The sequence below is a fragment of the Streptomyces sp. NPDC048516 genome (assembly GCF_043199875.1).
Taxonomy (GTDB): domain Bacteria; phylum Actinomycetota; class Actinomycetes; order Streptomycetales; family Streptomycetaceae; genus Streptomyces.
In genome coordinates this window covers 286,264-343,429 of sequence record NZ_JBICWS010000010.1, presented here as the reverse complement: position 1 = coordinate 343,429, position 57,166 = coordinate 286,264, and the positions used below count along the sequence as shown (strand labels likewise).

Sequence of the window (57,166 nt, the reverse complement as noted above, 5' to 3'; positions counted from 1 at the left end):
GCCGCCGGCATCTGGCACAACTGGACCACCGGCGCCAAGATCAAACGATCCCTGATCGCCTTCGACCACTGAGAACATCGGACTCATTCATCTAGAGCGGCAGCAGATCCGGCCGCTTGGGCTCGACATGGTCACCGGACGACTCACCGCGCAGCCGGCGCCCGATCCACGGGACAAGGTGCTCCCGCGCCCAGTGGATGTTGTCCCGCCGCGCCTCGGCGGCCGAGCGCTCCGCCTCCGGCGGCCACGACTGGTCCGGGTCGGCCGGCACCCGCAGTCCGAGCACCTGCCCCGCACGCAGCGCCACCCGGGTGTGCCCGTCGGCGGACAGATGCAGCCGGTCGTCGCTCCACGCCCGCCGGTCCTGCACCGACTTCAGCGACCACAGGTCCAGAACCGGGCAGTCGTGGCGGTCCGCGATGGCCCGGACATGCGCCGTGTACGTGGCGATCTTGCCGCGCAGGTGCTTGAGCACGGGGATGCCGCGGGTGTCGAAGCCGGTGCAGAGCAGGACCGTGCCGACCTCCTGCCGCAGCTCGGCGACCGCCGCCTCATAGCGCTCGGCGACCGCGTCCGGGTCCGAACCGGGCCGCAGGATGTCATTGCCGCCGGCGCAGAACGTCACCAGGGCGGGGGCGAGCTCCTTCGCCCGGGGCACCTGCTCCTCGACGATCTGGTCCAGGAGTCGCCCCCTGACCGCGAGGTTCGCATAGCGGAAGTCCCCCTCGGCCTGCTGATCCGAGAGAAGGACCGCCAGGCGGTCCGCCCAACCGATGTACGCCCCGTCAGGGCCGGGATCCCCGACCCCCTCTGTAAAGCTGTCCCCGACGGCTGCGTACGACCCGATGGCGCCATGGGCGCCGTTGCTGAGGTACTTCGAATCGTCTGCCACGTCAAGACATACTTCACCTCAAGAAGTGACCTACGCCACCGTAACCAGGGGTTGACGAGGGGTGATTAATGCCACCAAGTCAAATTCTTGTCAAGTTGGAATAAAGATCGGCCACGACCTGCCTCTCTCTCCCGCGCATCGCGGCACGTCCGCGTCTCCCATATCGACCCGATTGTCTATTGCATCAATGTCGTATCGTCGGAAGAGCCCGCCTCGCCGACGAGCGGCGTCGGCGAACGAACCCGAGGAGCGCGCGTGACGCAGCAGACGCCGCAGGTCCCACAGGCCCAGCCCGAGCTCACGGAGGTCCGCAACTTCCGCGATGTGGGCGGTCTGCCGACCGTGGACGGGCGTCGCGTACGGGAGGGGAGGCTGTTCCGCAGCGGACACCTCGCCCATGCGACCGAGACGGACGCCGCGTTTCTGGCCGGCCTCGGGCTGCACACCATCTTCGACTTCCGCAACGCCTCGGACATCAAGCTGGAAGGCCCCGATGTCACGCTGCCCGGCGTGCGCAATGTGAACATCCCGCTCACCGACCCGGCCGACGGCGCGGAATTCTGGGCGATGGTGCGCGACGGCGAGCTGGAACAGCTGCGTTCCGCGCTCGGCGACGGCAAGGCCGCGGCCCGGATGGCCAAGACCTACCGCCACATCATCACCACCCGTACCGAAGACCACAGCAGGGTGCTGAATGCGCTTGCCGAGGACAGCGTCCCGGCGCTGATGCACTGTGCGGCCGGCAAGGACCGCGCGGGCCTGTCCGTTGCCGTGACCCTGCTCGCGGTCGGCGTGGAGCGGGACGCCATCGAGGCGGACTACCTCAAGTCCAACGATCCCCACCGGCGCTACAAGATCCGCCGCTCGGACAACTCCGCGGTCGGGATGTCGCAGGAGGTCATGGAGCTGCTCGCGCCACTGTTCGGGGCGCACACCGACTACCTCGCGGCCGCCTACGACGCCATCGAGCAGACCTGGGGCTCGACGGAGAAGTACCTCACCGACGGCCTGAAGCTGGCACCCGCCACCCGCGAACGGCTGCGTGACCGGCTGCTGACGGACTGACACCGGGCACGCGCCGCCGCCGTGTCCGGCAGGGTCGGATACGGGGACGTGAAGAGGAACGTGCAGCCGGAGAAGGTCTGCATCACCCGGGCCACGTCCGCCCGGCTCAGTGCGCAGTCGAAGACGGTGAGGTGTACGTCGGTGACGTGGGCGACGGCCTCGTGCAGCATGATCTCGTCGACCCCGCGCAGGAAGGTCTTGCCGAAGAACGCCTCGGTCAGCCGCTGGTAGAGGCTTTCCAGCGTGCCGGTCTCCCCGGCCCGCGGCCGGCGGTGCGGGAAGCAGGGCCGCCAACTCCGCGACCAGCGACGGGTCGGCCGCCAGAACGCCCCTGATCCGAAGGCGCGGTGCGGCCGGCGCGTCCGGAACTCTGCCGTCTACTCCTGTACCTGCCCGTCACTTCGGGCTCGGCAGCGGCACACGCGGCCCGTCCGACTCGCACGGCGGCGGCCCGTCCGACTCGCACGGCGAGGACCCCGCACCGGCCACCCGTCTGTTTTGCGAGCGTGAACTTGCAGTTTTCGAACGCTAGTTACTGGTCATTAAACATGTAGTCAATGTGTCGTCCGTCACTCTCCATGAGAAAAGCGCAGGTCGTGGCACTGTACGCAGTTGATCGATCACGTTCGGCTGATTATGTGTGCGCCGCGGTTAACCCTGAGGGGGTCCCCCATCGGTGAGAGGGGCAGGAACGCACGTTCCGCCCCGCCCGCCACAGTGCGGGTGGGCAGCAACTCTCTTGAAGGGAGGGCTCGTGGAGCACTTGGGGCACTCATGGCCCTGGTACGCGCTGGCCGCCTTCGGCGCCTACCGGTTGACCGCCGCAGGACTCGACGCCCTTGTCCGGCGCGTGACCCACACCGCCTTGCAGGTCGCGCTGCACCGACATCCCTGTATCGGCGCTGCGTCGGCACAACAGTCCGGCCCACGCCTGAACCCGCGTCCGGAGAACGGCACCCACCCCGCCCCCGCCAGGCCCGCGGTGCCCCGGCCGCCGTCGCGCCCGCGCTGCGGGGAGGTCCGGTGAACGAGAACTTCCCCGCGGCCCGGCCCACCGCCGACCTCCCGCTGGACTTCGAAGCGTTCTTCCAGCGCGAGCAGAAATCGTTTCTCGCTCTCGCGTGCTTCAAGCTCCGGGACCGGCGCGACGCGGAGGACGCCGTCCTCGAAGCCGGCCGCCGCATGTACGCGAAGTGGGAGCGGATCCTGGCCCATGTGAATCCGACGGCGATGGCCTACCGGATCCTCCATGGTGTGATCGGCGACTTCTACCGCCGCGAGATCCGCGACGCGCGCGTCCAGGCCTTCGCCGAGCCTCCGGACAGGCCGGACAGCTCGTACCTGAAGGAGCTGGGTGACCACGAACCGCTCGATCTTGCGCTGGACGAGCTGGAGTCCCGGGCCCCGCTCCAGGCCAATTCCGTGCGCCTCTACCACCTGGCGGGACTGTCGTACGAGCAGATCGCCGAAAGGCTGGGAACCACCCCCGGCTCGGCGAAGGTCAGCGTGAGCATCGGTCTGCAACGCCTTAAAGAGATCATGACGAAACGTTCCGGAAGGGACGAGTGATGCTCGAAAACGTGCTCCGGCTCCAAGCCGAAAAGATCCGCGACGAGTACGCCGACCACGATGTGGCCGCCTTCACCCGGCGCCTCGCCGAGGCCATCGCCGACAAGGGGTGCCGGCCGCCCGCGCGCGTCACCCGCGCGGCGGCCGGCGGCGGCCGCCCCGTCCCGGTCCGCCCGGCGGTGCTCCGCGGCCGCCGCCGGCGCCGGCCCACCCCCCTTCTCGACCCGGCGGTCGCTCCCGCGGCTGTCCTGGTCGAGGTCCGGCGGCTGTGTCAGATCGTGCTGCGCAGCGATGACGTCGATGCCCTCGGTGCGTTCGCCGCGGACTACGACCCGGTGGGCGCCCGGACGTTCGCCTGCCTGCTCTACAGCCTCGACAAGTGGGAGGGCGCGCTGTACTGGTGGCGCTTCGCCGCCGGGGCGGGTGACGAACTGGCGGCACATCTGCTGGCGGTTCATCACGCGGCCGTCGGGCCCTGGCCCGAAGCCCGGGTGTGGCGTGCGATGGCGCGTCTGATGGGCTTCGCCTGCGACCTGCACCTGCCGGTGCCCGTACGCGGGTCCTCCGAACTCGCCCAGGGCTTCGCCCGCTCCCTGGACAGGAGCCTGCAGACGTTCCTGACCGACAGCCGTCTGCCGGCAGGCCTGTGAACCCACCGGTTGTCCGGCGGGGATGGCCGCCGGACCACCGGCTTCTCACGTACGCGGCCGGGGACCCGGCTACTCGCGGCGCCCCAGGTGTGCCTTGACCAGTGTCCGGCCGAAGTCCCACATCAGGCCGCCGCCTGAGTGGGCGTCGTCCATGACGTCCGTGAACGCCTCGACGAAACGGTCCACTTCGCGCTCGCCGATGATCAGCGGCGGGATCAGCTTGATGACTTCGAGGTGGTCGCCGGAGACCTGGGTCAGGATGCGGTGGCGCCGCAGCAGCGGCACCACGACCATCTGCGCGAACAGCCCCTTGCGGGCCGCCTGCAGCATCGTCCAGCGGCTGCGCAGGCCGAGCGACGTGGGGCGGCCGAACTCGATGCCGATCATCAGGCCGCGGCCCCGTACGTCGTGCAGCAGCTCGTACCTGCCGACCAGCGCGGCGAGCCGGGAGCGCAGCAGTTCGCCGGTGTGCCGGGCGCCCGCGACGATCTGCTCGTCCTCCATCACCGAGAGCACCGCCAGACCGGCCGCCATCGCCTGGGCGTTGGCGCCGAAGCTGGCGGAGTGCACCAGCACCCGGTCCATGGACGAGTAGACCTTCTTGAAGATCCAGTCCTTGCCGAGGGTCGCGCCGACGGGGACGTAGCCGCCGGACAGCGCCTTGGCCACACACACCAGGTCCGGTTCGACTCCGTCCTCGTGCTGGTAGGCGAAGAAGTCGCCGGTGCGGCCGAGGCCGGTCTGCACCTCGTCAGCGATCAGCAGCGCCTTGTGCCGGTGCAGCAGCTCCTGTGCGGCGCGCAGGAATCCGGGCGGGGCCGGGTGGACGCCCTTCCCCTGGATCGGTTCGACCACGAACCCCGCCACATCGCCGCGCTTCAGCTCCCGCGCCAGCGCGTCCAGATCGCCCATCTCGATGGCGGTGTCCGGCAGCAGCGGGGCGAAGCCGTCCCGGAAGCCGTCCTCGCCGTTGACCGAGAGCGAGCCGGTGGTCAGGCCGTGGAAGGCATGGGTGCAGTAGAGGACGCGCGGTCTGCCGGTGGCGTAGCGGGCGAACTTCAGGGCGGTCTCGACGGCTTCGGTGCCGCTGTTGCCGAAGAAGACCCGGTCCAGGTGGGGCGCACAGGCCAGCAGCTTCTCGGCGAGCAGGCCGGGCAGCGGCTGGCAGTCGAAGCGGGTGAGATCGGCGAGCTGGGCGTCCAGGACGTCGTGCAGCGCCTTGCGGACGACGGGGTGGTGCCGGCCGAGGCCCATCACCCCGAATCCCGCGAGCATGTCCAGGTAGTCCTGGCCGTCGGCGTCCCAGAAGTAGGCGCCCTCGGCCCGCTCGTAGACCTTGTCGAAGCCGATGGTGTGCAGCATGCGCGGGAGCTGGTGGTTGAGATGGCGGGCGTGCAGGTCGTAGCGCTCGCCGCCGCGTTCGGCGAGCAGTTCGGTCAGATCGAATCCGGTCACGCGTGGCTCTCCTTACGGGCCAGTGCGGCGCTGATCCGGCCGGCGATCTCGGCCGGTGTGAGGCCGACGTCGGCCAGCAGCTCACCACGCTTGGCGGGTGCCAGAAACTGCTCGGGGATGCCGAAGGTGCGCAGCGGCACGTCCACGCCGGCGTCCCGCAGCGCCTGGCCGACCGCCCAGCCCACGCCTCCGGTCCGGCAGTTGTCCTCGACGACCACCACCATGGCGTGCTCCGCGGCGAGCCGGGGGACGGCGTCGTCGACCGGCTTGACCCACCGCGGGTCGATCACGGTCGTATCGACGCCGCGCGCCGTGAGCAGTTCGGCGACCCGCAGACAGACCGGAGCCATCACGCCGACGGCGACCAGCAGGACGTCGGGGTGCGGCGCCCGGTGGAGGACATCGACACCGCCGATCCGGTCCACGGCCGGGACCGGGTCGTCCACCGGCTCCTTGGGGAAGCGGACGACGGTCGGGGCGTCGGCCACGTCCAGCGCTTCGCGCAGCTGGGCGCGGAGCTGGTCGGCGTCGCGCGGTGCGGCGATCCGCAGACCGGGTACGACCTGCAGGATCGACAGGTCCCACATGCCGTTGTGCGAGGGACCGTCGGTGCCGGTGACACCGGCCCGGTCCAGCACGAAGGTGACGCCGCACTTGTGCAGCGCCACATCCATCAGCACCTGGTCGAAGGCCCGGTTGAGGAAGGTGGCATAGACCGCGACGACGGGGTGCAGACCGCCGGTGGCCAGCCCCGCCGCCGACACCACCGCATGCTGTTCGGCGATGCCCACGTCCCACACCCGGTCGGGGTACGCCGCGGCGAATTTCCCGAGCCCGACCGGCTGCAGCATCGCCGCGGTGAGGGCCACGACGTCCGCACGCTCGGCGCCGATGCGGACCATCTCGTCGCCGAAGACGGAGGTCCAGGAGGGCCGCTCTGCCGTGGTGACGGGTGCGCAGGTCAGGGGGTCCATCACACCGACCGTGTGGAAGTGGTCGGCCTCGTCCTCCAGGGCGGGCAGGCAGCCGCGGCCCTTCTCGGTGAGGCAGTGCACCAGCACCGGGCCGTGGAAGCCCTTCGCGCGGCGCAGCGCGGATTCGACGGCCGCGATGTCATGGCCGTCGACCGGTCCGAGGTACTTCAGTCCCAGGTCCTCGAACATGCCCTGGGGCGCGAAGGCGTCCTTGAAGCCCTTCTTGGCACCGTGCAGCGACCCGTAGAGCGGCGCTCCGACGACCGGGGTGCGCTGGAGCACGTCCTTGCCCCAGGCCAGGAACTTCTCGTAGCCGTCGGTGGTGCGCAGGGTGGCGAGGTGGTCGGCGAGGCCGCCGATGGTGGGGGCGTAGGAGCGCTCGTTGTCGTTGACGACGATGATCAGCGGGCGGTCCTTGGCGGCGGCGATGTTGTTGAGGGCTTCCCAGGCCATCCCGCCGGTGAGCGCACCGTCACCGATGACGGCCACCACATGGTCGCTGCCGCCCCGCACCTGGCGGGCCTTGGCCAGGCCGTCGGCCCAGCCCAGCACCGTCGAGGCATGGCTGTTCTCGATGACATCGTGCGCGGACTCCGCGCGCGAGGGGTAGCCGGACAGGCCGCCCTTGGCCCGCAGCTTGGAGAAGTCCTGCCGGCCGGTCAGGAGTTTGTGCACGTAGGTCTGGTGGCCGGTGTCCCACAGGATGCGGTCGGCGGGTGAGTCGAAGACCCGGTGCAGGGCGAGGGTCAGCTCGACCACGCCCAGGTTGGGCCCCAGGTGGCCGCCGGTGCGGGAGACGGCGTGCACGAGGAAGTGCCGGATCTCCTCGGCGAGTTCGGCAAGGCGTTCCGCGGGGAGCGCCTTGAGGTGGTGTGGCTGCCGGATGTTCTCCAGCATCGTCATGTGCGTTCCCCCTCCGGTTCGGCTGACAGGGACCGGCCGGGCCCGGCTCGTGCCGCCATGCGGCGCAGGAGCCGGGCCGGACCGGGACGACGGTGCGCCCTGGCGCGGCTCACCGCTGGCCGGCGGTCACCCGCGGTTGCCCGCGACGGTCTCCCTGGCCGCCCGGAGGGATTCCTTCAGCGACCCCATGGTGGCGAGGACGGCGGTCGGCTCGTAGCCGCAGTGCGCCATGCAGTTGGCGCAGCGCGGGTCCTTGCCGCGGCCGTACTTGTCCCAGTCGGTCTCCTCGATGAGCTCCCTGTAGGTGGGGACGTACCCGTCGCTCATGAGGTAGCAGGGGCGCTGCCAGCCGAAGAGCGAGTAGTTGGGGATCGCCCACGCCGTGCACGGGAAGTCCGCCTTGCCCTCCAGGAAGTCCAGGAAGAGCGGGCTGTGGTTGAGCCGCCAGCGCCGCCGGTTGCCCCCGGCGAAGGCCTTCTTGAACAGCTCACGGGTCTGCTCCACACCGAGGAAGTGCTCCTGGTCGGGGGCCTTCTCGTAGGCGTAGGCGGGCGACAGCATCATTTCGTCGACCTGCAGATCGTCATTGAGGAAATTGAGGACCTCGATGATGGTCTGCGGGGTGTCGGTGTTGAAGAAGGTGGAGTTGGTGGTGACCCGGAAACCGCGCCGCTTGGCCTCCTTGATCGCCGCCACCGCCTCGTCGAACACGCCTTCCTTCGCGACGGATTCATCGTGCCGCTCGCGCATGCCGTCGATGTGCACGGCGAAGGCGAAATACGGCGAGGGGGTGAAGTTCTCCATCTTCTTGCGCAGCAACATCGCGTTGGTGCACAGGAAGACATACTTCCGCTTGGCCACCAACTGCCGCACGATCTCGTCGATCTGCGGGTGCATCAGGGGCTCGCCACCGGCAATGGAAACCATCGGGGCGCCGGACTCCAGCACCGCACCGACCGCCTGCGCCACCGGCATACGCTGTTTGAGCACGCCCGCCGGGTGCTGGATCTTCCCGCAGCCCTCGCATTTCAGATTGCACGCGAAGAGCGGTTCCAGCTCGACAATGAGCGGGAACTTCTCTCGCCGGCGGATCATCTTCTGTTCAAAGAGATAGGTCCCGACCCGGATGGACTGACGGAGCGGCATGGCCATCTGGCTCACCTCCAGGGGAGCAGCAAAGAACGGTGCCATTCGTAGAAAACAGGAAGTACGGAGCGCAGTACTCGGAAGGCTGATATTCCACCGCGCACCGTGCCGATGCGTACGAGTTCATGTTCTGGAGCGTCCACGACCACCCGGACGGCCGCAACCGGACGGATGCCGGCGCGCCGGGCCACCCGGAGGGTCGCGGCGGATTCCATGTCCACCGCGACCGCACCGGCGGCATGCAGCGCGGCCCGCTCCGCACCGCGTACGACGTGGTCGGAGCCGCGCAGCAGCCCGGTGTGGACGGTCAGCCCCCGCTGCCGCAGGGCCCGGAGCAGCGGGCCGTTGTCGTGACAGAGCGTTTCCGGCGCGTCCGCATGGTGATCGCGGGTGGCTTTGGCGACGACCACGTCCCCGGGACGCATCCCGGGAGCGAGGCCGGCGCAGAAGCCGCTGGCGACAACGGGGGAACGTTCGGTGACCGCACCCGCACGCAGCGCATGGGTGAGGGCGCGTTCGGCCGCCTGGGGACCCATGCCGGTACGGAGCGTGACCAGCTGCGGACCGTCCCCTCGCGCCACTCCCCCGCGGTCACCGCCGCGCAGCGCGAACCGCTCGATGCCGAGCGCGCAGGCGACCAGCAGGGGCGGGTCCGCGTCCGCCGGGGGCCGTGACATCAGGATCTCACCGGCAGGCCGGCCGGTCCGCCGCCCAGGTAGCGGCCCAGGGCGGTCAGCGGGAAGACCTGGCGGTAGAGGTGATAGTTGATGGAGAAGTCCCAGGGGAAGCCCGTACCGGTGAAGTACGGCTCGTCCCAGGACCCGTCCTCGCGCTGGGTCGCGGCCAGCCAGCGCACTCCGCGCCGTACCGCCTCGCTGCCCCGTTCCCCGGCCGCGAGCAGCGCCATCAGCGCCCAGGCGGTCTGGGAGGCGGTCGAGGCGCCGTGCCCGGCCCACTTCTCCTTGTCCTGGTAGGAGCGCTGGTCCTCGCCCCAGCCGCCGTCGTCGTTCTGCACCTGTTCCAGCCAGCGCACCGCCCGGCGCACCGCGGGGTGCGAGGCGGGGATGCCGGCCGCGGCGAGCGCGGGGAGCACCGAGCCCGTACCGTAGAGGTAGTTGGTGCCCCAGCGGCCGAACCAGGCGCCGCTGGGCTCCTGTTCGGCCAGCAGCCAGGCGATACCGCGGCGGGTGCGCGGGTCGTGGGTACGGCCGACATCGGCCAGCATCTCGACGACGTGGGCGGTGACGTCGGCCGACGGCGGGTCGATGACCTCCCCGAAGTCACAGAACGGCAGCCGGTTGGGGAACGGGCTGGTGTTGTCGACGTCGAAGGCGCCCCAGCCCCCGCCCTTGGACTGCATCCCGAAGATCCAGCGCACCGCGCGGTCCACCGCGGCGTCGACCCGCTGCGGATCGGGGTGCTCGACCCGGCGCAGCGCGAGTACCACCTCGGCGGTGTCGTCGATGTCCGGGTAGTTGTCGTTCTCGAACTCGAAAGCCCAGCCGCCGGAGGGGAGTCGGGGCCGCTTCACGCTCCAGTCGCCGGGCCGGCGGATCTGCTCGGCGAGCAGCCGGTCGACGGCCTTGAGCAGTTGCGGGTGGCCTGCGGGCAGTCCGGCGTCGGCGAGCGCGATGGTGGCCAGGCAGGTGTCCCAGAGCGGGGACTGGCAGGCCTCGATCATCCGGGTGGGGGCACCACCCGGCCCGTCGGGACCGGAAGGACCGTCCTCGCGCCACACGGCGAAGCGGTCGAGGGAGGCCAGGCCGGCGCGCAGCACGGGGTGGTCGAGGTCGTAGCCGAGGAGGTGCAGGGCGATGACGGAGTAGACGGCGGGGGGCTGGATGCCGCCCCAGCAGCCGTCGTTCTCCTGCCGCTCGATGATCCAGCGGGCGGCGGAACGCATCGCGGCGCCGCGCAGCTTGCGCAGGGCGACCTTGTGGTAGAGGTGCAGCGCCTTGTCCAGGCGCTGGAAGAGCCCGTCCCAACTGGTGGCGGGGGCGAGCGGCCGCGGGGGGTTGGGCCGGCGCGGGTCGGTGTGCAGCTCGTCGAGGGCGAACGGCGCCGGGCGCACCGGGCGCTTCGCCGAGACGATCGTCAGCGGCACGATGGTCTGCCGCGCCCAGCATCCGAAGTCATAGATGTTGAGCGGGAACCACGGGGGGAAATAGATCAGCTCCGGCGGGAGTTGGGGCAGGTCGTCCCATTTCCACCAGCCGAAGAGGGCCAGCCAGATGCGGGTGAAGACCCGGGCCGCGGCGACTCCGCCCTGTTCGCGGACCCATGCGGAGGCCTTGGCCAGGTGCGGGGCGTCCGGGGCGTCCCCGGCGAGGCGCAGGGCGACATAGGCCTCGATGGTGGTGGAGAGTTCACCGGGCCCGCCGTGAAAGGTGGCCCAGGTGCCGTCCGCGCGCTGCTCGCCGCGGATGTGGCGGGCCGCGGCCTCGGTGAGCCGCGGGTCCTGGATGCCCAGGAATTGACGGAGCAGCAGATCTTCGGCGTCCATCGTGACGTTGGTCTCGAGGTCGCCCTTCCACCATCCGGCGGGGTCCTGCACGGAGAGCAGATGGTCCGTGGCGCGGGCGGCCGCGCGCCGGGCGGCGTCCGCCGTGTCCTGCGCCGCGGCGCTGCGCGTGGGTGGAGCTGTTCCGGCTGTCTCAGCGGTGGCATCGCTGGCCGAGGGGGCCCGGGGCGGCAGCGCCCCGGTGCTTCCGTCGGTCGTCGCTGTCATGGCTTCCCCTTCTGCAGTGAACTGTGAAAAGCGTGCTCAGGGATTCCGTCGGCCGGCGCCCGGCTGGCGCCGACCGGCGACTGCGATCTATTCGGTGTCGCTGGTGCTCATCTCTCCCGTACAACGACGAAGTCCGCGAGTGCGACGAGCTGTGCGCGGACCTTTTCCGGCATCTCGATCTCGTTCAGGGCGGCAATGGCGGTGGCGTGCTGGCGGCGCGCCTCCTGGGAGGTCCACTCGCGGCCGCCGGCCTCCTCGATGAGGGCCGCGCGGGAGGCGAACTCCTCCTCGGTGAAGTCGGCGATCTCGGCCTCGCTCTTCTTCGCGTCGTCGGCGAGGATCCGGGCGAGACGCTCGGCGGCCGGGCCTTCGGCGGCCAGCGCGGCGACGACCGGCAGCGACTTCTTGCGCTGGCGCAGGTCGCTCCAGGGCCGCTTGCCGGTGGCGTCCGGGTCGCCCCAGATGCCGAGCAGATCGTCGACGGCCTGGAAGGCGAGACCGAGGTGGTAGCCGTAGCGCTCCAGGGTGTCCGCGGTGCGGTCGTCGGCGCCGCCCAGGACCGCACCGATGGAGACGGCACAGGCCAGCAGCGCGCCGGTCTTGTTGCCCTCCATCTCCAGGCACTCCTCGACGGTGACCCGCTCGCGGTGCTCGTAGGAGATGTCCTGGGCCTGACCGTCGATCAGTTTGAGGGAGGCCTGGGTGAGCCGGCGGGTGGCCCGGCCGGCGTCGACCGTGCCGAGCTCCAGCAGTATTTCGTTGGCGAGGGCGAACAGCGCGTCACCGACGAGGATGGCCTGTGCGGGACCGTGCACCTTCCAGACGGTGTCGCGGTGCCTGCGCTGCTCGTCGCCGTCCATGAGGTCGTCGTGCAGCAGCGAGAAGTTGTGCACCAGCTCGACGGCGACCGCGCCGGGGATACCGGTCTCGGGGGCCGCGCCGGCGGCCTCGGCCGACAGCAGGGCGAGCGCGGGCCGTACGGCCTTGCCGCTGTCGCCCGTGGTGGGGCGGCCCTCGGCGTCGATCCATCCGAAGTGGTAGGCGGCGACGGTGTCCATGGGAGGAGCGAGCCGGTCCACGGCGGCACGCAGCACGGGAGTGGCGAGTGTCCGCCCGCGCTCCAGCAGCGCGGTGACGCTCTCGGTGTCGATAGCTGGGGAAGCCGGATTCACGGTTTCTCCTCTGTTTCCGGTGCTCGTGCTCGTGGGAGCGCTCGTACGCGTAGTCATGCCGCCTCCTGAGGCAAGTGGCCCTGGGGGAAGCCGAGTTCGCTGAGTGCCTCGCGAGCGGCGGCAGTGCCGCTGCGCACAGCGCTTTCCATGGTCGCGGGCCACCCGGTGGCGGTCCACGCGCCGGCCAGGAACAGGCCGGGGGTTTGGGTGCGGGCGGCGGGGCGGAGCCTGCCGACGCCCGGCGCGGGCGCAAAGGTCGCGGTGCGCTCGCGGGTGACGAAGAAGTCGTGGATCCTGGCGCCGCGGGCGGCGGGCAGCAGCCGCTCCAGTTCGGGCAGATAGCGGGCGCGGAGCTTGGCGACCGGCTGGTCGATCTCCTCCTGCGCCGCGGACTGCGAGACCGCCAGGTACTGGCTGCGCTCCTGGCCGGGAAGGCCCGTCAGCCCCGAGGCGTCGGTGCGGTCGAAGACCCACTGGACCGGGGAGCCGACCGCGGCGAAGAAGGGGCGGCGCAGCACCTTGCGGTCGTAGACGACATGGAGGTTGAGGATGGGGGCCGTGCCGATGTCCAGCAGCCGGTCCTTGCCGTCCAGCGCCGCGTCGGGCAGCAGGGCGTGTGCCTCGCGCTGCGGTACGGCGAGGACGACGGTGTCCGCGGTCAGCTGCTCGCTGTCGTGCGGCCCCTTCTCCACCGTGACCTGCCAGCCGCCGTCGCGGCGCGTGAGGCTTCCGGCGCGGGTGCGCAGGGCGATGCGGACACCGGCCTTCTCCAGGGCCGTGCGGGCGAGGTCGTCGTGGACGTCACCGAGCGGGACCCGGGCCCAGCCGATGTCGGCGGCGCCGGGGGCGGAGAGCAGTCCGGTCTTGAAGACCTTGGCGGCCAGGCCCATCGAGGCGTCCCCGGCACGGGCGTTGAGGGTCGCGATGCCGACCAGGTCCCACAGCGCCTCGACGGCGCGGGCGGACTGGCCGTGGCGGCGCAGCCAGCTGCCGAAGTCCTGCCGGTCCAGGGCGGGGTCGGCCGGGTCGAGGCCCTTCAGCGCCAGGGTGGCGCGGACGACTCCGGCGCGTTCGGCGGGCGAGAGGTGCGGGTAGCCGGCCAGGCTCCCGGCGAGGTGCAGCGGTACGGGCAGTGCCGTGCGGCGCAGCCGGCCGAGCCGCATCCGGTCGGCGTCGAGGACGGGTACGTCCATCCGGTCCTGCAGGGGCACCAGGTGCGCGGCGCCGAGCCGTTCCAGCAGCCGGCTGTAGGCGGTGCAGCAGCGCAGAAAGACATGCTGGCCGTTGTCGACGGTCAGCTCGCCGGCGCCGGACTCGCGACGGAAGGAGAAGACCAGACCGCCGAGACGGGGCCGGCCCTCGACCAGGGTGACCCGCAGCCCCGCGTCGGCCAGCGCAAGCGCCGCCGTGGTACCCGCGAGTCCGCCGCCGATCACCACCACCGCCGCCGCCCCTGCGGGACGGCCGGACGGCAGGTCGTGCCGCAGGCCGGACCGCCCGGCTCCCGATGTCATGTGGTCTCCCCCCGTACTGCTGTGAGGGACGCAGCCGGCCCGGGGAGGGTTGCCCGCCACGCTGAAGCGGGATCACCGCTGTCGTTCGCCGCCCGGCGCATCATCCACGCCTCCGCACGGACTCCCGCCGGCCGATCGCCCGCGCGTCGAGCCCGGAGAGCCCGCGCACCGCGACGAAGGCCTTCTCCCGGCCGGGCAGCGAGACCCGGCCGCGCAGCACCGCCTCGGGGTCGGCGGCGATCCGGGTCAGCAGCCGGTGGTAGATGCCGGCCATCGCGGCCACGCAGGCGCCGCTGCGCCGGTCGAGCATCGGCAGCAGCCGGAATCCCTCGGCGAACAGCGCGCGGGCACGATTCACCTCGAAGTGCACCAGGCCCGTGAAGTCGGAGCCGGGCGGCGGGACGGGCCCCTCGAAGCCCGCCGCGCAGCCGAACTTGGCAAGGTCCTCGGCGGGGAGGTACGTACGGCCGTTCCCGGCGTCCTCGCGAACATCCCGGAGGATGTTGGTGAGTTGCAAGGCCAGGCCGAGGGTGTCGGCGTACTCGAAGGCGCGCTCGGCGTCCGGCGCGCCCGGTACGGTGCCGAACACGCCCAGCGAGAGCCGGCCGATGGCGCCGGCGACGCAGCGGCAGTAATCCCGCAGCTCGTCCCAGGTCTCGTAGGTCTCGCCGCGCACATCCATCAGCACGCCGTCGATCAGCTCGTCGAGACCGTCCAGCGGCAGCGGGAAGCGGCGGGCGGCGTCGGACAGCGCGACGGCCACCGGGTCGGTGTCGTCCTCGTCGATCCGGCCGTCCTTGATGCGGGCCAGCACCTCCCGGGTGTCCTCCAGGCGGCGTTGCTTGGCGGCGGGTTCCAGGGTGCCGTCGCCGATGTCGTCGACCCGGCGGGAGAAGGCGTAGAGCGCCGACATGGCCTGCCGCTTGTCGGCCGGCAGCAGCCGGATGCCGTAGGCGAAGTTCCGTGCCTGCTGCCCGGTGACGGCCTCGCAGTAGCGGTACGCAGCGAGCACCGGCGCGGACGCGTGTGCGGTTGCCTCCACGGTCCGACTCACCCCTCTCTTCGCAATGTCGCCCCTACCTCGCGCAGCAGGCTGAGCTTGGTCGGCTTGGGCGGTCCAGGGAGTACGTCGTAATCGGCGGCCGCGACCGCCTGGAGTGCAGCGCGTCCGCCGGCCACGAAACCGGCCAGCAGCAGCTTGAGTCTGCCGTGGACGCTACCCACCAGCGGGGTGCCTTCACGCAGTAGCTCACGGGCGCGTTCGGCCTCGTAGGCGATCAGCGCGCGCACCGATGCGCCCCCGCTCGGCGCGGCCAGATCGGCCTCGTCGACACCGAAGCGCTTCCTGTCCTCGGCCGGCAGGTAGATGCGGTCGCGCCCCAGGTCCTCGGCCACGTCCTGGATGTGTTCGACGATCTGGAGGGCGGTGCAGACCGCGTCGGAGTGGCGGAGGCGTGCGGGGCTCGCGGTGCCGGTGAGGGCGAGGACGAGGCGGCCGACAGGGTTGGCGGACAGCTCGCAGTAGGCGGCCAGGTCGCCGTAGGTGGCGTAGCGGCTCACCCGCTGGTCCTGCCGGTTGGCCTCGATGAGGTCGAGGAACGGCCCCGGGGTCAGCGCACAGCGGCGGACGGTCGGGCCGAGGCGGCGCAGCAGCGGATGCCCGGGGCCGGGGGCGCGGTCGCTGAAGACGCGGTGCAGGTCCGCTTCGAGGGCGTCCAGCAGCGCGGGCCGGTCGTCGTACTGTGCGCGGTCGAGCCCGAGGAGTACGGCATCGCCGCCGCCGGGTGCGAGATCGCCGTCACCGATGTCGTCGACGAGCCGGGCGAAGCCGTAGACGGCCATCAGATCGGTCCGCCAGGCACGGGGCAGGAAGAACGGCGCGACGGGGAAGTTCTCGTGTGCGGCCTGATCGAGCACGGTGCGCGTCTGCTCCCGTCCGTCACCTGCCGCCCCCCTCCGGAGGAAGGCGCGACGCGCCTGCTCGTTGTCTCGGCTCACCGGGGGCTGCCCGGCGCATTCCGGTGCCGGAGCGAACCAGTAGCCATTGCCGTCACGTCTCCCGTTCTACACCGCCAAGCCAAAACATCCCATTTCGGACACGCCGCAGTCGGCGCCACGCCCTGATCGAGCCCGCATCACCCATTTGGGCGAGCATTGCCCGACATATCCCACTTGTGCCGTTCGGCACCCGTACAGCTTACGCCGTACACCTCGCCCGCGTCCGAGGGGGTACCGAAGCCCCGGGCGACAAGCCCGTCAACATCCTTTACGCCCGAACCGTTCCAGGTGTCAACGGAGTTGACCTTTTCGTCACGCCCGAAGGCCCCCGCGAGGCGGACTCGCAGAGGCCTTCGGGTGCGGGACGGACTATTTGCCCGTCTCCTTTTCGTACGCCTTGATCACTTCATCCGTCGGGCCGTCCATCAGCAGTTCGCCGCGCTCCAGCCACAGGGTCCGGTCGCAGGTGTCGCGGATGGACTTGTTGTTGTGGCTGACGAGGAAGACCGTGCCGGCCTCCTTGCGCAGTTCGCGGATGCGGGCCTCGGAGCGCTTCTGGAAGCTGCGGTCGCCGGTGGCCAGGGCCTCGTCGATCATCAGCACGTCGTGGTCCTTGGCCGCGGCGATGGAGAACCGCAGCCGGGCCGCCATCCCGGAGGAGTAGGTGCGCATCGGCAGCGAGATGAAGTCGCCCTTCTCGTTGATGCCGGAGAAGTCGACGATGCCGTCGTAGCGCTCGCGGACCTGTTCGCGGCTCATGCCCATGGCCAGCCCGCCCAACAAAACGTTCTTCTCGCCGGTCAGGTCGTTCATCAGGGCCGCGTTCACGCCCAGCAGCGAGGGCTGGCCGTGGGTGTAGACCTTGCCGCGCTCGGCGGGCAGCAGCCCGGCGACCGCCTTGAGCAGCGTCGACTTGCCCGAACCGTTGGAGCCGATCAGGCCGATCGACTCGCCCCGGTAGGCGGTGAACGAGACGCCCTTGACCGCGTGCACCTCGCGCACGCCCGAGGAGGGCTTGCGGCGGACGATGCGGTTCAGCGCCGCGGTGGCGCTGCCCCTGCCCGCGCCGGTGCCGTAGACGCGGTAGACGATGTGCAGATCGTCCGCGATCACCGTCGGGACGCGGGCCTCGGCGGCCTCGGCCGGCTCGATGCCGTTCTTCTGTTCAGCCACGTCCGTACCGCTCCTCAGCCTTCCAGAAGTACACAAAGCCGACCACACCCATCAGCAGCGCCCAGCCGCCGGCGAACGCCCACACATGCGGGGGCAGCTTCGCGGCGGTGAAGCTGTCGATCAGCGCGAAACGCATCAGGTCGATGTAGACGGCCGCCGGGTTGGCGTTGAGCAGGACCTCCACGAAGGCAGGGACGTGCTTGCCCTTCAGGATCAGGTCGATGCTGAACATCACGCCGGACGCGTACATCCACGTCCGCATGATGAAGGGCATCAGCTGCGCCATGTCCGGGGTCTTCGCCCCCATCCGCGCCATGACCATCGCCAGGCCCGTGTTGAAGATGAACTGCAGCGTCAGCGCAGGGAAGACCAGCAGCCACGACCAGGTCGGGACCTGCCCGAAGCCGAGCAGGATGATCACCAGCACGCCCATGGAGAACAGCAGCTGCTGCAGCTGCATCAGGCAGAACGAGATCGGCAGACAGGCCCGCGGGAAGTGCAGCGCCCGCACCAGACCCAGGTTGCCGGAGATCGCCCTCGTACCCGCCATCACCGAGCTCTGGGTGAAGGTGAAGATGAAGACACCCGTCACCAGGAACGGGACGAAGTCGGGGACGCCCCGGCTCGTGCCGATCAGCTTACCGAAGATCAAGTAGTAGACGGCCGCGTTGAGCAGCGGGGTCAGGACCTGCCAGACCTGGCCCAGCTTGGCCTGGCTGTACTGCGCCGTCAGCTTGGCGCTGGCGAACGCGGAGATGAAATGCCGCCGGTCCCACAGCTGCCGGACGTACTCCGGCAGCGAGGGACGGGCCCCGCTCTGCGAGAGCCCGTACTTCTGGGCCCGCTGGGCAGGGGTGAGCCCCTCATCGGAAGATGGCGGGGCACTCATGGCGACCGCACCGTCGTGCGTGGTCTCGCTCACAGTTGACACTTTCGTCCTCAAGGTGCGCTGCCGGGGCCACGCCCCGGTTCGCGCCTGATGCTCTCAGATACGAGCTTGTCAGATGACGGGAGGGCGACCCAGTCGGGTCAGTCGCCAAACGGTAGCCCACTTCATCGGGCGCCTGGGACCGCTCGGGGTCGCCCAGCCCTCCTTGAAGCCGCCCAGCCAGGCCCGCAGCGCCGGTCGCGACGGCCGGCGGGCGAGGGTGAGCAGAAACCAGACACCGAGATAGACCGGAACCAGCGCGGCGGGGAGGTTGCGCCGGGCCAGCCACACCCGGTTACGGGCCACCATCCGGTGGTAGACCGCATGCCGGGCCGGCGCCGTCGTCGGATGGAAGAGCACCATGTCCGACCGGTAGTCGATCTGCCAGCCGGCGTCCAGCGCCCGCCAGGCCAGATCGGTCTCCTCGTGGGCGTAGAAGAAGTCGTCGGGCAGCCCGCCGACCTCCTCGAACACCTGCGTACGGACCGCGTTGGCACCGCCGAGGAAGGTGGTGACCCGCGACGAGCGCAGGGGGTCCGAGGCCCGCAGCCGCGGCACATGGCGGCGCTGGGTCTCCCCCGTGTCCGGGTCGGCGATCCGGAAGCTGATGATCCCGAGCTCGGGGTCGGCGGTGAAGGCCTCCCGGCACAGCTTCGCGGTGTCCTCCCTGGCCAGCAGCCCGTCGTCGTCCAGGAAGAGCAGGACGTCGACCTCGCTGCCGCCGGGGCCGAACGCCTCGATACCGACATTGCGGCCGGCCGGGATGCCGACGTTCTCCGGCAGCTCGACGGTCCGTACGCCCTCGGGGAGCTCGGGCAGCGGCGAGCCGTTGCCGACGACCGCGATCTCGATCGGGTCGCCCTCCTGCTTGGCGACCGAGTCCAGCAGCGCGCGCAGTTCCTCGGGGCGGTTGCCCATGGTCAGGACAACCGCACCGAGCCGCATGCTCCTACCCACACCGGCTCCCGTCACTTGAGCCTGCTGGAGGCGAGGATGGACACGAGGTGCAGCAGGGTCTGCAGGAGCGCGATGCCCGCCAGCACGGCGACGCCGAGCCGCGAGAAGAACAGATCGCCCCTGACCTGGTCCAGGACCGCCAGGGCCAGGATCAGCAGGGAGGCCTCGACCCCGAGGACCAGGCGGTGGAACTTCAGCGCCGCGGCAGCCTTGCGGGCCAGCGCCATACCGGACGAGCGCGGCTCGGACGCCGTCTCCTTGACCGGCGGAAGACCGCCCTGGTGACGGGCGACACCGACGAGGTCGGTCTCGGCCTTGATCAGGATGGCGCCCAGCGCGGCGAGGGTGCCGAGGAAGGCCCACAGCCAGTCGATCCGCCCGGCTCCCCACAGGTCAGCGGCGCGCAGGCCGAAGCCGACGAGCACCGCGGCGTCGCACAGGTAGGCGCCGACCCGGTCCAGGTACACCCCGCCCAGGGAGAACTGCTTCTTCCAGCGGGCGACCTCGCCGTCGACACAGTCGAGCAGCAGGTAGAGCTGGACCATCAGCACGCCGAGCAGGGCCCCCGCGATCCCCGGCACCAGCAGCGCGGGTGCGGCGAGGACGCCGGCCACGGTCATCACGTAGGTCAGCTGGTTGGGGGTGATCCGTGTGTTCACCAGGTGGCGGTCGATGCGCAGCGAGAGCTCGCGCATGTAGAGCCGGCCGGCCCAGTGCTCGCCGCTCCGCCGGTCCTTCACCCCCGGGGGGTGAACGACCGGCCGGAGCTCAGCTACCGATGGCTTGTGCATAGTCGGCGTAGGCGTCCCTGATCTGGTCGGTGGACAGGTCGAGGTGTTCGAGGATGGTGTAGCGCCCCGGGCGGGTCTTGGGTGCGTACTCGACGGCCTCGACGAACTCCTCGTCCGTGAAGCCGATCTCGCCCGGCGTGACCGGCAGTCCGTGCCGGCGCAGCACCTGGACCATCAGGTCACGGGTCTCCTTGTCCCCGCGCAGATGCGTGGCGAAGGCGGCGGCGAGGCCGCACTGCTCGCCGTGGCTCGCGGCGCGCTTGGGGTAGAGGATGTCGAGCGCGTGGTTGATCTCGTGGCAGGCGCCGGACGCCGGACGGCTGTCACCGGCCACCGACATCGAGATGCCGGTCAGGACCAGGCCCTCGGCCAGCACCTGGAGGAAGGCGTCGTCGCCGACCCCGCCGGGGTGGCGGAGCACGGCCTCGCCGGCCTGGCGTGCCATGGCGGCGGCCAGTCCGTCGATCGCCTCGCCGGTCTCCCGGTGCGAGAGCTCCCAGTCCGCGACCGCGGAGATGTTGGAGATCGCGTCACCGATGCCGGAGCGGACGAACCGGACCGGGGCCTCACGGATGATGTCGAGGTCGATCACCACGGCGATCGGGTTCGGCACACCGTAGGAACCGCGGCCCGCGTCGTTGTCGAGGGTGGCGACCGGCGAGCACAGGCCGTCGTGCGACAGGTTCGTCGCGACGGCGACCAGCGGCAGGCCGATGCGGGCCGCGGCGAACTTGGCGCAGTCGATGATCTTGCCGCCGCCGAGGCCCACGACCGCGTCGTAGTGCCCCTTCTTCATGGCGTCGGCGAGCTTGATCGCTTCGTCCAGGGTGCCGCCGCCGACCTCGTACCACTCGGCGCCGGGCAGCGCGGGGGACAGCCGCTCGCGCAGCCGTGCCCCCGAGCCGCCGCTGATCGCGATGGCGAGCTTGCCCGACGCGGAGATGCGCTGATCGGCCAGCAGGCCCGCCAGGTCGTCCAGGGCGCCGGCGTTGATGTCAACGACGACCGGGGACGGAATGAGGCGGGTCAGTACTGGCATGCGATGTCACGGCCCTTCGCCAGGTCGTCGTGGTTGTCGATCTCGACCCACTTGACGTCGCCGATCGGGGCCACGTCCACCTTGAAGCCGCGGTTGACGAGCTCCTGGTAGCCGTCCTCGTAGTAGAGGTCGGGGTCCCGCTCGAAGGTCGTCTTCAGGGCGTCGGCCAGCTCCTCGGCGGCCTCGCCCTCGATGAGGGTGACACCGATGTACTCACCGGTCGCCTCGGCCGGGTCCATCAGCTTGGTGATCTTCTGGACGCCCTTGGCGGGGTCCACGACGACCTTCATCTCCTCGTCGGCCAGCTGCTTGACCGTGTCGAGGGCAAGGATGATCTTCTGGCCGTTGCCGCGGGCGGCGAGCAGGGTCTTCTCGACGGAGACCGGGTGCACGGTGTCGCCGTTGGCGAGGATCACGGTGTGCTTGATGGAGTCACGACCGCACCACAGGGAGTAGGCGTTGTTCCACTCCTCGGCCTTGTCGTTGTCGATGAGGGTGAGCTTGAGGCCGTACTTCTGCTCCAGGGCCTCCTTGCGCTCGTAGACGGCTTCCTTGCGGTAGCCGACGATGATCGCGACCTCGGTCAGGCCGATCTCGGCGAAGTTGCCGAGGGTCAGGTCGAGGATGGTGGTGTCCCCGTCGACCGGCACCAGAGCCTTGGGCAGGGTGTCGGTGTAGGGGCGCAGACGCCGTCCGGCGCCGGCAGCCAGCACGAGGCCGATCATGCGGGTTCTCCTTCATCGTGTACGGCGGGTGCTTGGGAGGACACCCAGAAACGGATGCTCTCGATGAGCACCAGCAGCGCCAGGACCACAGCAAGGGCCGTCAGCGCGATTGTGAAACCTGAGGGGGACAGAGCGGCGGCGAGAACGGTGATCACGAGGATCCGTCCCTCATGTCCGCCGGTCGCCCGGACGAGCCACCGCGGAGGGGCTCCGGTGCCACCGCGGATGCGGTAGACCGTGTCGTAGTGATGGTAGGCGACCGCCGCGACCAGCCCGAACGCCGCGGGCAGCGCTCCGGGGACGTCCGCACGGGCGGCCAGGACCAGAATCGTGACGTATTCGCCGATCCGGAAGAAGGGCGGAACGAGCCAGTCGAGGGCGCCCTTGAGCGGCCGGGCCACGGCTGCGCCGGCCAGCAGCGCGGAGCAGACGGCGATGCCGACGGTGAGCCAGGACATCGGGTCGCGCTGGAAGATCACCCAGACCAGCAGCACGGCGGCTGAGAGAAACGCCATGACCGGCGCCAGGAAGGAACCGGTGCGGCCGCGGCCGTGGCCACGGCCGGCGATCAGCTCGGCGAGCGGCCCGGAGTCGGCGAGATCGGCCAGCGCCTGGGCGGCGCGGTCGGTGCGGCGGGCCCGGCGGGTGAGCGAGCGCAGCACCCGTCCTGCCGTGGTGTAGCAGGCGGCCAGCGCACAGCCGATGAGCAGGGCGTAGAAGACGATGCGCGGGGTGGTGAGCGCGGTGAGCACCGCGATCATGGCCCAGCGCTCACCGATGGGCAGCACGATCATGCGGCGCAGCCAGACCGTCCAGCCGACGCTGTCGAGCTTGTCGGAGAGCGCGGCGGTGGGGCTGGTGTTGGCGGTCGCGTCGTGGTTCGCCTCGTTGAAGGAGAAGTCGACGACATGGCGGCAGATCTGCAGCACCATCGCGCCCAGCGCCAGCGCCCATACGTCGTCGCCGCCGCGGACCGCGCCCAGGGCCAGGCCCGCGTAGTACGCGTACTCCTTGGCCCGGTCGAAGGTCGCATCGAGCCAGGCGCCCATCGTCGAGTACTGCAGGGAGTAGCGGGCGAGCTGCCCGTCGGCGCAGTCCAGGACGAAGGAGAACAGCAGCAGGAAGCCGGCCGCGACGAAGCCGCCGCGGGTTCCGGTGGCCGCGCAGCCGGCCGCGATCAGCGCGGTGAGCAGGGACGCGGTGGTGACCTGGTTGGGGGTCAGCCCGCGGCGCGCGCACCAGCGGGCGAGGTAGCGGGAGTACGGGCTGATGCAGTACGTGGTGAAGAACCCGTCACGGGATTTCACCGCGGTGCGCAGCCGTACGGCCTCGTCGTCGACGGCGTCGACGGCTTCCCTGGCGTCCTCGCGCTGTGCCGGGGTGAGCGCGACGGTGGCGACCAGGCTGCCGAGCTCGACGCGGTGCAGTCCGGGCACCTCGTGGTCGAGGGATTCGGTGAGGGTGTCGGTGAGGACGTCCGTGAGGTGGGCGGTGCCGGCGCCGACCGGGATCCTGCCGACCGCACGGGTCAGCGCGGGGCGCGCCTCGGGCTGCGCGGTGAGCGCGCCCGGCACCGCCGCGGCGGGGAAACGGGGGTCGGTCAGTGCGAGCCGCAAGGCGTGCAGATGGCCGACGAAACGGGGGTCGACGACGGCGACCCGCTCCTGGGCGGGCACCGCGGCGAGCAGCTCGGCGGCGGACGCGGCATCGTCCGCGGTACGGACGTCAAAGCCCAGCGTGCGCAGGTCGGCTTCGAGCGGCGACCCGGCGACCGGCGGACCGGTGAGGATGGCGGTCGACAGTCGAACTCACTCCTTGGATGCTGACAAGGCAGCACGGACGGTTCGTGATCGATCCGCATTCGATACGAACTACCCGGGCAGCGGGCGTGGCACACCTGGCGCCCGGTGGGCTGGGGTGGCACGTCGGCAGAGGCTATCGGATCGCCGGATGCGGCCGTTCACCGCGCATTCACCGCTCGATCGAGTGACCGACGGCTGCGCCTGCCGCGATCATCATGGTGGATCAGGTGGTCCATGAACAACTGGCCCGCGGACCTGGCATTCCCTCCGGTGCCGGTTATGAGCGGGCTGGTCACGGGGCGGGCGGGTTGTGCCGGGGCCGGTGTGGCGAGAGCCATCCCAGGTCCGGGGGGCGGCCGCCGTCCGGCGCCGCCGTCACGGGGACGCGCGGCGCCGTCCGTATCGGGGGTGCGGGACGCGGCAGCGGGTGTGGACCATCTCACGGCCGGGCGCACGGCATGAGCGGCGCGCTGGCATGTGGCGCCGCGCACCCGCTGTGCCGGTGATGCGGACCCGGCTAGGGCAGACTTGGCGTCGAAGACCGACGACAAGGATGGGCATGCCGATCACACCTGCCAACGGACAGACCGCCGGGGACCCGGCGGTGAGCACACCGGGCGGCGCCGCCGAACCGATCATGCTGGAGCTGGTCGACGAGGACGGTACGACGATCGGCACCGCGGAAAAACTCGCGGCCCACCAGGCCCCCGGGCAGCTGCACCGGGCGTTCTCCGTCTTCCTCTTCGACGAGAAGGGGCGGCTGCTGCTGCAGCGCCGGGCGCTGGGGAAGTACCACTCTCCCGGTGTGTGGTCCAACACCTGCTGCGGGCACCCGTATCCCGGTGAGGCACCGTTCGTGGCCGCGGCCCGGCGGACCTCCGAGGAGCTGGGCCTGGCGCCCACCCTGCTGGCTGAGGCGGGCACCGTGCGTTACAACCATCCCGACCCGGCCTCCGGCCTCGTCGAGCAGGAGTACAACCACCTGTTCGTCGGGCTGGTACGGGCCGAGCCGGCGCCCGACCCCGAGGAGATCGGCGAGATCGCCTTCGTGACGCCGGAGGAGCTGGCCGAGCGGCATGCCGAGGCACCGTTCTCCGCCTGGTTCATGACCGTGCTGGACGCGGCGCGACCGGCGGTGCGCGAGCTCACCGGAGGTTCGGCGGGCTGGTAGCGAGCGGGATGAGCGGCAGCTCGGCCCAGATGGCCTTGCCGCCGTTCCTCGTGTTCTCCACGTCGCATTTGCCGCCCGCCTCCGCGGTGAGCGTCTTGACGAGCCACAGGCCGCGGCCGCCGACGTCACCCTGATCCGCCTCCAGTGCCTTGGGGCGGTAGGGGTGGCTGTCCTCGACCGCGACCCGTAGCCAGTTCGCCCCGATGGTGACCTGGACGGCGATCTGGGGCGAGAGCAGGGCGGCGTGCCGCACGGCGTTGGTGACGAGTTCGGAGACGATGAGCAACAGGCCGTCCATGATCTCGGCGGCCACGGGAACACGCTGTTCGGCGAGCAGATCCCGGACCGCGTGGCGTGCCTGCGGCACCGAAGACTCCAGCGCCGGGGCGGTGAACCGCCAGACACCTTCGTACGCGAGCGGGGAGGTCAGCTCTTCGGGGGGTTCTGCAGGGGGTCCGGAAGGCATCCTCACAGGAAGAGTGTTGAGAATGCGTTGGTCCGGACCGGCCAGCTGAACACAAGTCAGCGCCTATCGACGCCTTATGGCCGATTGCGAATGAGGCGATCGCCCCGGCGACCGATCCTGTTGCTTTTATGGGTTGTTCGCGGACTTACCGGAGGTGACCCCCGTACGATCCGCTCCCCCGGGAGGTCCGTCCGGAACGCACAGTGCGGGGGGGGGGGGGGGGGGGGGGGGGGGGGGCCCCCCGGGGGGGGGTGGGGGGGGGGGGGGGGGGTTTGGGGGGGGGGGGGGGGGGTGCGCGCCCGGCGTGGCCGCCGCCCCGCCCCCCCCCCCGCCGCCGCGCCCCCCCCCCCCCCCCCCCCCCCCCGCACTGTTTCAGTAGCGGGGACAGGATTTGAACCTGCGACCTCTGGGTTATGAGCCCAGCGAGCTACCGAGCTGCTCCACCCCGCGTCGGTGAACACCACACTACGGGTCGGCCGCCTCAGGACCAAATCGATAATCACCACGGGTGACCGCGGGCCCGCCGGTCCCGGATCGCCGCCCTGTCAGGCGGCGATCCGGCCACGTCCTCAGACCGTCCGGTCGGTGACCCGTCCGCCGTCGACCTCGATACGGCGGGTGGTGTGCACCGCTTCGAGCATCCGGCGGTCGTGCGTGACCAGCAGCAGGGTGCCGCGGTACGAGGCGAGCGCGGACTCCAGCTGTTCGATGGCCGGCAGATCGAGGTGGTTGGTCGGCTCGTCCAGGACGAGGAGATTGACCCCGCGGCCCTGGAGGAGGGCCAGCGCGGCGCGGGTCCGCTCCCCCGGTGACAGGGTGCGCGCCGGGCGCAGCACATGCGCCGCCTTCAGCCCGAACTTCGCCAGCAGCGTACGGACATCGGCGGGCGGGAGGTCGGGGACACAGGCCCGGAAGGCGTCCATCAGCGGCTGATCTCCCTGTGCCCGGTCGCCCGAGCCGGATGCGCCGAAGAGCCGGCCGCGCGCCTGGTCGACCTCACCGACCACCACGCCGGGGCCCAGGGCGGCGTGCCCGGTGTCCAGCGGGAGCCGGCCGAGCAGGGCGGCGAGCAGGGTCGACTTGCCGGAGCCGTTGGGGCCGGTGATGGCGACCCGGTCCGCCCAGTCGATCTGCAGATCCACCGGGCCGAAGCGGAAGTCGCCGCGCCGCAGGCCGGCGCCGCGCAGGGTGGCCACGACCGCGCCGGCCCGGGGCGCGGCGGCGATCTCCATCCGCAGCTCCCACTCCTTGCGCGGTTCCTCCACGACCTCCATCCGCTCGATCAGGCGCTGGGTCTGCTTGGCCTTGGCGGCCTGCTTCTCGGTGGCCTCCACCCGGGCCTTGCGGCCGATCTTGTCGTTGTCGGGAGCCTTGCGGCGGGCGTTCTTGACGCCCTTCTCCATCCAGTTGCGCTGGGTGTGCGCCCGGGTCTCCAGGGCGGCCTTGGTGTCGGCGTAGTCCTCGTACTGCTCCCGCGCATGACGCCGGGCCCGTTCGCGCTCCTCCAGGTAGGAGGTGTAGCCACCGCCGTAGGTGTTGACCTGCTGCTGGGTGAGGTCGAGTTCGACGACGCGGGTGACCGTGCGGGTCAGGAACTCGCGGTCGTGGCTGACCAGGACGGTGCCGGCGCGCAGCCCCGCGACGAAGGACTCCAGCCGGTGCAGGCCGTCCAGGTCGAGGTCGTTGGTCGGCTCGTCGAGCAGGAAGATGTCGTAACGGGAGAGCAGCAGCGAGGCGAGCGAGGCACGGGCGGCCTGGCCGCCGGAGAGCGTGGTCATCGGCTGGTCGAGGCCGATGGACAGGCCGAGCTGTCCGGCGGTCTCCTCGGCGCGTTCGTCGAGGTCGGCCGCGCCCAGCGCGAGCCAGCGCTCCAGCGCCGTGGCATAGGCGTCGTCGGCGCCGGGCCGCTCGTCGACCAGTGCCTGGGTGGCGGTGTCCAGGGCGAGCTGGGCGTCGGTCACACCGGTACGGCGGGCGAAGAAGGCGCGTACGGTCTCTCCCGGGCGGCGGTCGGGCTCCTGCGGGAGGTGGCCGACCGTGGCGGTGGGCGGGCCGATCGAGAGCGTGCCGTCCTCCGGGGTGTCCAGGCCGGCCAGCAGGCGCAGCAGCGTGGACTTGCCCGCGCCGTTGGCGCCGACGAGGCCGACCACGTCGCCGGGGGCGACGACCAGATCGAGGCCGGAGAACAGGACGCGCTCGCCGTGGCCGGCGGCGAGATCTTTGGCGACAAGAGTTGCTGACATCAGGCCGCCGATCGTATCCGGCCCGGTCCGTCGCGGTCGCTCTAATATCCGGAGCATGGAACCCGGCCTGAAGACGCATGTCAGCGACGGCACAGCGACCGTCACCATCAGCAATACCGGCAAGCGCAATGCCATGACCGTGCAGATGTGGCGGGACCTGCCGCCGTTGCTGGAGCGGCTGGCGGCCGACCGCTCGGTCCGGTCGCTGGTGCTGACCGGCGAGGGCACGACGTTCTGCGCGGGCGCCGACATCGGGTCGCTGCGGGATCCGGCGGGTGAGTCGCAGGGCCTGGCGGCGGCGGCCGAGGAGGCGCTGGCGGCGTTCCCCGGGCCGACGCTGGCGGCGATACGCGGCTATTGCGTGGGCGGCGGCACCCAGTTGGCGGCCGCCTGCGATCTGCGGTTCGCGGAGGAGGGCGCGCTGTTCGGGGTGACGCCGGCCAAGCTGGCGGTCGCCTACCCGGCGGCCGCCACCCGGCGGCTGGTCCGGCTGGCCGGGCTGTCCACCGCCAAGTACCTGTTGTTCTCGGGCGAGTTGATCGACTGCACACGGGCGCTGCGGACGGGACTGGTGGACGAGGTGCTGCCCGAGGGCGCGCTGGACAAGCGGGTGGCGGAGTTCTCGGCCGTCCTGGCGAGCCGGTCGCTGCTGACGCAGACCGCGGCGAAGGAGCTGGCCGACGGGACGTGGGACGTGCCGCCGGCCGAGGCCGAGGCGCGCGGCGCCCACTGGGCCGCGCAGGCGCGGGCGAGCGGCGACACCGCGGAGGGTGCCGCCGCCTTCCTGGAGCGCAGGGCGCCGCGCTTCACCTGGCCGACGGGCTGACGCCGGGGCGGGCCTCACGCGGCCCGGGCCTCACGCGGGCATGGTCGTACGCGGGCCGGGTCGTACGCGGGCCCGGTCGTACGCGGGCCGGGCGGGTCAGGCCGGCACGGGCCGTGGGACGGCTGCTCACTGCTGCCCGGTCAGCAGGGACCGGCCGCCCTCCCGCAGCATCGCGGTGATCTCGGCCGGTGCCTTGTCCGGCGAGCCCGCGTCGTAGGGCGGCTGCGGGTCGTATTCGATGCCGAGCTGGATCGTCTGGGCCACGGTGTCCCCGGCGATCCGGCCGGCCAGCGTCAGCCCCATGTCGATACCGGACGAGACGCCGGCCGCCGTGACGTACTTGCCGTCGGTGACGACCCGCTCCCCTGTCGGCTCGGACCCCAGCGCCCGGAGCTGGTCCAGCGCGAGCCAGTGGGAGGTCGCCCGGCGTCCCTTGAGGAGGCCCGTGGCGGCCAGGATCAGGGAGCCGGTGCACACCGAGGTGGTCCAGGTGGTACCGGCGTCCACGGCGCGGATCCACTCGTGCAACGGGCCGTCCGCCATCTGCGCGGACTGCCCCGGGCCGCCGGGCACGACGAGGATGTCCGGTGCGGTGACCTCGTCCAGCGCGGCGTCGGCGACCAGCCCGAACGAGCCGAGGTCATTGCGGTGCGGGCCGGTGCGCTCGGCGACGAACACCGCCTCGGCTCCCGGCAGCCGGCTGAGGGTTTCGTAGGGGCCGACGGCGTCCAGCGTGGTGAAGCCGTCGAAGAGAAGGATCGCGAGCTGCATGGCGTCTCCTGTCGGTGGGTCGGTAGAGGTGGTGCCGGCCCGGTGGAGCGAGGGCGGCCGGCAGGGGTTCATGAAGAGAGGAGGGGTGGTCCGGCGGTCCGGAAGCGGCGGCGGTATTCGGCCGGAGAGGCGCCCAGGGCGCGCAGGAAAGCGCGGCGCATCGCCTCGGGGGTCCCGTAGCCGCAGTGCCGCGACACCTGCTCGATGCCGTCGGCGGAGTCCTCCAGATGCCGTCGGGCGGCCTCCAGCCGGACCCGGTCGACATAGCGCCCCGGCGTCATGCCCACTTCGTCGCGGAAGGCACGGGCGAAGTGCCGCGGGGAGAGGCGCGCGCGCTGCGCGAGGGCGTCGACGGAGAGGTCCCCCGCCGGGTTCTCGGTGATCCACTGCTGGACGTCGCGGAGCGGTCTGCGCTGCGCGGTCTGCGCGGCGAGCTGGGCGCTGAACTGGGTCTGGTTGCCGGGCCGCCGCAGGAACACGACCAGGTGGCGGGCGATGCTCAGCGCGACGTCCCGGCCCAGGTCCTCCTCCACCAGGGCCAGCGCGAGGTCGATACCGGCCGTCACGCCCGCGGAGGTGGCCAGATCGCCGTCCCGTACGTAGATCGGCTCGGGTTCGACCCGCACCGCGGGGAACCGTTCGGCGAGGGTGTCGCAGAGCATCCAGTGGGTCGTCGCACGGCGGCCGTCCAGCAGCCCGGCCTCGGCCAGCAGCAGCGCTCCGCTGCACACCGAGACCTTCCGCCGGGCGCGGTGGGCATTGCCGCGCAGCCAGTCGATCAGCCGGGGGTCGGGGGTGCGGGTGCCCTGGCCACCGGGCACCAGCAGGGTGTGCGGCGCCCCGGCGGCGGCGAGCGTGGTGTCGGGGACCAGGGTCAGCCCGCTGGTGGTGCGGACCGGGGCACCGTCCGGACTGGCGGTGCAAATCCGGTAGGCGCCCGGGACTTCCTGGGCCGCTCCGTGGAAGACCTCGACCGGTCCGGAGACGTCGAGAGCCTGCACACCGTCGAAGAGAACGACGAGTACCTCGCGTTGTTCCATGCCTCCATCCTGGGCAGCGGCGGCGAAGGCGGCAACGACGGATTTCCCACCCTTTCTGCCATCGCCCCGGCCCGCAGTGGCTTACGGCCCTCCTCGGATGCCCTGCACTTACCTCCATACCGACGGGTCGGTAACCTGCCCGTATGACCACTTCCAGTGCACTGCCCGAGCAGGCCGGCCGTACCTGCCACAACGTCGTCAACCCGTTCCACTCCACGCACTACTTCGCGCCGGAGCTCGCCGCGGAGATGGCCAAGGCCGGCATCGAGAACCGCAGCGCCGCCTACTTCGCCTGCCGCGGAGCGGCCATGGGCGCGGTGGGCCCCGGCACCATCACGGCCACCTTCTACAACTTCAAGCACGACCTCATCGCCGAGCACGTCCCGGAGATCTGGACGGTCACCACGCCCCAGGCCGTGCTGGACGCCCGGCTGCGCGCCGTGGACGCCACGCTGCGCCGGCTCCTGGGCCCGGAGGCCGTCAAGTCGCCGGAGATGGCCGAGGCCGCACACCTGGCGCTGCGCGCCGTCGAGGGCTGCACCCGCCAGGCCCGGCCGCTGTACGCCGCGCACGCCGACCAGCCGGTGCCCGACGCCCCGCACCTGGCCTACTGGCACGCCGCGACCCTGCTGCGCGAACACCGCGGCGACGGCCACCTGCTGGCGCTGCTCGACGCCGAACTGGACGGGCTGGAAGCGCTGGTCAGCCACACCGCCAGCGGCCGCGGGATGAGCTACAAGGGCGTCATGGCGACCCGTGGCTGGTCCGAGGAGGACTGGGCGGCGGCGCAGGAGCGGCTGCGGACCCGTGGCCTGCTGGACGCCGAGGGCGAGTTGACCGAGGCCGGTGTCCAGCTGCGCAAGGACCTGGAGCGGACGACGGACCGGCTGGACCGGGCGCCCTACGAGCACCTGGGCGCCGACGGCGTGGCCCGGCTCACCGAGCTGGCGACCGGTTTCACCACCGCCGCCATGAACGCCGGGGCGTTCCCCGCCGCGCTGTTCGGCAAGTGAGGCCTTCGTAGCGCCGCCGGGCCCGCGGTCTCCGGGGAGGGGCGGATCCGTTCGCCCCTCCCGGGGGCCGCGGCGGCTCTCCCCGCCTGCGGGCGGGTGCGGGGGCTGCGCGGACACCCCCGGGCGGCCGGGCGGTGCGACAGTCCGGGCCGCCAACCGGCACAATGCAGGCTTACGCAAGCGCTGGAAGGCGGGTCAGGATCAACGTGACGGCAGCCACTGAGCCCATCGGGACCCTCGGGTCCATCGAAGCGAGGATCGCCGGGGAGCTCGGCGTCAAGGAGCGGCAGGTGAAGGCCGCGGTCGAACTGCTCGACGGCGGCTCGACGGTCCCGTTCATCGCGCGCTACCGCAAGGAAGCCACCGAAACGCTCGACGACGCGCAGCTGCGCTCGCTCGAGGAGCGGCTGCGCTATCTGCGGGAGCTGGAGGAGCGGCGGACCGCGATCCTGGAGTCCGTACGGTCCCAGGGCAAGCTCGACGCCGCCCTGGAGGCGCAGATCCGCGGCGCCGAGTCCAAGGCGCGGCTGGAGGACATCTACCTCCCGTTCAAGCCCAAGCGGCGCACCAAGGCGCAGATCGCGCGGGAGGCGGGCCTGGAACCGCTCGCCGACGGACTGCTCGCCGATCCTTCGGTGGAGCCGTCCGCGGCCGCCGCGGCGTTCGTGGACGACGGCAAGGGCGTCGCCGATCCGGCCGCCGCCCTGGAGGGCGCGCGGGCCATCCTCACCGAGCGGTTCGGTGAGGACGCGGACCTGATCGGCGAGCTGCGCGAGCGGATGTGGTCACGCGGGCGGGTCGCGGCGAAGGTCCGCGAGGGCAAGGAGGAGGCGGGCGCGAAGTTCGCCGACTACTTCGACTTCGCCGAGCCGTTCACCGAACTCCCCTCCCACCGGGTGCTGGCGATGCTCCGCGGGGAGAAGGAGGAGATCCTGGATCTCAACCTGGAGCCGGAGGATCCGTCGGCGGCGACCGAGGGCCCCAGCTCCTACGAGCAGTCCATCGCGCACCGCTTCGGCATCGCCGACCGGGGCCGGCCCGGCGACAAATGGCTGCAGGACACCGTCCGCTGGGCCTGGCGCACCCGGGTGCAGGTGCACCTCGGCATCGATCTGCGGCTGCGGCTGCGGCAGGCCGCCGAGGACGAGGCGGTGCGGGTCTTCGCCTCGAACCTGCGCGATCTGCTGCTGGCGGCGCCCGCCGGTACGCGGGCCACGATGGGCCTGGACCCCGGTTTCCGTACGGGCGTGAAGGTCGCCGTGGTGGACGCGACCGGCAAGGTGGCCGCCACGGAGACCATCTACCCCCATGTGCCGCAGCAGAAGTGGGACGCCTCGCTGGCCACACTGGCGAAGCTGGCCCGCGAGCACGACGTCGAGCTGATCGCGATCGGCAACGGCACCGCCTCCCGCGAGACCGACAAGCTGGCGGCCGATCTGATCGCCGCGCGGCCGGAGCTGAAGCTGACGAAGGTGATGGTGTCCGAGGCCGGTGCCTCGGTGTACTCCGCCTCCGCTTTCGCCTCGCAGGAGCTGCCGGAGCTGGATGTCTCGCTGCGCGGCGCGGTGTCCATCGCCCGCCGTCTGCAGGACCCGCTGGCCGAGCTGGTGAAGATCGACCCGAAGTCGATCGGCGTCGGGCAGTACCAGCACGACCTGTCCGAGGTGAAGCTGTCGCGCTCGCTGGACGCGGTGGTCGAGGACTGTGTGAATGGCGTCGGCGTGGACGTCAACACCGCTTCAGCGCCGCTGCTTTCTCGGGTGTCGGGCATCGGCTCCGGGCTCGCGGAGAACATCGTGGCGCACCGGGACAGCAACGGCCCGTTCCGCTCCCGCAAGGCCCTCAAGGACGTGGCGCGGCTCGGTCCCAAGGCGTACGAGCAGTGCGCGGGCTTCCTGCGGATCCGGGGCGGCGAGGACCCGCTGGACGCCTCCAGCGTGCACCCGGAGGCGTACCCGGTGGTGCGCCGGATGGTGAAGTCGGCGGCCACCGAGGTCGGTTCGCTGATCGGCAACGCCACGGTGCTGCGCACGCTGAAGGCCGCGGACTTCGTCGACGACTCCTTCGGCCTGCCGACGGTGAGCGACATCCTGCAGGAGCTGGAGAAGCCGGGCCGCGACCCGCGTCCGGTCTTCAAGACGGCGACCTTCAAGGAGGGCGTGGAGAAGATCGGCGATCTGCAGCCGGGGATGCTCCTGGAGGGCGTGGTGACCAATGTCGCCGCCTTCGGGGCATTCGTGGACGTGGGCGTCCACCAGGACGGTCTGGTGCATGTCTCGGCGATGTCGAAGACCTTCGTCAAGGACCCGCGGGACGTGGTGAAGCCGGGCGACATCGTGCGGGTCAAGGTGCTCGATGTCGACATTCCGCGGAAGCGGATCTCGCTGACGCTGCGGCTGGACGACGAGCACGGCAAGGGCGCCGCGGCGACCGGCGGCGGCGAGCGCCGCGGCGGCTCCGGCGGCTCGGGCGGCTCCGGCGGCTCGGGCGGCTCCGGCGGCTCGGGCGGCTCCGGCGGCTCCCGCGGCTCCGGCGGCGGCCGGGGACCGCGTGAGAGCGGCGGCCGGAGCGCCGCTCCGCGCCAGCGGCAGGGCGCCGGCGGGCAGCGCGGCGGTGACCGCCGGGGCGGCCGTGACGCCGGGCCGGCCAACGACGCGATGGCGGACGCCCTGCGGCGGGCCGGGCTCCTGGGCACGGAGCGCGGCGGCCGCTGACGCGGAGCACGGCTGCCACCGGCGGCAGCGGGCCGGGGCGCCCGCTGCCGCCGGCACGGCCGTGGTGCGGAGGTGATGCGGACGGCCTCCTGATTCGCCCCGTCGTCCGACGGCCTACTTGGATTCGACCCGTCCGACCGGGTGGGGGCCGCTCGCCAGCGCCTCGCGTGCGGTCTGCCAGGCGTGGTCGCCGGGGTGGAGCTCGGTGCGGAGGTAGGCCGCGGTGAGCCGCCCGACGGCGGCGACCCGCTCGGGGCTCTCGTCCGTGGTCTCGGCGGCGTCGTATCCGGGGATCCCGCCGAGTGCGTGCCCCGCGCCGAACAGGGTGAGCAGCGACTTGGGGCCGGGACTCAGGGTGTAGGGGTCGGCGTGCCAGTCCGGCCCCCGGTCCGTGAAGTGCCGGGAGTCGTCCTCGTCGCCGGCGACGACCAGCGCGGGCGTGGTCATCGTGGAGAAGTCGGTGGTCCGCAGGACGGGCAGCGCCTGCGCCATGGGCCCGTTGAGGACGTCGCCCCTGCCGGGCGCGGCCAGCAGCACCCCCGCCTTGATCCGGGGCTCGATCAGGCTCACTTGCTCGCCGTTGTCGGGGTCGGTGACCCGGGCGCCGAGCAGGAGGCCGGAGGTGAAGCCGCCGAAGGAGTGTCCGGCGACGGCGACCTTGGTGTGGTCGATCCGCCCGGCGAGCTGCGGCACGGCCTTTTCGATCACGTCGAGCCGGTCGAGGAGGTGCGTCATGTCCTCGGCGCGCGAGCGCCAGAAGAAGGGTGCTCCCGGGGCGTCGGCGACCAGGCGGCTCAGCGTCCTGGAGGTGAGATGGGTGGGCTGGACGACGGCGAACCCGTGTGCCGCCCAGAAGTTGACGAGCGGCGCGTAGCCGTTCAGTGAGGAGAGGTGGTTCGAGGGTCCGTGACCGTGCGAGAACAGGATGACGGGAAGTCCCGTGCCGGTCGCGGGTGCTGAGACGCGGACCTGCAGCTCCACGGGACGTCCGGGAACGGACAGCACCACCGGGCTGAAGGACAGGACCGGGGCGGGCGCGCCCGAGGTGCCGGCGGTGCCGGTGGAGGCGATGGCGGTGGAGGCGTTCACGACGTGTGGGTTCCCCTTCTGTGGGCCCTGCCGCCCGGCGGTCTCGTGCGACCGGCGACGGGCAGGGCGGTAGAGCGCGTCCCGCTTCGGCTAAGCTGAAACGGAACAGCGCTCCACTTAATATCCGGATCAACGCTCCGCTTTGTCAAGTGTGCCGAAGGAGAACGTGATGCCCACCGATGGCCCCACCGCGGAGCCGCCGGCCCGAAGCAAGCGGGCCGACGCCCAGCGCAACCGGCAGACGGTGCTCAGCGCCGCCGCCGAGGTGTTCGTCACCTCCGGCGTCGACGCGCCGATCCGGCAGATCGCAGCCGGCGCGGGCGTCGGGATGGCCACGATCTACCGCCACTTCCCGACCCGGGCGGATCTCGTCACCGCGGTCTACCGCCACCAGATCGAGGCATGTGCCGAAGCCGGCCCCGACCTGCTGGCCGGCGCCGACTCCCCGCTCGACGCACTGCGCCGCTGGATCGACCTGTTCGTCGATTTCCTGGTCACCAAGCACGGACTCGCCGACGCCCTGCAGTCCGACAGCGACCGCTTCGCCGCGCTGCACACCTATTTCCTCGACCGCCTGCTGCCGGTCTGTGCCCAACTGCTCGACGCCGCGGTCGACGCCGGCGACATCAGGCCCGGCATCCAGCCCTACGAGCTGATGCGCGGCATCGGCAACCTCTGCATCGGACGCGACAGCGACCCCCGCTATGACCCCCGCCGTCTGGTCGAACTGCTTCTCCTGGGGCTGCAGCGCCATCGACCGGCCTGACGGCAGAGTGCACCGACGACGGCGTGCACCGGCCTTCACCGGCGACGGCGTCCACCGGCCTGTACCGACCGGGGCGTTCACCGGCGATGGCGGGCAGCGGGGTCCCGCGGTTCAGGACGCCCCCGCATAGCCGCGAATGCGCTCCACTTCCGCCGCCACATCCGTGAGCGTGGCGCAGTCCGGAACCGGCAGCAGATCAGGGCCCGGCAGACCGTCGGCGGGCCGGCGGCGCGGGTCCTCCAGGGCGTCGGCCATCGCCGACAGCGCCTGGCACAGCCGCTCGGCCTCGGCCACGCTCGGGCGGCGGGCGCCGTGGTCCAGGCGTACCGCGCAGGCGGTCGCGGCGTCCACGATGCGTTCGGCCGCGGTGACGACGGTCAGCCAGTCGGGGTTGCGGTCGCGGGCGGCGAGGAGTTCGGCCGCGGCGGTCTCCGCCGCCGCCCTGGCCTCCCCCAGCGACCGGTAGGCGGCGCGGCGCAGCGCCAGGCGCCGGGTGGGGTCCGTGTCCGGTGCCGACTCCAGGACGTGCCGGAGGAATTCCTCGGTGCTGTGCAGCGCCGAGGTGACGCGGTGGCCGACCCGGCGGCGCGGATCGGCGAGCCGTGGCAGATGCCCGACGACGAGCACGATGCCGCAGGCGATGGAGGTGTCCACGACCCGCTCGCCGGCGGCTTCCTGGGAGCCGCCGGCGTAGACGAACGACAGCACCATGAGGGTGATCGCCACGGTCTGGAGCGCGAAGTGGCGTGTGGCGAACGGCAGCAGCGCGCCGCCCGCGCCCGCCACCAGCGCGGGCCACCACGAACCGGTCAGCACCAGGCCCGCCCCGGCGAAGAGCAGCACGCCGGCGAGGGTCCCGGCGAAGCGGTTGACCGTACGGGAGAAGAGCGGGCCGAGGTCGGGTTTGACGAGGAAGGTGGTGGTCGCCGGGAGCCAGTACCAGTGCTCTGGGCGCAGCAGCAGGGCCACGGCGGCGCTCGCGGCGATGCAGACGGCGACCCGCAGGCCGTAGTCCCGCCCGGCGGGCCCGAACAGGCTGCGTCCGCGCCGGGTCCGCCCGCCGGCGGCAGCCACCGCCGCCCGGGCCACGGTGCCCGGCACGGCCCGCCAGGCGGGCCGGCCGGAGGGGGCCGGTGCGGGCGGCTCCGGTGCCGGGGACAGCGGCTCGTGGCGGGCGAACGCGACTGCCGCGTCCAGCAACGCCTGGTCGAAGGCGCCGCGTGCGGCCGTACTGGTCTCCGGGGCGGACAACCGGCCCGGGGAGCGCCCGGTGCGCAGGGCCTCGGCGAACTGCCGGGGGCTCTGTGCCACCCGGGACGGCAGCGGCCGGGCCTCCCACAGCAGTGCCACGCTGGCCTCGCACAGTGCGGTCGCCGCGGCGAACCGCTCGGCGAGCAGGAGCTCTTCCGTACGGGCGTGGCGGCGCAGCAGGCTGCTGGTGAGCCGGCGCAGCCGCAGGGCCTCGTCGGCGCGGTCCAGGGCGGCGGTGAGCCGGCGCCTGGCGGGCTCGGCGCCGGCCCCGCCGACCGCGCCCAGGGCATCGGCGAGCGCGTCGAAGACCGTGGCGACCGCCGCCCGCTCGCCGCTGAGCGCACCCCCCGCGGGCCGGGGCGAGCGCAGGACGAGCCGCAGCAGGAGCAGCCACAGGCAGCCGGCGAGGACGAAGAGGGCCTTGGCCCAGGGCGTCCCCGGCAGCGGCATCCCGGCGCCCAGGACGGTGGTGGCCAGCATCTGCATTCCGGCGTTGGAGCGCACCGGCCCGGCGACGCTGCCCGCGCCGGAGACGAAGCCGACGGCGAACAGCGCCGGGACGATCCACCAGCCCGCGCCTGCCGCCTGCAGCGAGGCGCCGATCAGCATGCCGAACCCCGAGGCGAGGGCGGGCAGACCGACGTGGACCATGCCGGTGCGCCGGGTGCCGGGGCGGTCGTTGACCCCCGCCAGCATGGAGCCGAGACCACTCAGTACGCCGGGCGCCGGGTGGCCGGTGGCGATGCCCGCCGCCAGCAGCGGCCCCGCGCACAGCGCACCGCGGACGACGGCCGCCCAGGGCACGGGCAGCCGCTGCCAGCGGAAGGGGTGGGCCAGCCAGGCGGGCACGGCGCGCTGCGCGCGGAGCATGGGCCTCCTCAGACGACGGCGTACGGACGGCAGGAACGGAATCCGAGGGGCGGCATCGGCCAACGGTGCTGCTACCACCCTAAGGTCCGGGCTTGTCCGGACCACTGCCGCGCGGTTACCGCAAGATCACGAACACACGGCAGGAAGGTGGCTCACCCCCCCCCGTGAACATCTGCCGTCCCGTCTCGTCCCGCCTTCCCCTCCCCCACCCTCGTCAGCCCCCGCCCCACCCGTTACCGTCCCGCCATGACGGTCAACACAGGTGGCATGGACGTAGTGGTGATCGGCGGCGGCGTGATCGGGCTGACGTCGGCGATCGCGCTGGCGGAGGACGGGCACCGGGTGCGGGTGGTGAGCCGGGATGCCGCGGGCGGTACGACGTCGGCGGTGGCCGGCGGGCTGTGCTGGCCGTACCGCATCCGGCCCTACGAGCGGGCGGTTCAGTGGTCCGTGCGGTCCTTCCACGTGCTCGCCGCGCTCGCCGAGCGGCCGGAGGAGACGGGCGCCCGGATGGTGACGGGCACGATGACGGACGAGGCGGACGAGGCGGACGGCGGCCGGGACGCCCACGCCGGCGACCGCTCCGGCGAACGCCCCGGCGACGACCTGTCCGCCTGGTACGACGCGGTGCCCGGGTTGCGGCGGGCGAACGCCAAGGAACTCCCCGAGGGTCATGCCGCCGGGTGGCGGGCCCGTACTCCTCTGGTGGACATGCCGGCCCATCTCCGCTACCTGGAGCGGCGGTTGACGGCCGCGGGCGGCAGCGTGGAACGGGGTGAGGTCACGTCGCTGACCGAGGCGGGCCGGACTGCCGGCGTGGTGGTGAACTGCTCGGGACTGGGCGCGCGTGAGCTCGTACCCGATCCGGACGTCCATCCGGTACAGGGGCAGCTGGTGATCGTGGAGAACCCCGGTATCGAGGAGTGGTACGTGTCCGCCGACGCGGGGTCGGCGGACACGACGTATGTGCTGCCGCAGCCGTACGGCGTGGTGCTGGGCGGGACGGCGCGGGAGAACGCGTGGTCGCGCGAGCCCGATCCGGCGGTGGCGGAGGCGATCGTGGCGCGCTGCGCACGTCGTTTCCCGGAGCTTGCGGGGGCCCGGGTGCGGGAGCACAAGACAGGGCTGCGCCCGGCCCGCCCGGCGGTGCGGCTGGCGGTGGAGCGGCTGCCCGACGGCACGCCGTGCGTACACAACTACGGGCACGGGGGTGCGGGGGTCACCGTGTCGTGGGGATGCGCGGACGAGGTGCTGCGGAGTGTGCGGACCCTCCGGGAGGGTGACGGGCCGCTGGGCCGGTGACGGTGGCGAAGCCCCGTCCGGCCACGGCGCCGGGCTCCCTGGCGCCTGCCGGCCGCCCGGCCGAAGGGCACCTGGGACTTGTGAATCGGCGCCGGACGAGATGAAGTTGCCGCCCAAGGGCGCACATCCCTTCACCGGTCTCGTGCGTCTCATGAGCAAGCGGCATTTCCATATGGCCGCACTGCAGGGGCATTTGGAGTATACATTTTGAAAAACCGCAAAATCGGCAAAAGGGGCATGCGTCGCGCGTCCGCGGCTGTTGTCACCGCGGGAGCCGTCCTGACCGCCGGGGCGCTTGCCGCTCCGGCACAGGCCGCCACGCCCAAGCCCCCCACGATCGTCGCCAAGGGCGGCTTCGTGATGAACAACGGCACGGGGAAGTCCCTCTTTACCAAGGCCGCAGACACCCGCCGGTCCACCGGCTCCACCACCAAGATCATGACGGCTCGCGTGGTGCTGGCGCAGGCGAACCTCAATCTGGACGCCAAGGTCACGGTCCAGAAGGCGTACAGCGACTACATCGTTGACAACAACTGGGCCTCCTCGGCCAAGCTGATCGTCGGCGACAAGGTCACCGTCCGCCAGCTGCTGTACGGGCTGATGCTCCCGTCCGGCTGCGACGCGGCGTACGCGCTGGCCGACAAGTTCGGCAGCGGCTCCACCCGGGCCGCGCGCGTGAAGTCGTTCATCGGCAAGATGAACTCCACCGCCAAGTCCCTGGGCCTGAAGAACACGCACTTCGACTCGTTCGACGGCATCGGGAAGGGCGCGAACTACTCGACGCCGCGCGACCTGACCAAGCTGGCGAGCAGCGCGATGAAGTACTCCACCTTCCGTACGGTCGTGAAGACGAAGTCGACCAAGCAGAAGGTCACGACGAAGAGCGGTGGCTACCGCAACATGTCGTGGGAGAACACCAACGCCCTGCTCGGCAGCTACTCGGGCACCATCGGCGTCAAGACCGGCTCGGGTCCGGAGGCCAAGTACTGCCTGGTCTTCGCCGCCACCCGGGGTGGCAAGACGGTCATCGGCACGGTCCTGGCCTCCTCCTCGGTGGTCAACCGCACCGCGGACGCCAAGAAGCTGATGGACTACGGCTTCAAGAAGTAGCCCGTCGGGACGTACGAGGGGTCCGCGCGCAGCCATCCGGCCGCACGCGGGCCCCTTCGTCGTCCCGCTGCCGCTGCCGTCAGGCCGGCGCAGACCCGCAGACCCGCAGACCCGCAGACCAGCCGGTCAGCCGGTCAGCCGGTCGCGATGCGCGCCGACACGCAGGGGTCCTCGTTGCGGTAGCCGAGGCGGTCGTAGAGCCGTTCGGCGGGAGTGTTGTCCGCGAGCTGCCACAGCGTGCAGAAGCCGTGGCGGCGTACGGCGTACCGGGTCAGCCACGAGGTCAGGGCCGCGCCGAGCCCTTGACCGCGCTGGCGGGCGTCCGTCGCGACGGACGCCATCAGCGGAGCGCCGCTGTCCCGCAGGCTGCTCAGGGCGCCGCAGGCCACCAGCTGCCCGTCCGTGCCGCGGATCCCGGTCCACAGGGTCACCTCGCTGGAGCCGGGGCCGGTGGAGTGGGCCGGGCTGTGCTCGTTGAGGAAGTCCAGCAGTTCCCCGTGGTGTGCGGCGTCAAGAGTGACCACCCGCTCCTCCGCCGGGTGTACGGGCGGTTCCTCCAGCGTCCAACGGAAGATCCACTCCACCACGTCGGTCACCGGCAGATGCCGCCTGACCTGGCCGACGGTGCCGCGCGGCCCGGTGAACTCCCGCACCCGCTCGGGCAGGCCCTGCGCGGCACGCAGCACGAGTCCGGCGGCGGGATCCGGTTCGCCGACGCACCACAGATGCCCGCGGGCGTCGTCGAGCCAGGCGGCGGCGCCCTGGCCCGACCAACTGATGCGGCCGGACGGACGGCGCCGGGCGGCGCCGAAGCGCAGCAGCGCGCCGCCGGCCTGCCGCTCCAGGCCCTGGTCGAACAGGTCTGCGGTCCGGGGGAGAAGAGTCGTTGCCTGCATCGCTCTCAAGAAGTAAAGGAGGAGGCGAACGGCCCGGACACGCGCACGCGCGCGACCGGAGTCCGTCCATCTGGGTACAGGGGGATCCCGGCAGCGGCTGCGCACCCGCGCGCCCGGCCGACCGGGGCGTCCACTCTGGCATACCGCCCCCGGGCCGGTGCAAATCAGGGCCCCGGGCCCCTCACCTGCCAGGAAGCGGACGCAGCAGGGCCGGCCGGACACCGCGTCCGGCCGGCCCCTCATCTGCCCCGCGGACCACCTCGGTGGCCGCTCACCGGACAGCCGCATCCGGTGTGGCGAGCAATCCCTCAGGGATCCGTCAGGGACTCGCGCTCCGGTCCTCGCGCCGGCCCTCGGCGGCGTGACCGTCCCCGGCGGCGTGACCGTCCCCGCCGCCGTTGCCGTTCCCGTTGCCGCCCGGCCCGATCTGGAGCTCGAAGTCACCGTCGTACTGCTCATGGCCCGCGATGACGGCCATCTCGACGGCCTCCTCGCCCTTCTGGCCGCGCACGATCAGCGGATCGCTGCGCAGATCGCGCATCAGCGCCCAGCACATGGCGATCATCACGACCATGAACGGCACCGCGACCAGAATCGTCAGATTCTGCAGTCCGGTCAGGGCGTCGCCCGAGCCGCCGCCGATCAGCAGCATGATCGCGGCGACCGCGCCGGTCACCACTCCCCAGAAGATCACCACGAGCCGGGTCGGCTCGAAGGTGCCCTTCTGCGAGAGGGTGCCCATGACGATGGACGCGGCATCGGCGCCGGAGACGAAGAAGATGCCGACCAGAACCATGACCAGGATGCTCATGACCGTGGCGAGCGGATACTGGTGCAGCACGTCGAAGAGGTGGCCTTCCGGGGTGCTCGGCCCACTGAGCTTCTTGTCGGCCTGGAGCTTCATCGCCGAGCCGCCGAAGATCGCGAACCACGCCAGGCTGACCACGCTCGGGACGAGGATGACGCCGCCGATGAACTGACGGATCGTCCGGCCACGGCTGATCCGGGCGATGAACATCCCGACGAAGGGCGTCCAGGAGATCCACCACGCCCAGTAGAAGACCGTCCAGCTGCGCAGCCAGCTACCCACGTCGGCGCCGCTGCTGGCCTCCGTACGGCCCGCCAGCTGCGGCAGCTCGCCGATGAACGAACCGAGGGAGGTCGGCACCAGGTTGAGGATGAGAATCGTGGGGCCGGCCACGAACACGAAGACCGCCAGGATCACCGCCAGCACCATATTGATGTTGGACAGCATCTGGACGCCCTTGGCGATGCCCGAGACCGCGGACAGGATGAAGGCGATGGTCAGCACGGTGATGATGATGACCAGCAGGCTGGTGCTGACGCTGTCCATCCAGCCGAGCACCTTGATGCCGCTGCCGATCTGCAGCGCCCCGAGCCCGAGCGAGGCCGCGGAGCCGAAGAGGGTGGCGAAGATGGCCAGGATGTCGATGACCTGACCGCCCCAGCCGTTCGCCCGCCGGGTCCCGATCAGTGGGGTGAACACCGCGCTTATCGTCTGCCGCCTCCCCCGCCGGAAGCAACTGTAGGCGATGGCCAGCCCCACGACCGCGTAGATGGCCCACGGGTGCAGCGTCCAGTGGAACATCGTGGTCGCCATCGCGGTGTCCATCGCCTGGGCGGCGTCCTTGGGGTCGGTGCCCGGCGGCGGTGTGCTGAAGTGCCCCAGTGGCTCACTGACTCCGTAGAACATCAGGCCGATGCCCATGCCCGCGCTGAACATCATCGCGATCCAGGACACGGTCCGGAATTCGGGATCCTCTCCCTCCTTGCCGAGGGTGATCCGGCCGTACTTGCTCACGGCGAGCCAGATCGCGAAGATCACAAAGCCGGAGGCGGAGAGCACGAATGCCCAGCCACCGTTGTCGATCACCCAGTTCAGCATGGCTGTCGAGGCGTTCTTGAGGGATTCGGTGGACGTCGCTCCCCAGGCGATGAAAGCGAGGGTGAGCAGCGCGGTCACACCGAAGACCACACGGTCGGTCTGCGGGGGCCCGGTCCGCCGCGGGTCTTCGGGAAGATCCTCAAGGGAGGGGGTGACACCCCCGTCTCTGGCTCCTTTGACTATGTCCGCCACGCGTCAACCTTTCCATGCACTTCAATGGGCCATATTTTCCTTACCCGTTACCCCCTACCACACGAGGGCAGACGTCCAGGGGCTTCGCGACCGTAAGGTGATAACCGGCCCGCTGGTCCAACAGCAGCGGGACGAGCGTGCGCAGTGACTGGCGCAGCGGGACAACGACGCCGTCCTCCGTCCGCTTCCAGAGCACACCGTGCAGTGCCAGTTCGTCCTTGACCTGCGCGAACTGCGCCGCGTCGAGACGGTAGGCGCAGGGCGGGTCGGTCAGGACCTCGCCGTCCCCGGGGGGTTCATTGTCCGCACCGCCGAGGTAGACCGGGCCGCGGTCGGCGAAACCGGAGAGGCGGGCGGCGGCGGTGGCCGCCTCGATGCGTGGGCGGTGCCGGACGGCGAAGATGAACGCGCCCTCAAGTGCCGCCAGTTGGGACTTCACCCGGCGCCGGTTGTTGAGCGCGGGGTCGGCCTTCTCAGCGGCGGTGAGGGCGTCGACCCGGGTCTCGACGAGCAGTCCGACCGAGCCCTTCACGCCGGTGGTGTTGCGCAGAATCCGTTCCTGGCCGTCGCCCGCGACCTGCTTGACGGGTTCGCCGGTCTCCGGGTCGGTCCAGATGCCGTAGACGCCGGTGGAGAATCCGGCGCGGCGGACGGCGGGTTCGACGAAGTCCCGGGAGAGGGCGGTGGCTTCGCGGTGCACCCCGTCGCCGGTGTTGAGGTTGCGAGGCCACAGGGAGAGCAGGTCCTTCAGGTAATACGGCGCGGTGGGGCCGTATTCGTGCAGGTCGAGGAGGGTGTCGGGGCGGTAGTCGCGGAGCACGGCGGCCATGGCGCGGGACTCGGCGGTGTGCAGGGCCAGGTGATCGCGGTTGATGTCCACGCCGTCGGAGTTGCCACGGGTGTCCGCGGCCCGGCCGTCGAGGTTGGCGGTCGGGAGGACCAGCACGCTGGTGCGCTCCAGGAGCCGCCGGATGGCCGGGGCCTTGCTGTAGGCGAGGTTGCGGACGGTGGTCAGACACGCCTCGCGCCCGGCGGGTTCGTCGCCGTGCTGGGAGCAGACCAACAGGACGGAGTTGCCGCGGCGGACGTCCGCCGGGCGCTCGGGGGCCGGGGCACCGATCCTGACCAGCCTGATCGGCCGGCCCTGCTGCGTGGTGCCGATCCGGTCGATGCGCACCCGTGCCGAGGCGCGGTCGACCGTGCTGAGGAACGTCTGTTCCTCGGCTCCGGTGGTCCAGCGGGCACCACGGCTGGTTTCGAATCCCGTACGGGGTGTGGGGGTTCCGGTTGCGCCGGCGGGAGGGGCCGGCGGGGTCGCGCCGAGGAGGGGGGCCATCAGTCCGATGACCAGCGTCCCCAGGGCGAGGCGGCAGAAGCGGGACCTCACGAGGTGCCTCCCTTGAGTGGGCGGTGGGGGTGACGTGGGGTGACGAGCGGTGACGTGCGGGCCGGGTCGGGGCCGCCCGCGGTGGGCGGCCCCGGGCGGTCATCCGCCGGCCGGCATCCGGCTGATCGAGCGCGGCGGGGTGATCCCGTCCGGCGGTGTGGCGGCGGGGTGCCGGGGCTCGCCCGCGGTGGCCCGCGTGAAGGCCGGGGCGCCGCCGGTCAGCGGCAGTTGGGCAAAGGTGCGGGAGAGGTCGAGGGTGAGCTTCGGGGTGGACGCGGGCGGGTCGATCAGGCCGGCGTCGGTTCCGGCCACGATGAGCGCAAGCCGGTGTCCGGCGGGCACGACGTGATCGCTCGCGGCCAGATCCAGGGTGAGGGTGTAGCGCTTGCCCGGGGTGAGGGGGCGGCCCTTGCGGGGGTCGGCGTAGGTGCCGAGGTCGGCCCAGCCGCGGCTGAAGACGGTGTATCCGACCTTCCGGGTGTCGGCCGCGGTCTCCTTGAAGCAGCCGGTGTCGCCCGGGGTTCCGGCGCCCCAGCAGGTGCGCTTGCCGAGGGTGGTGATGCCCTCGCCGTCGGCCGCGTAGTTGCGGATGGTGTCGGGGCCGAGGTCCACGAGAACGGCGGAGAGATGGGCGGTCGACGTGCTCGGGGTGGCGGTCACCGTCACTTTGCCGGAGCCGGACAGCCGCAGCGGGGCGCGCAGCGGGGCCGTGCTGAATCCGGCCTTGGCGGGCGTCGGTTCATCGATCCGGGCCGCCCAGTCGGCCTCGCTCAGCTTCGGGTCGTCCGTGAAGGCCGCACTCGCGCCGTGCGGCGCCTTGGCGGTGCCCAGCACGCCGACGCCGGGCGCGCTGCCGCCGCGCGGCCGCAGGGTGGTGGTCCGGGTACCGGGAGCGGGCCACTGCGGGTCGGTGGACCAGGTGCCGGGAGACCGCTCGATGTCGGCCATCGGGGCGCGGTCGATGCCGTTGTCGTAGCCCATCAGGTAGTGGTCGAACCAGTGGTGCAGGGTGGTGACCCAGTCCCCGCGGCGGTAGTCGAAGGGGTCGACGTGCCCGGTCTGGGAGAGCCAGATCTTGCGCTCGACGCCATGCCGGGCGAGCGCGTCCCACCACTGCCCGGCGTGCCGGGTGCGGACGTTGAGGTCCTGCATGCCGTGCACCATGAAGACGCTGGCCCGGACCTTGTCCGCGCGCCGCACATAGTCGCGCTCGGTCCACAGACCGGTCCGTCGCCGCTGCGCGGCGCTCCGTCGGCGAGTCTCTTGTGCATCGCGGCACAGCGCTTGTGGGCATCGGGGCTGTTGACCAGATCCGCGAGGGCGTCGGGGCCCGAGTCGTAGAGCGGGGCGCCCTGGGCGAAGTAGTAGTCGTACCAGGAGGAGATACCGGCGATCGGGACGATGGTCTTCAGCCCCTTGACGCCGGTGGCCGCGACGCCGTTGGCGATGGTGGCGTCCCAGCTCTTGCCGATCATGCCGGTGCTGCCGTCGGACCAGTCGGCGGTGACGGGGGTGCCTCCCGTACGGGCGGTATAGGCGCGGCCTCTGCCGCCGAGCCAGTCGATCACGGCCTTGGCCGACCCGATGTCAAAGCGGCCGCCGACATCGATGCAGCCGTCCGAGCGGTTGGTCCCCGCGAGATCGACGAGGACGGTCGCATAGCCCCGCGGCACGAAGTAGTTGTCGTAGTAGAGCGGGAACTGGACCGGCCGGCCGTGGTCGTCGTAGGTCTTCTTCTGGCTCTCGTTGCCGCGGCCGCAGCAGGAGTAGTACGGGCTGGCGTCCATGATCACGGGGATCCGGCGCCCCTGCTGTGCGGGTTCGGCGGGCCGCACGATGTCGACGGCGACGCGGTCGGTCCTCCCGTCCGCGTCGCCGTCGAGCCGTGTGTCCACCCAGACCGATTCGCGTATCGCGTGGTCGTAGGAGTAGACGGGTCTGCTCTCGCGGGGCGCCGCCTGCGCGGCGGGCGGCCCGATCAGAGCGGACAGCAGGGCGGCGACGGTCGCCGCCACGAGCACGGTGAAGGGGGTGCGGAGGATCCGCGCAGGATTCGTCACGGGCGGACGGTAGCGCGGCTCAACTCCCGTGCGTAAGAGCCTGTCCCGCAACCCCGGCGGCCGCGTCCGTCGCGGAGGCAGCGGCACCGCAGAACGTGGCCGGGGGGCGGCGCCCCACGGGAAGCCTTGCCGGCCCGCAGCGACCGGCCGGCCAACGGGGCCTGGGGGTGGGGTTCATGTCGGTCATGTGTCAGATAAGGCCATGTACATGACGCCGCTGCTCCTCCGTGCATAGGGTCTGACGAGAGCCATCCCCCTACGAGTTGGAGGACTCGTGCGTCACAGACTCCTGGTACCGGGTGCCGCCGCACTCAGCCTGCTGCTGGCGATCCCGGCCTCCGCGGCCGGCTTCACCCCGGGCGCTCCGGGTGTGGGCGACAGCTACTACCCCGAGAGCGGAAACGGCGGATACGACGTTTCCCACTACGACCTGCGACTCAAGTACCAGCCCAAGACGGACCTGCTGGAGGGCACGGCGACGCTGCTCGCCAAGACCACCCAGGACCTCTCGCGCTTCAACCTGGACTTCGGCCTCAAGGTCAGCGAGATCCGGATCAACGGCAAGAAGGCCTCCTTCGCCACGTCCGGCAAGCACGAGCTGGAGGTCACCCCGGCCACGCCGCTGGAGAAGGGCAAGCAGATCAGCGTCGTGGTGCGCTATGCGGGCAAGCCCTCCGAGCTGAAGATCGACAACTACAGCGCCTGGGCCCGTACACCCGACGGCGGGGTGATCGCCCAGGAGCCGGACGCCGCCGTGTGGTGGTTCCCGAGCAATGACCACCCCACCGACAAGGCGACCTACGACATCTCGGTCGCGGTCCCGGACGGCACCCAGGCGCTGAGCAACGGCGTGCTGGCCTCGCAGTCCTCCAAGCTGGGCTGGACGCGCTACAACTGGCGCTCGGACAAGCCGCAGGCGACGTACCTCACGACGCTGGCCGTCGGCAAGTTCGACATCACCACCGACACGACCGCGAACGGCCTTCCGGTCATCAACGCGGTCAGCAAGGACCTCGGCGCGAACGCGGACTCGGCCCGGGCCAGCATCGAGCGCACCGCCGAGGCCACCGAGTGGCTGGAGAGCGTCTTCGGCCGCTACCCGTTCAATGCGGTGGGCGGCTATGTGCCGAACGTTCCGGCCCACTACGCACTGGAGACCCAGACCCGCCCGTTCTACGGCGAGAAGGCCTTCGACCGTGGCACGAACGTCTCCGTCGTGGTGCACGAGCTGGCCCACCAGTGGTACGGCGACAGCGTCTCGCTCAAGGACTGGAAGGACATCTGGATCAACGAGGGCTTCGCCTCGTACAGCCAGTGGCTGTGGTCGGAGAAGGAGGGCGAGGGTACCGCTCAGGAGCTCGCGGACTACGTCTACGCCCAGCACCCGGCCGATGATCCGTTCTGGAAGGTCAAGCCGGGCAACCCCGGCGCGGAGAACCAGTTCGACGACGCCGTCTACGACCGTGGCGCGCTGGCCCTCCAGGCGCTCCGCACCAAGGTCGGCGACAAGGTCTTCTTCGGGCTCCTCAAGTCCTGGCCGACGGAGCACAGGTACGGCAACGCCTCGGTGGCGGACTTCGTGAAGTTCGCCGAGAAGAAGTCCGGCAAGAAGCTTGCCGGGTTCTTCGACACCTGGCTGTTCCAGCCGTCCAAGCCCGCGGTGGGCGCGGGCAAGCAGGCATTCGGCGCGGGGAAGTCGCCGGTCGCCGAGCCCAAGTCGTGGAAGCAGATCGCGGCCACGCACGACGTGCACCGGCACTGACGCGGCACACGGGCGCCCGCTCGGGCGCCCGTGACAGCGATCCGGCCGGAGCCCCGGGTGATCCCCCGGGCTCCGGCCGGCTTCGCCTTGTCTACCTGGGCGCCGCGCGCCCGCGCGCCGCCTGCCTGCGCGCCGCCTGCCGGGCCCGGCGTGCGACCGGCAGGAAGCGCAGGCGCTCAGGAAGCACCGGGACCACGGCGCGGACGACCCGCCCGAAGCGGCGCAGCCGGCGCTCCTGTGCGTCCGTCCAATCCAGTCCGATGGCGCAACGGGCCTCCGGCGGCATCAGGCCGATCGTGAGGAAGCGCCGGAAGCGGGCGAACCGCGGGCACAGCCACGGCCAGGTCAGCCGGAGGAGCAGCCGCAGCCACCGCGGACCACGGTCCGGGACCGGCAACGACGGATCCCTCGCCACCAACTCCCGCACCACAACGGTCTCTTCGAGTACGTTGTCAAGAACCTTCTGGTAATACGGCCAGAACTCCTCGATGGACTGCGGCATATCGCGGTCGTGAATCCCCAGGATCCGCCCCACCTGGAGCCATTCCGCATACAGCTGCCGCTCCTGCGCCTCGGTGAAGGGGCGCCCGAGATAGCGCTGCGCGTTCCGGAAGACGGGGTAGCCGGTGGCGTGCACCCAGGCGTAGTAGGCGGGGGTGAGCGCGTGATACTTGCGGCCGTGGGCGTCGGTACCCTGAATGGTCTTGTGCAGCTGCCGCAGCCTGCGCCCCTCCGCGGCCGCGCCCTCACCTCCGTACACCCATAGCTGCAACGAGGTCAGGGATCGCTCCCCTCGCCCCCACGGGTCCGTACGGAACACTGAGTGGTCATCCACTCCGGCACCCACCGCCGGGTGCGCGACCTGCATGGTCAGCGCGGCCGGCAGGGTCAGCAGGATGCGGATGTCACCGGCCAACGACCAGAGCACACCTCCGACCGGCGGGGGCTTTGGATGCATTTCTACCGTATTCATGTCATTAATCATGATACGGCGAGCTCGTTGACTGACGGATGCGCGGGGTGCGCCCGGCCGACTGCGCGGCCCGCCAACGCCTTGCCACATGGACGCGACCGGCCAGGTCGGCATCGAACGAGCTTTGTGCGCAGGCGAGTTGCTCTCGGACGGGGGCGTGCACACCGGAAGCGGGCCACTGCAGGCGGACCGCTGCAGGCGGGCCACTGCAGGCGGACCACTGCAGGCCGTCCACTACAGACAGGCCGCTACTAACAACCCGCTGCAGAAAGACCGCCGCAGGCCACTGCGCCGCCGCGGGGAGGCCGTCCCTGCCCTACCCCCGGGGAGGCCACCGGCTTCCGCGGGGCCACTCGACGCACTCGGCAACGGGGGGCGACAGCGCGACCGACGGGAGGCGCGCGCACGGAGCGGGGGCAGCGAGCCCGAGCAGGGCGGCCGGAAAATACACCTCCACCTGGCATCCCGCCACACGCCACACCCCAGTCACCATCCCCCCCTTGGGCGACATTAGCCCGTAAGGGTGATTTTGACTTGAGATAAACCCCCATGAGCTGGGTCGATGGCATGACCGTATTTCCTGCCCGGGCGCAGATAGTGACAAGGGCATCACGGAACGCGACACTCGCGACATCTGTCCGAACCACCCAAAAGGAGCAAACACATGTCCTGCCCTCCCCCTCCGATTGACGCTCGCAAGGCACTCGACTTCCTGAGAACGAGCGGGCTCGTCGACCTCAGCGTTCCGCTGGAGCGAGTCGTCGATCAGGTCAGCCAGATCGACGATGTGGCCGGCTACGTGCTCGCCTGGGAGCGCTACGTCCTGGTGGTCGCCAACCAGGTCGCGGAGCCCGACGACGCCGCTGCGCGCAACTGACCGTTGACTGCATCGATCGCCGGGAGGCATCCGATGGACACGACGCAACCCGGTGACGGCATGTCACAAAGGCGCGCGGTGGAGACCCGGGCAGTCGCCTGGCTCGCTGCGCGCCGCCATCTGATCGATCCAGCCGGGGCCGCCACGGACCGGGTGTTGTTCGCCCGCAAGGCCCTCATCGAAACCGCCTTCCTCGTGGGGCTGCGGGCGCGCCTCGCCCCGGAGCCGCTGGAGCGCGACTACGCGGCCCTCCTCACTCGGATCGAGGAGATCACGGCCCGCCCCTCCTACCGGGAGCTGATCGCCCGGGACGAAGCGGCCCTCCTGCTGTACGCGGGGACCTACGCGGCACTCCGGCTCTGCGGACGCGAGGACCCGGAATTCCGGCACGTCATCACGCAGGCCGCGGCCGGAGGGTACGCAACGGTCTTTGAACGGATCCCGTACCGCCAGCTCGATCTGCTGCACACCCTGGAACTGTGCGGCGTCCGCCACACGCTGCCGGCCATGGACGACGTCCTGCCGTTCACCCTGCTCTGCAACAGCCCGAATATCACCAAGCTCACCGACCGCGACATCTACGCCATCACGCACACGATCTTCTACGCCACGGACTTCGGCCTCCGCGAGCCCCGCTGGCCACGGGACTTCGACCCGGGCACGGCGGTGGAACTGCTCGAAGCTCTGCTCTCTCTCACCCTCGGCCAGGAGAACGCCGACCTGGTGGGGGAACTCCTGTGCTGTCTGCTGTGCCTCGGAGTGCGGGACTCCCGGGAGGCCCGCCGGGCCTGGGAATTCCTCACGGCGGCGCAAGAGGCCGACGGACGGGTCAACGGGCCCCCGGGTGTGGTCCACCCCGAACTCGCCGACGGGGATGACGCATACGCACACTGGGCCACCGGCTACCACACCACCATCGTCGCCGCCCTGGCCGCGCTCCTGGACCGCAGCCCCAGGGTGGTGCGGAGGCGCCGGCCGTCCACACCGAAGCCCCACCTGGCCGTGGAGGAGCCGCTGCGGCGGGCAGTGGTGTGGCTGGCCGACACGACCCGGCGCCATCCCCCTCTCACGCACCTGCCGGCCGCGGCGGCTGTCGCGCATGCAGCCGCGGCCTTGGGTGAACCCGAGCTCGCCCGTCCCCTGCTCCTGGATTTCTCCGAACGCCTCGCGGACGCGGAAGCGGACGTGTGGCAGGGACACGGGATGGAGGTCGTGGGTGAGTTCGCGTTCGGTCTGCGGACTCACGAGATCACGTGTGCCTCACTCGACGCCTTCCTCAAGTCCGCCGCCGCTGCCGTCGAACTCCTGGAGAGGGTTCCGCCGCAGGCCGCGCGCAACGCCCGACGCCTCGTCGACCTGGGGCTGATCTCCCCCGGGTGTGCGGCCGCCATGGGACACGAGAAAGCCGACGCACCGCACTCAGTGTCACAGACGGCAGCCGCCGGCCTGCCCCACGCCTGGAAGAACTACCACCTGGGGCACATCGCCGCCCTCGTCCGGGACTGGGCTCGCGCCGGCCGGGCACAGCACCGCATCACCCGCGACGCGCTCGCTTTTCTTCTCACCCAGCAAAGCGCTTGCGGCGCCTTCGGCCGCCCGGCCTGCGACGATCCGGCAACACGGGAACGGGCCATGCTCTCGTGGACCCAGAGCATCGTCACCGCCTTGGCTGCCGTACACACCGCCTGCAGCCCGGTTCCCACGGTCCGGCAGCCGTGCCCGTGACCCGGGAACGCCCGTGATCCAGGCCCGCCGGCGGCCCAGGCCCCAGACGGAGGCGCGGGTATACCGACCGCTGGTGGACCGTTCAGTCCCCACGACATCAGCGGCCAGAGCTTCGGGCTGTCCATCTCGCACCCCCCAAGAGGTTACCTAGAAGTAACACCAGCTGATTGGATAGGCGTCGCCGGATCAAGTCCCCATCCCCACAGGGAGATTCAGTGCCGCACTCATCGCTGCGCACGTCCCGGATCGCCGTCCTCGCCGCAACGCTTGCCGCTGTCACAGTGGCCGCCGCCCCGCCCGCGTCGGCCGCCGGCGCCCCGCGTCTCAAGGTGCTCAGCTACAACACCTTCCTCATGAGCAAAAGTCTCTACCCCAACTGGGGCCAGGACCACCGCACCCAGGCACTCGCGGCCGCGGACTTCTTCCAGGGCAATGACGTCGTCGTCCTCCAGGAAGCCTTCGACAACTCCTCCTCCGATGCACTGAAATCCCGGGCCGCGGCGCAGTATCCGTACCAGACCCCCGTGGTGGGCCGGAGCAGGAGCGGCTGGGACGCCACTGGCGGCGCCTACTCCGCCGTCACCCCGGAGGACGGCGGGGTGACCCTGCTGAGCAAGTGGCCGGTCCTGCGCAAGGAGCAGTACATCTACAAGGACGCCTGCGGCTCGGACTACTTCTCCAACAAGGGCTTCGTCTATGCGGTGTTGGACGTCAACGGCACCGAAGTGCATGTCGTCGGCACCCACACCCAGTCCACCGACTCGGGCTGCAAGGCAGGCGAAGCGGCCGCGGACCGCGCCAAGCAGCTCAAGGAAATGGACGCCTTTCTCGACGCCAAGAACATCCCGGCGGACGAAGAGGTGGTGGTGGCCGGCGATCTGAACATCGACTCACACGGCGCCGAATACGACGCACTGCTCCGCAACGCCGATCTGGCGCCGGCCGACAGTCGCACGGGCCACCCCTACTCCTTCGACACCCAGGAAAACTCGATCGCGAAGTACCGCTACCCGAACGACCCCCGCGAAGACCTCGACTATGTCCTCCACCGCAATGGTCACACCCGGCCCGCCGGCTGGCGGAACACCGTGGTCCAGGAGGAGTCGGCGCCCTGGACCGTCTCCAGCTGGGGCAGGGAATACACCTACACCGATCTCTCCGATCATTATCCGCTGATCGGCAGCTGAATCGCTGCCGTACTGCGGTCGAGGGCGGCGACCAGGAGGGTTCAGCGGTCGTAGACCGTCGCCCGTATGCCGCGCCGGGTGAGCCGCTCGGCTACCTGGATGAACTGGGCAGCGCCCAGCCCGAAGTCGTTGCGCGCACGCTCGCGGTGCCACCGGCGGTAGGCGGCCTCCGGCCCGGGCCGGCGCCGGGAGAGCGCAAGCACGAAGCCTTTGCCCCAGCCGCCCATGTCGTTGCAGAGATGCACGATCACCTTGACGCCCTTGCCGTGCGGCGCTGTGGCGTCCCCCTTGACGTATGAGATCCCCGTGTTCTCCGTCATGTCTCCACGGTAAGGGCGGCCACTGACAATCGACCGGGGCCGGGAGGACCTGGCCGAGCCGGGAGGACCCGGCCGAGGAGAGGAGCGAGGGCGGGAGCGAGGATCGGACCACCGCAGGGCCCGTCTCCGGCCGCTTCTCACCAAGGCGGAAGGGGGGGGGGGGGGGGGGGGGGGGGGGGGGGGGGGGGGGGGGGGGGGGGGGGGGGGGGGGGGGGGGGGGGGGGGGCGGGCGCCCCCCCCCCCCCGGGGCCGGGCCGCCCCCGGCCCCCCCGCGGGGGGGGGGGGGGGGGGGGCCCCCCCCCCCCCCCCCCCCCCCGCCCTTGATTCCGCAGGCGTGCGTTACTGCGCGACTACTTCGACAGCGCGCGCTCCTCGGCGATCCGGCTCACCCGGCCCCGGACCGCGAACCATCCGACGACCAGCGCGACGGCGAGGACCGGGATCAGCATCACGGTCTGCCGGCCGACACCGTCGTCGAACCACATCAGGACGATGACGCCGAGCAGGAAGGCGATGGTGGCGATATCGGTGATCGGCGTGCCCGGAAGCCGGAAGCGCGGGCGCTCGACCAGGCCCTCCTTCGACCGCCGCACGAACACCATGTGGCAGACCATGATCGTGCACCAGGTGCTGATGATGCCCAGCGCCGCGATGTTCAGCACGATCTCGAACGCCTCGCCCGGCATGACGTAGTTGAGCCCGACACCCAGCACGCACACCGCGGAGGTGAGCATGATGCCGCCGTACGGCACCTGGTTGCGGTTCATCAGGCCGGCGAACTTGGGCGCGGAGCCCGCCATCGACATGGAGCGCAGGATGCGGCCGGTCGAGTAGAGCCCGGAGTTCAGGCTGGACATCGCCGCGGTCAGCACCACGAGGTTCATCACATCGCCGGCCGCCGGCACACCGACGTTGGACAGCACGGTGACAAAGGGGCTCTCGTCGCCGGTGTACTTGTTCCACGGCAGCAGCATGGCCAGCAGGATCACCGAGCCGACGTAGAAGACGCCCACTCGCCACATGATGGAGTTGACGGCCTTCGGCACGACCTTCTCCGGCTCACCGGTCTCACCGGCGGTCACACCGACCAGTTCCACGGCGGAGTAGGCGAAGACCACGCCCTGGAGCACGATCACCACCGGCAGCAGGCCGGTCGGGAAGAGACCACCGTGGTCGGTGAGCAGACTCATGCCCGGCGTGTGCCCGTCGACCGGGTGCTGGGTGGCCAGCAGGAAGATGCCGATGAACATGAAGACGACCAGCGCCGCGACCTTGATAATCGCGAACCAGAACTCCAGCTCACCGAAGATCTTCACCGAGATCAGGTTCACCGTCAGGACGACCGCCAGCGCGATCATCGCCATGACCCACTGCGGGATATTGGTGAACAAGCTCCAGTAGTGGGTGTAGAGCGCGATCGCGGTGATGTCGGCGATACCGGTCGTCGACCAGTTGACGACATACATCCAGCCGGCGACGTAGGCGCCCTTCTCCCCCAGGAACTCGCGGGCGTAGGAGACGAACGAACCCGACGACGGGCGGTGCAGCACCAGCTCGCCCAGGGCCCGGACGACGAAGAAGGCGAAGAGGCCGCAGACCGCATAGGCAATGGCCAGCGCGGGACCGGCGGAGTGCAGTCGGCCACCGGCGCCCAGGAACAGGCCGGTGCCGATCGCTCCACCGATGGCGATCATGTTGATGTGCCGGCCCTTGAGGCCCTTGCTGTAGCCCGCGTCGCCCGCGTCCTGCTGCGCGCCGCTCCCCCCGTCAGGTGACCCGTGGGCTGTCTCGGTGACGGTTTCTGTGCTCACTGGTGGTGCATCTCGCTTTCGGGCAGGCGCTGAAGCCATGGCCAGAAGTCCCGCAGATCGCGCGGACGGCCGACGGCACACCTTCCCTGAAGAGCGCTCCCCCGTCTGTGGGCAAGATCACAGCGTGTATAGGCCATCCAAGATTTGTCCATATTTGACGCGATATATCTGGCAGCAAAGTTTCGGGGAAGTTTCAGGGAGGGCGTCACTTCACCCGATTCCGGACTCTTCTCGCGGCCCCGCAATCAAAAATTCTTGACCTGTTCGGCCCGGTTGAGAGGCGCATTCGCCACCGCGACGGCCCGCTCGGCCTCCGCATGCGCCCCCGGAGGCCCGACAGGCCCGGGCAAGGCCCCCTGGATGCCGTACCGCCACTCGGACGGGGCCCGGCTCCACGGACCCGTCGGGGTCGGCCACCGGCTCCACGGGCCCGGCATCCCGGTCAGCCTCCGGGCATCCATGATCACGATGCCCGGCCCGGCCCGGCCGCTCCATCTCCAGCGGCATCGGCACGGAGGGCCCCGCCGGCGCACCGCCGCTGAGCCTGCGCTCGGGGCGGTCACCCATCGGCCCGACCGCACTACGGGGCGGTGAAGAAGGGGTAGAAGGGTTCGGAAGGTTTCACAGGAGTGGTGAGACAGCAATACTGTTGAACATGAGGGAGACCGCCACCGACCTGACGGTCGACGAACTGGCCGCCCGCGCCGGCGTCACCGTCCGCACCATCCGCTTCTACAGCACACGCGGCCTGCTGCCGCCGCCGGAGATCGGTCCGCGCCGGGTCGGCCGCTACGGTGCCGACCACCTCTCACGGCTCGCGCTCATCGAGGAACTGCAGCACCAGGGGCTGACGCTCTCCGCCATCGAACGCTATCTGGAGCAGCTGCCGCCGGATCTGAGCGCCCAGGATCTGGCCATCCACCGGGCGCTGGTGGCGAGTTGGATTCCGGACAAGGCGGAGGACGCCACCCGCGCCCAGCTGGAGCGGCGGGCCGGCCGGGCGCTGACCGAGGAAGATCTGGACCGGCTGGCGGCCATGAATGTGCTCGTACGGACCGATGACCCGCAGGTCTTCCGGGTCGATCCGGGTCTGCTGCACCTGGGCGCCCGGCTGCTGGACGTCCCGATCGCACTGGAGACGATCATCGCGGCGCGCACCGTCGTCATCGAGCACACCCGCTCGGCGGCCCGGGAGCTCAGCAGGCTCTTCAAGGACGAGGTGTGGGAGCCGTACCGGGACGGCGGACCGGACGAGGAGGAAATGGCGCGGATGAAGTCGCTCTCGGCTCATATGCAGCCGATGGTGGTGCAGGCCCTGGTCACCGCCTTCCAGCGGTCGATGAAGCAGGAGCTGCGGGAGTCGTTCGGCAAGGAGGGCGACCAGGGGCCGGGAGGCGGCCGCACCTCGCCGGGGTGAGGGGCGGGCCGCCGGGCCCGCCCCTCTGACCGGTCGGTCCCTGACCGGTCGGTCCCTGACCGGTCGGTCCCTGACCGGTCGGTCCGTGGCCTGTCAGTCCGTGGCCGGTTGGGCCCTGGCCTGGCAGTCCGTGGCCGGTTGGGCCCTGGCCTGGCAGTCCCTGGCCCTTCAGTCGCTGAACTTCTCGCCCTTCTCGGCCTTTTCGACCAGCAGCGCCGGCGGCGCGAACCGGTCTCCATAGGCCGCCTGCAGCTCGCGCGCGCGGGCTACGAACCCGGGCAGCCCGACGAGTTCTTCCTGCCCCGGCCCACCCCGGTAGCCGTTGATGTACTGGATCACGCCACCGGTCCAGCCCGGGAAGCCGATGCCGAAGATGGAGCCGATGTTGGCGTCGGCGACGGAGGTGAGCACGCCCTCCTCGAAGCAGCGGACGGTGTCCAGGGCCTCGGAGAAGAGCATCCGCTCCTGCATGTCGAGGAACGGAACGGCGGCGTCCTTCTTGGTGAAGTGCTCGCGCAGACCGGGCCACAGGCCGGCGCG

At 71.1% G+C, this 57,166-nt stretch carries 44 protein-coding genes, 1 tRNA gene and 2 pseudogenes (1 of these 47 cut by a window edge); 15 read left to right on the top strand and 32 right to left on the bottom strand.

Going from position 1 to position 57,166, the window contains the following annotated elements; genetic code table 11:
• Positions 1 to 91: 91 nt before the first annotated feature.
• The gene (locus tag ACGFR7_RS22060) at positions 92 to 892 is read right to left on the bottom strand and encodes an SGNH/GDSL hydrolase family protein (RefSeq protein WP_393321735.1); all 801 of its coding nucleotides are present in this window, start codon (positions 890 to 892) and stop codon (positions 92 to 94) included.
• Positions 893 to 1,147: 255 nt separating this feature from the next.
• Between ACGFR7_RS22060 and ACGFR7_RS22055 the strand changes: the two genes are divergently transcribed.
• The 3 genes from ACGFR7_RS22055 (at position 1,148) to ACGFR7_RS22045 (ending at position 4,176) form a co-directional block, all read left to right on the top strand.
• Positions 1,148 to 1,957, top strand: a complete 810-nt coding sequence (locus tag ACGFR7_RS22055) for a tyrosine-protein phosphatase (protein WP_393321732.1) — start codon at positions 1,148 to 1,150, stop codon at positions 1,955 to 1,957.
• Between the two features lie 1,023 nt (positions 1,958 to 2,980).
• Positions 2,981 to 3,526 (top strand): RNA polymerase sigma factor, encoded by a 546-nt coding sequence (locus ACGFR7_RS22050; protein WP_393321729.1) that lies wholly within the window; start codon positions 2,981 to 2,983, stop codon positions 3,524 to 3,526.
• On the top strand, positions 3,526 to 4,176 hold the full coding sequence (locus ACGFR7_RS22045; RefSeq protein ID WP_393321726.1) for a hypothetical protein: 651 nt from the start codon (positions 3,526 to 3,528) through the stop codon (positions 4,174 to 4,176). The genes ACGFR7_RS22050 and ACGFR7_RS22045 overlap by 1 nt, the downstream gene beginning before the upstream one ends.
• A gap of 69 nt (positions 4,177 to 4,245) precedes the next feature.
• On the opposite strand, the gene ACGFR7_RS22040 is transcribed toward ACGFR7_RS22045, so the two are convergent.
• The 16 genes from ACGFR7_RS22040 to ACGFR7_RS21965 form a co-directional block, all read right to left on the bottom strand.
• The gene (locus tag ACGFR7_RS22040; RefSeq protein WP_393321723.1) at positions 4,246 to 5,631 is read right to left on the bottom strand and encodes an aspartate aminotransferase family protein; all 1,386 of its coding nucleotides are present in this window, start codon (positions 5,629 to 5,631) and stop codon (positions 4,246 to 4,248) included.
• Complete coding sequence (gene dxs / locus ACGFR7_RS22035) at positions 5,628 to 7,508, bottom strand: 1-deoxy-D-xylulose-5-phosphate synthase (protein WP_393321720.1); 1,881 nt, start codon at positions 7,506 to 7,508, stop codon at positions 5,628 to 5,630. Before dxs ends, ACGFR7_RS22040 begins: the two co-directional genes overlap by 4 nt.
• Positions 7,509 to 7,634: 126 nt before the next feature.
• Positions 7,635 to 8,660 (bottom strand): adenosyl-hopene transferase HpnH, encoded by a 1,026-nt coding sequence (gene hpnH / locus ACGFR7_RS22030; protein ID WP_311621631.1) that lies wholly within the window; start codon positions 8,658 to 8,660, stop codon positions 7,635 to 7,637.
• Between the two features lie 5 nt (positions 8,661 to 8,665).
• A complete protein-coding gene (locus tag ACGFR7_RS22025) occupies positions 8,666 to 9,331 on the bottom strand; it encodes a 1-hydroxy-2-methyl-2-butenyl 4-diphosphate reductase (protein WP_393321717.1) in 666 nt (221 codons plus the stop codon).
• Entirely contained in the window at positions 9,331 to 11,382 is a 2,052-nt protein-coding gene (gene shc, locus ACGFR7_RS22020) for a squalene--hopene cyclase (protein WP_393321715.1), read from the bottom strand. Before shc ends, ACGFR7_RS22025 begins: the two co-directional genes overlap by 1 nt.
• 107 nt (positions 11,383 to 11,489) lie before the next feature.
• Positions 11,490 to 12,554, bottom strand: coding sequence for a polyprenyl synthetase family protein (locus ACGFR7_RS22015; protein WP_393321712.1), 1,065 nt, complete (start codon positions 12,552 to 12,554; stop codon positions 11,490 to 11,492).
• 53 nt (positions 12,555 to 12,607) lie between these two features.
• Positions 12,608 to 14,068: a hydroxysqualene dehydroxylase HpnE gene (hpnE, locus tag ACGFR7_RS22010; protein ID WP_393321708.1), complete on the bottom strand. Its 1,461-nt coding sequence runs from the start codon at positions 14,066 to 14,068 to the stop codon at positions 12,608 to 12,610.
• Positions 14,069 to 14,168: 100 nt separating this feature from the next.
• On the bottom strand, positions 14,169 to 15,122 hold the full coding sequence (gene hpnD, locus ACGFR7_RS22005; RefSeq protein ID WP_393321706.1) for a presqualene diphosphate synthase HpnD: 954 nt from the start codon (positions 15,120 to 15,122) through the stop codon (positions 14,169 to 14,171).
• On the bottom strand, positions 15,119 to 15,985 hold the full coding sequence (gene hpnC / locus ACGFR7_RS22000) for a squalene synthase HpnC (protein ID WP_393321703.1): 867 nt from the start codon (positions 15,983 to 15,985) through the stop codon (positions 15,119 to 15,121). The genes hpnD and hpnC overlap by 4 nt, the downstream gene beginning before the upstream one ends.
• 450 nt (positions 15,986 to 16,435) lie before the next feature.
• The gene (locus ACGFR7_RS21995; protein ID WP_393321700.1) at positions 16,436 to 17,239 is read right to left on the bottom strand and encodes an ABC transporter ATP-binding protein; all 804 of its coding nucleotides are present in this window, start codon (positions 17,237 to 17,239) and stop codon (positions 16,436 to 16,438) included.
• Positions 17,232 to 18,161, bottom strand: coding sequence for an ABC transporter permease (locus ACGFR7_RS21990; RefSeq protein ID WP_393321697.1), 930 nt, complete (start codon positions 18,159 to 18,161; stop codon positions 17,232 to 17,234). The genes ACGFR7_RS21995 and ACGFR7_RS21990 overlap by 8 nt, the downstream gene beginning before the upstream one ends.
• Positions 18,162 to 18,239: 78 nt before the next feature.
• On the bottom strand, positions 18,240 to 19,112 hold the full coding sequence (locus ACGFR7_RS21985) for a glycosyltransferase family 2 protein (RefSeq protein ID WP_393321783.1): 873 nt from the start codon (positions 19,110 to 19,112) through the stop codon (positions 18,240 to 18,242).
• A gap of 23 nt (positions 19,113 to 19,135) precedes the next feature.
• On the bottom strand, positions 19,136 to 19,915 hold the full coding sequence (locus ACGFR7_RS21980) for a CDP-alcohol phosphatidyltransferase family protein (protein ID WP_393321694.1): 780 nt from the start codon (positions 19,913 to 19,915) through the stop codon (positions 19,136 to 19,138).
• The gene (locus tag ACGFR7_RS21975; protein ID WP_393321691.1) at positions 19,893 to 20,954 is read right to left on the bottom strand and encodes an iron-containing alcohol dehydrogenase family protein; all 1,062 of its coding nucleotides are present in this window, start codon (positions 20,952 to 20,954) and stop codon (positions 19,893 to 19,895) included. Before ACGFR7_RS21975 ends, ACGFR7_RS21980 begins: the two co-directional genes overlap by 23 nt.
• A complete protein-coding gene (locus tag ACGFR7_RS21970; protein WP_086720811.1) occupies positions 20,942 to 21,679 on the bottom strand; it encodes a sugar phosphate nucleotidyltransferase in 738 nt (245 codons plus the stop codon). Before ACGFR7_RS21970 ends, ACGFR7_RS21975 begins: the two co-directional genes overlap by 13 nt.
• Positions 21,676 to 23,481: a DUF5941 domain-containing protein gene (locus tag ACGFR7_RS21965; protein ID WP_393321780.1), complete on the bottom strand. Its 1,806-nt coding sequence runs from the start codon at positions 23,479 to 23,481 to the stop codon at positions 21,676 to 21,678. Before ACGFR7_RS21965 ends, ACGFR7_RS21970 begins: the two co-directional genes overlap by 4 nt.
• A 559-nt stretch (positions 23,482 to 24,040) precedes the next feature.
• Between ACGFR7_RS21965 and idi the strand changes: the two genes are divergently transcribed.
• On the top strand, positions 24,041 to 24,652 hold the full coding sequence (idi, locus tag ACGFR7_RS21960; RefSeq protein ID WP_393321688.1) for an isopentenyl-diphosphate Delta-isomerase: 612 nt from the start codon (positions 24,041 to 24,043) through the stop codon (positions 24,650 to 24,652).
• Here idi and ACGFR7_RS21955 read toward each other — a convergent pair.
• The 3 genes from ACGFR7_RS21955 to ACGFR7_RS21945 form a co-directional block, all read right to left on the bottom strand.
• On the bottom strand, positions 24,627 to 25,118 hold the full coding sequence (locus ACGFR7_RS21955) for an ATP-binding protein (RefSeq protein WP_393321685.1): 492 nt from the start codon (positions 25,116 to 25,118) through the stop codon (positions 24,627 to 24,629). The genes idi and ACGFR7_RS21955 overlap by 26 nt on opposite strands.
• Before the next feature lie 376 nt (positions 25,119 to 25,494).
• Positions 25,495 to 25,568: transfer RNA gene (locus ACGFR7_RS21950), tRNA-Met, on the bottom strand.
• A gap of 119 nt (positions 25,569 to 25,687) precedes the next feature.
• Positions 25,688 to 27,361 (bottom strand): ABC-F family ATP-binding cassette domain-containing protein, encoded by a 1,674-nt coding sequence (locus ACGFR7_RS21945; RefSeq protein WP_393321683.1) that lies wholly within the window; start codon positions 27,359 to 27,361, stop codon positions 25,688 to 25,690.
• A 55-nt stretch (positions 27,362 to 27,416) separates the two neighbouring features.
• Between ACGFR7_RS21945 and ACGFR7_RS21940 the strand changes: the two genes are divergently transcribed.
• Positions 27,417 to 28,187, top strand: coding sequence for an enoyl-CoA hydratase/isomerase family protein (locus ACGFR7_RS21940; RefSeq protein WP_393321680.1), 771 nt, complete (start codon positions 27,417 to 27,419; stop codon positions 28,185 to 28,187).
• A 126-nt stretch (positions 28,188 to 28,313) separates the two neighbouring features.
• On the opposite strand, the gene ACGFR7_RS21935 is transcribed toward ACGFR7_RS21940, so the two are convergent.
• Both ACGFR7_RS21935 and ACGFR7_RS21930 read right to left on the bottom strand, forming a co-directional pair.
• Positions 28,314 to 28,958, bottom strand: coding sequence for a DJ-1/PfpI family protein (locus ACGFR7_RS21935; RefSeq protein ID WP_393321677.1), 645 nt, complete (start codon positions 28,956 to 28,958; stop codon positions 28,314 to 28,316).
• Between the two features lie 68 nt (positions 28,959 to 29,026).
• The gene (locus ACGFR7_RS21930; protein ID WP_393321674.1) at positions 29,027 to 29,998 is read right to left on the bottom strand and encodes a GlxA family transcriptional regulator; all 972 of its coding nucleotides are present in this window, start codon (positions 29,996 to 29,998) and stop codon (positions 29,027 to 29,029) included.
• Positions 29,999 to 30,141: 143 nt separating this feature from the next.
• Here ACGFR7_RS21930 and ACGFR7_RS21925 point away from each other — a divergent pair, with 143 nt between their 5' ends.
• Together ACGFR7_RS21925 and ACGFR7_RS21920 are read left to right on the top strand one after the other, a co-directional pair.
• Positions 30,142 to 31,011 (top strand): hypothetical protein, encoded by an 870-nt coding sequence (locus ACGFR7_RS21925; protein ID WP_393321672.1) that lies wholly within the window; start codon positions 30,142 to 30,144, stop codon positions 31,009 to 31,011.
• A 206-nt stretch (positions 31,012 to 31,217) separates the two neighbouring features.
• Positions 31,218 to 33,725, top strand: coding sequence for a Tex family protein (locus ACGFR7_RS21920; protein ID WP_393321669.1), 2,508 nt, complete (start codon positions 31,218 to 31,220; stop codon positions 33,723 to 33,725).
• 114 nt (positions 33,726 to 33,839) lie between these two features.
• Here the strand turns inward: ACGFR7_RS21920 and ACGFR7_RS21915 are convergent, their stop codons facing one another.
• Positions 33,840 to 34,814, bottom strand: a complete 975-nt coding sequence (locus ACGFR7_RS21915; protein ID WP_393321666.1) for an alpha/beta hydrolase family protein — start codon at positions 34,812 to 34,814, stop codon at positions 33,840 to 33,842.
• 169 nt (positions 34,815 to 34,983) lie between these two features.
• Between ACGFR7_RS21915 and ACGFR7_RS21910 the strand changes: the two genes are divergently transcribed.
• Positions 34,984 to 35,580 carry a TetR/AcrR family transcriptional regulator gene (locus tag ACGFR7_RS21910; protein ID WP_393321664.1) on the top strand — a complete coding sequence of 199 codons (597 nt, stop codon included), beginning with the start codon at positions 34,984 to 34,986 and terminating at the stop codon, positions 35,578 to 35,580.
• Positions 35,581 to 35,691: 111 nt separating this feature from the next.
• On the opposite strand, the gene ACGFR7_RS21905 is transcribed toward ACGFR7_RS21910, so the two are convergent.
• Positions 35,692 to 37,701, bottom strand: coding sequence for an FUSC family protein (locus tag ACGFR7_RS21905; protein WP_393321661.1), 2,010 nt, complete (start codon positions 37,699 to 37,701; stop codon positions 35,692 to 35,694).
• Between the two features lie 246 nt (positions 37,702 to 37,947).
• Between ACGFR7_RS21905 and ACGFR7_RS21900 the strand changes: the two genes are divergently transcribed.
• Positions 37,948 to 39,003, top strand: coding sequence for an NAD(P)/FAD-dependent oxidoreductase (locus ACGFR7_RS21900; protein ID WP_393321659.1), 1,056 nt, complete (start codon positions 37,948 to 37,950; stop codon positions 39,001 to 39,003).
• Positions 39,004 to 39,240: 237 nt separating this feature from the next.
• A complete protein-coding gene (locus tag ACGFR7_RS21895) occupies positions 39,241 to 40,113 on the top strand; it encodes a D-alanyl-D-alanine carboxypeptidase family protein (RefSeq protein WP_393321656.1) in 873 nt (290 codons plus the stop codon).
• Positions 40,114 to 40,247: 134 nt separating this feature from the next.
• Here ACGFR7_RS21895 and ACGFR7_RS21890 read toward each other — a convergent pair whose 3' ends face one another.
• The 4 genes and pseudogenes from ACGFR7_RS21890 to ACGFR7_RS21875 all read right to left on the bottom strand — a co-directional run bounded on the left by ACGFR7_RS21890 (position 40,248) and on the right by ACGFR7_RS21875 (position 46,509).
• Positions 40,248 to 41,009 carry a GNAT family N-acetyltransferase gene (locus tag ACGFR7_RS21890; RefSeq protein WP_393321654.1) on the bottom strand — a complete coding sequence of 254 codons (762 nt, stop codon included), beginning with the start codon at positions 41,007 to 41,009 and terminating at the stop codon, positions 40,248 to 40,250.
• A gap of 319 nt (positions 41,010 to 41,328) precedes the next feature.
• Positions 41,329 to 43,005: a BCCT family transporter gene (locus ACGFR7_RS21885; protein WP_393321777.1), complete on the bottom strand. Its 1,677-nt coding sequence runs from the start codon at positions 43,003 to 43,005 to the stop codon at positions 41,329 to 41,331.
• Positions 43,006 to 43,147: 142 nt separating this feature from the next.
• Complete coding sequence (locus ACGFR7_RS21880) at positions 43,148 to 44,443, bottom strand: M14 family metallocarboxypeptidase (protein WP_393321774.1); 1,296 nt, start codon at positions 44,441 to 44,443, stop codon at positions 43,148 to 43,150.
• Positions 44,444 to 44,593: 150 nt separating this feature from the next.
• Positions 44,594 to 46,509, bottom strand: a pseudogene (locus tag ACGFR7_RS21875) (Xaa-Pro dipeptidyl-peptidase).
• Positions 46,510 to 46,828: 319 nt separating this feature from the next.
• On the opposite strand from ACGFR7_RS21875, the gene ACGFR7_RS21870 reads away from it, so the two are divergent.
• On the top strand, positions 46,829 to 48,316 hold the full coding sequence (locus ACGFR7_RS21870; RefSeq protein ID WP_393321651.1) for a M1 family metallopeptidase: 1,488 nt from the start codon (positions 46,829 to 46,831) through the stop codon (positions 48,314 to 48,316).
• 91 nt (positions 48,317 to 48,407) lie between these two features.
• Here the strand turns inward: ACGFR7_RS21870 and ACGFR7_RS21865 are convergent, their stop codons facing one another.
• Positions 48,408 to 49,289 (bottom strand): oxygenase MpaB family protein, encoded by an 882-nt coding sequence (locus ACGFR7_RS21865; protein WP_393321649.1) that lies wholly within the window; start codon positions 49,287 to 49,289, stop codon positions 48,408 to 48,410.
• Positions 49,290 to 49,953: 664 nt separating this feature from the next.
• Between ACGFR7_RS21865 and ACGFR7_RS21860 the strand changes: the two genes are divergently transcribed.
• From ACGFR7_RS21860 to sph, 3 genes are all read left to right on the top strand, one after another.
• Positions 49,954 to 50,166, top strand: a complete 213-nt coding sequence (locus ACGFR7_RS21860; RefSeq protein WP_393321646.1) for a hypothetical protein — start codon at positions 49,954 to 49,956, stop codon at positions 50,164 to 50,166.
• A 33-nt stretch (positions 50,167 to 50,199) separates the two neighbouring features.
• The gene (locus ACGFR7_RS21855) at positions 50,200 to 51,891 is read left to right on the top strand and encodes a DUF6895 family protein (protein ID WP_393321643.1); all 1,692 of its coding nucleotides are present in this window, start codon (positions 50,200 to 50,202) and stop codon (positions 51,889 to 51,891) included.
• 215 nt (positions 51,892 to 52,106) lie between these two features.
• Positions 52,107 to 53,078, top strand: a complete 972-nt coding sequence (sph, locus tag ACGFR7_RS21850; protein WP_393321640.1) for a sphingomyelin phosphodiesterase — start codon at positions 52,107 to 52,109, stop codon at positions 53,076 to 53,078.
• A 62-nt stretch (positions 53,079 to 53,140) separates the two neighbouring features.
• Here sph and ACGFR7_RS21845 read toward each other — a convergent pair.
• Together ACGFR7_RS21845 and ACGFR7_RS21840 are read right to left on the bottom strand one after the other, a co-directional pair.
• Positions 53,141 to 53,398: pseudogene (locus ACGFR7_RS21845) on the bottom strand (Appr-1-p processing protein); the annotation flags it as partial.
• A 350-nt stretch (positions 53,399 to 53,748) separates the two neighbouring features.
• Positions 53,749 to 55,209: an amino acid permease gene (locus tag ACGFR7_RS21840; RefSeq protein WP_393321637.1), complete on the bottom strand. Its 1,461-nt coding sequence runs from the start codon at positions 55,207 to 55,209 to the stop codon at positions 53,749 to 53,751.
• Between the two features lie 655 nt (positions 55,210 to 55,864).
• On the opposite strand from ACGFR7_RS21840, the gene ACGFR7_RS21835 reads away from it, so the two are divergent.
• Complete coding sequence (locus tag ACGFR7_RS21835; RefSeq protein ID WP_393321634.1) at positions 55,865 to 56,626, top strand: MerR family transcriptional regulator; 762 nt, start codon at positions 55,865 to 55,867, stop codon at positions 56,624 to 56,626.
• 168 nt (positions 56,627 to 56,794) lie between these two features.
• Here ACGFR7_RS21835 and ACGFR7_RS21830 read toward each other — a convergent pair whose 3' ends face one another.
• On the bottom strand, positions 56,795 to 57,166 hold the 3' end of the coding sequence (locus tag ACGFR7_RS21830; RefSeq protein WP_393321631.1) for a 3-hydroxyacyl-CoA dehydrogenase NAD-binding domain-containing protein. The gene runs 1,833 nt beyond the window's last position; the window shows 372 of its 2,205 coding nt (coding positions 1,834-2,205); its start codon lies off the right edge, out of view — the gene reads right to left on this strand; its stop codon occupies positions 56,795 to 56,797.

What these genes read in the sequence shown, in the direction of transcription:
- ACGFR7_RS21895 (WP_393321656.1), top strand. Translation starts at nt 39,241, where the DNA reads ATGCGTCGCGCGTCCGCGGCTGTTGTCACCGCGGGAGCCGTCCTGACC.
- ACGFR7_RS21985 (WP_393321783.1), bottom strand. Translation starts at nt 19,112, where the DNA reads ATGCGGCTCGGTGCGGTTGTCCTGACCATGGGCAACCGCCCCGAGGAA.
- shc (WP_393321715.1), bottom strand. Translation starts at nt 11,382, where the DNA reads ATGACAGCGACGACCGACGGAAGCACCGGGGCGCTGCCGCCCCGGGCC.
- ACGFR7_RS21930 (WP_393321674.1), bottom strand. Translation starts at nt 29,998, where the DNA reads ATGGAACAACGCGAGGTACTCGTCGTTCTCTTCGACGGTGTGCAGGCT.
- ACGFR7_RS21835 (WP_393321634.1), top strand. Translation starts at nt 55,865, where the DNA reads ATGAGGGAGACCGCCACCGACCTGACGGTCGACGAACTGGCCGCCCGC.
- ACGFR7_RS21890 (WP_393321654.1), bottom strand. Translation starts at nt 41,009, where the DNA reads ATGCAGGCAACGACTCTTCTCCCCCGGACCGCAGACCTGTTCGACCAG.
- ACGFR7_RS21970 (WP_086720811.1), bottom strand. Translation starts at nt 21,679, where the DNA reads ATGATCGGCCTCGTGCTGGCTGCCGGCGCCGGACGGCGTCTGCGCCCC.
- ACGFR7_RS21910 (WP_393321664.1), top strand. Translation starts at nt 34,984, where the DNA reads ATGCCCACCGATGGCCCCACCGCGGAGCCGCCGGCCCGAAGCAAGCGG.
- ACGFR7_RS21860 (WP_393321646.1), top strand. Translation starts at nt 49,954, where the DNA reads ATGTCCTGCCCTCCCCCTCCGATTGACGCTCGCAAGGCACTCGACTTC.
- idi (WP_393321688.1), top strand. Translation starts at nt 24,041, where the DNA reads ATGCCGATCACACCTGCCAACGGACAGACCGCCGGGGACCCGGCGGTG.
- hpnH (WP_311621631.1), bottom strand. Translation starts at nt 8,660, where the DNA reads ATGGCCATGCCGCTCCGTCAGTCCATCCGGGTCGGGACCTATCTCTTT.
- ACGFR7_RS21925 (WP_393321672.1), top strand. Translation starts at nt 30,142, where the DNA reads ATGACCACTTCCAGTGCACTGCCCGAGCAGGCCGGCCGTACCTGCCAC.
- ACGFR7_RS22045 (WP_393321726.1), top strand. Translation starts at nt 3,526, where the DNA reads ATGCTCGAAAACGTGCTCCGGCTCCAAGCCGAAAAGATCCGCGACGAG.
- ACGFR7_RS21865 (WP_393321649.1), bottom strand. Translation starts at nt 49,289, where the DNA reads ATGAATACGGTAGAAATGCATCCAAAGCCCCCGCCGGTCGGAGGTGTG.
- ACGFR7_RS21855 (WP_393321643.1), top strand. Translation starts at nt 50,200, where the DNA reads ATGGACACGACGCAACCCGGTGACGGCATGTCACAAAGGCGCGCGGTG.
- hpnE (WP_393321708.1), bottom strand. Translation starts at nt 14,068, where the DNA reads ATGACATCGGGAGCCGGGCGGTCCGGCCTGCGGCACGACCTGCCGTCC.
- ACGFR7_RS21900 (WP_393321659.1), top strand. Translation starts at nt 37,948, where the DNA reads ATGACGGTCAACACAGGTGGCATGGACGTAGTGGTGATCGGCGGCGGC.
- ACGFR7_RS21980 (WP_393321694.1), bottom strand. Translation starts at nt 19,915, where the DNA reads ATGCACAAGCCATCGGTAGCTGAGCTCCGGCCGGTCGTTCACCCCCCG.
- ACGFR7_RS22025 (WP_393321717.1), bottom strand. Translation starts at nt 9,331, where the DNA reads ATGTCACGGCCCCCGGCGGACGCGGACCCGCCCCTGCTGGTCGCCTGC.
- ACGFR7_RS21905 (WP_393321661.1), bottom strand. Translation starts at nt 37,701, where the DNA reads ATGCTCCGCGCGCAGCGCGCCGTGCCCGCCTGGCTGGCCCACCCCTTC.
- ACGFR7_RS21975 (WP_393321691.1), bottom strand. Translation starts at nt 20,954, where the DNA reads ATGCCAGTACTGACCCGCCTCATTCCGTCCCCGGTCGTCGTTGACATC.
- ACGFR7_RS21935 (WP_393321677.1), bottom strand. Translation starts at nt 28,958, where the DNA reads ATGCAGCTCGCGATCCTTCTCTTCGACGGCTTCACCACGCTGGACGCC.
- ACGFR7_RS21955 (WP_393321685.1), bottom strand. Translation starts at nt 25,118, where the DNA reads ATGCCTTCCGGACCCCCTGCAGAACCCCCCGAAGAGCTGACCTCCCCG.
- ACGFR7_RS21945 (WP_393321683.1), bottom strand. Translation starts at nt 27,361, where the DNA reads ATGTCAGCAACTCTTGTCGCCAAAGATCTCGCCGCCGGCCACGGCGAG.
- ACGFR7_RS21940 (WP_393321680.1), top strand. Translation starts at nt 27,417, where the DNA reads ATGGAACCCGGCCTGAAGACGCATGTCAGCGACGGCACAGCGACCGTC.
- dxs (WP_393321720.1), bottom strand. Translation starts at nt 7,508, where the DNA reads ATGACGATGCTGGAGAACATCCGGCAGCCACACCACCTCAAGGCGCTC.
- ACGFR7_RS21880 (WP_393321774.1), bottom strand. Translation starts at nt 44,443, where the DNA reads ATGGCCCCCCTCCTCGGCGCGACCCCGCCGGCCCCTCCCGCCGGCGCA.